This window comes from Candidatus Binatia bacterium (assembly GCA_036563615.1).
Taxonomy (GTDB): Bacteria; Desulfobacterota; Binatia; order UBA12015; family UBA12015; genus DATCMB01.
The window spans coordinates 230,687-287,087 of record DATCMB010000021.1 but is presented as its reverse complement, the minus strand read 5'-3'; the positions used below and the strand labels follow the sequence as shown (position 1 = coordinate 287,087).

The window sequence follows — 56,401 nt, the reverse complement described above, 5'->3', positions numbered from 1 at the left end:
GCTGCCGCCGGGCGTGGTCAACGCGCTGATCGGCGACGGACCGATCCACGCGCTGCTCCATCCGATCCTGAGCCACCACGCGGCGCGCGCCTTCTTCCGCGGCGGCGAGGCGCAGGTCCCGGAGGTGATGCGTGTCGCCGCGGCGCGCGGCGACACGCCGACGCTCTTGCAGCGCTGGGCCGCGCTCTCCGGCGGGCGGCTCGGCGACGAGGAGCGCGCGCAGGCGGTGCACGAGACCTGCAAGCACCGGCCGCGCGAGTGCGCCGTCATGCTCGCGCAGTGGCTCGCCGACGATCCACGCTCGCCGCAGCTCGCGGTGCAGCTCGCGCGCGTCCGGAAGATGCATCCCCGCGACGAGACGTTCGCACCCGCGAACCTCGAGATGCTGCGCGCGACGTTCGCGACGCGCTGACGTCGGAGTGACGCAGATGCGGCACGCGGCGTCGCGCTACGGCGCGGGCGCGGCGGTCGTGCTCGACGCGAGGCTCGCCGACGCCGCCGGTCCGGCGCCGAGCTCGAGCGCCACCTCCGGCGCCTGCTGGCCGCTCGGCGACGCATCGACCTCCGCCAGCGCGACGCGCTCCGTGGCGATGCCGTGCTTCTCGACGAGCGCCGCCTGCACCGCCCGCGCGCGCTCGGCGGCGAGCTCGGGGATGCGCGAAGGAGGGACGTCCTGCTCCGCGAGGCGCTCCTCGAACCACTCGCGCGCCTCCTCGGGAACGTCCGCGGGCTCGTCGTTGGCGCGCTTCTGCAGCACCGGCAGCACCGCCTCGCGCTGGTCGAGCTCGCCGACGTTCGCGATCGTGCCCCAGAAGCCCGAGCTCTGCTCGATCTCCTCGCGCAGCGCCTGCTCGCGCAGCCAGCGCTCGTCCTCGGCGCCGGCACGGCCGCGCAGCTCGATGCGCAGCGCGGGCGAGCGCTCGAGGAGCTCTGCGAGCCTCTCGACCAGCTCCTCGCCGTTCTCGGTGAGCTCGGCGCGACCCGGACGAAACGCGATCGCCTGCGGCGTCGCGTTCTCGACCTTTCCACCGGCCGTGCCGATCGCCATCACCAGCTTGAGCGGCGAGGTGACGGCGCCGAGGATCGCCTTAGTGAGCGCCTGGCCGATGATCGAGCCCAGCGCGACGCTCGCGCCGCTGCGGTCGCCGGCGACCGGGATATCGAGCGAAATCTTTCCATCGAGGTCGGTGAGCAGCGCGAGCGCGAGCGACAGCGGGATGCCGAACTGCTGCTGGAAGAGCGCCTCGCCCTGCTCGCCGGTGATCGTGAGCTGCGAGAGCACGAGGCGGTTCGAGGCGTCGAAGGCGTCGCCCGTCATCTTCACCTTCGACTCGAGCGAGACGGTGCCGCCGCCGAGGCCGTAGCCGGTGCCGGAGGCGTAGGGGTTGAGCGGCTCGAGCGGCAGGTCGTCGAGCTTCGCCGTCAGGTTGGTCGCGTTGCCGCGCACGGAGCCGGTCAGGTTCAGCTTCGCGCCTTGCTTGGTCTTCGCGTCGAGCTTCAGATCCTCGATCACGGGGCCGGGCCAGCGCACGCCGGTCGCACGGACGTCGAGCGGCAGGATCTCGTTCCGGAAGGGCGGCCGCACCGCGCGATCCTCGACGTTGATGCGCCCGCGCGCGATGGTCGCGCGCGCGATGCGCAGGTCGACCGGCGCCGGAGGCTCGCTCGCGGCGGCGTCACGCGCTTCCGCCGCGCGCGCTGCCGCTGGCTCCGGTGGCTGCTTCGCCTCGCTCGAGCCGGCCGCATCGCCCTCCGGCGCAGACGACGCAGCGTCGCTGCCGCCGAGCGCCGCCGGCAGCACGATGCCGCGCTCGGTGCGCGTCACCCGCACGGCGGGCTCGACGACCTCGAGGCTCGCGAGCGTCGCACGGATCGGCTCGTTGCTCTCGCCGCCGAGCGCGGCGGGGACGACGCCCTCGCTGATCTCGAGCGTGACGTTCTTCCACGCGACGCCGAACGCGTCGCCGGCCGACTGCGGGTCTGCGACCTCGAGGTTGGCGAGCGCGACCTTGCCCGAGACGCGCGCCGCCTGGTCGCCGGCGCCCGACGGCGGTCCGAGCGCGACCGTCAGGTCGGCGTCGAGCACGCCGCTGCGCAGCAGCGCCAGGACCGGCTGCTCGATCGCGGCGAGCAGCTCGGGCAGCGCGAGCTGCGCGACGCGCACCGTGCCGTCGAAGGCGAGCGGCTGCTGCACGACGCCGCCCGCGACCTCGATCGTGCCGGCGGGCGGCGCGACCTTGACGCTCACCTCGCTGCGCGCGCTCGCGTCGCTCGAAAGCTCTTGCAGCGTCGCTTCGAGCGCGAGCGGGACGGTTGCTTCGCCGCGCACCAGCTCGATGGTCGCGTCGCGCAGCTCGACCTCGGCGACGCGCCAGGTCCAGGAGGCGTCATCGGCTGGAGCTTCACCCGACGCCGGTCGTTCCGCGGCAGGGGTTTCGGAAGCTGCATCGCGCAGTGCTGGCTCGTTGGCGGCGGGTTCCGGTGGCGCGGCGCCGTCGGCTGCTGCGTCGCTCGGTGCCCCGTTGCTTGACGATGCGGCGTTCGCGTCTGCCGCGTCCGCGACGGCGTCGTCCGTCGACGCACCGTTCGCCGACCCGGCGTCAGCAGGCACGACCTCCTCCGCCGCGGCCGGCGCGTCTTCGCGCGCGGCCGGCGCATCGCCCGGCGCGGGGGTGGCATCATCTTGTGCGGTCGAAGCCGTCGCCTCCTGCCCCGACGCATCCTTCGCGAGCAGCGCGTGCAGCAGCGGCACCGCGCGCTCGGGCTCGTTCGGACGCAGCGGCAGACGCAGGCCATCGAGCGCGACGCGCGACACCTCGGCCTTCTGCCCGACGACGTCGACCTCGCCGAGCGTGACGTCGAGCCGCGACCACGCGAGCGCCGGCCCGTCGTTCTCGGGCACGTCGATCTCGAGGTCGCGCAGCGCAACCGTGCCGCTCGCGGTGTGCGGTCCTTCGGCATCGAAGACGTGCTGCAGCTCCGCGTCGAGGCGCCCGCTGATGTCGCTCCAGCCGAGGTCCTTCAGGTAGACCTGCGTGCCATCGACCGGCAGGTCGCGCAGCGTGATCGTCGACTCGACGTGCGGCCCGGCGTCGCGCATCGCGACGCGCGAGTCGAGCGCGAGGCTGCCCTCGCCGATGCGCGCCTCGAGCGTCAGGTGACCCGGCTCGTGGCCTTCGCCGGCCACCGTCAAGACCAGATTGCCCGCCGTGACGTCGTCGATCGCGAGCTCGAACGGCTCGGGCTCGGGATCGGCGGCGAAGTCGCGGAAGCCGAGGCGGCCGTTGCGCAGCCGCACCTGCGAGATCCGCAAGCCCCAGCCTGACCCTTCCTCGGCGGGCGGGGGCTCCTCGGCCTCGGGCTCGTCGCTCGGCACCGGACGAGGCAGGACGAGCGCGCCGTCGCGCGCGCGGTCGAGGCGCACCGTGAAGTCGTCGAGCTCGACCTCGGCGACGTCGATCGTCTTGCGCAGCAGCGGCAGCCAGCCGATGCGCACCCACAGGCGTCCGATGTTCGCGACCGGCTCCGACGTCGCCGGCGCCGCGGCCGCATCTCGCACGTCGGTCGCATCCGCACCGACTTCCGCCTGCGGCGCGAGCTCGTCGGCGTACACCGTGACGCCGTGCAGCGCGACGCCGCCGCGCAGCAGCGCGAAGTCGACGTCCTCGAGCGTGATGCGTCCGACCAGCGCCTGGTCGGCTTGGTCGACCGCCACGCTGCGCACGATCGAGGGCAGGGCGATCCGCAGAGCGATCGCCAGCACCAGCACGCCGAGCAGCACCAGCACGCTCGGTCGGCGGAGCCATGCGACGAAGCGCCGCCTCACGAGTCGATCCTATCCCGGTGAGATTCGGTGTCGAGACCTCCGAGCGCGGAGGCCGGCGGCGTGCTCCGCGTTCAGCGTACCTGCGGATCGCGCAGCGCGACGCGGCTCTCGATCAGCGTCGCGTTCACCTCGCGCATCGCTTGGGCGAGGTGCTCGCGCAGGTCGTCCTCGATGTCGACCACGCCGATCCACTGCGCCTCGCCGTCGCGCCGACCCTCGCGCGGCTGGTCCTGCCACTGGAACCAGTGGTGGCCGACGACGAACGGCAGGTCGATCATCCGCTGCGCGTAGGCGCGGTAGGCGACCGCCTGCTCCTCGTGCGTCTCGACCTCCGGGAAGAGCGGCGGCAGCGCGGGGCCGGTGATGTCGGTGCGCCGGACGCGGTAGAACCACTCGCCGACCATCAGCGGCTTGCCGCTGAGCTCGTGCAGCGTCGCGAGGTCGGTGAACGCGTCGGTGGCGAAGAGGTAGCCGAACTCGTCGCAGCCCGAGATCGTGCGCAGGATCGGACGCTCGACGGTGCCGTAGTCGTAGTCGTTGAGCGACATCACGTCGACGTGCGGCGCGAGCGCGCGCACGAGGTCGGGGTGCGTGTAGATCGAGAACAGCCGCACGCCGAGGTTCAGCACGCCGGGCGTCCCTTCGTGGAGGGCTGCCGACACGACCTCGCCGTAGCGCCCGGCGACGCGCGCCTCGAACGCCATGCGGTCCTGCCGGATCTGCGCAGGCTCGCGCTTCAGGCAGTCGTCGTCGACCAGCGGATCGACGAGCTCGCAGTCGGTGATGCGCGTGAGCTGCTGGATGTCGTCGAACGACGCGAGGTCGAGGTCCCACGCCGCGTTGAACGCCGCGACGTCGCCCGCGTAGCGCTCCTCGAAGAAGCGCTGCACCGCGACCTTGCCGGGCGCGCCCGCGGGCAGCGTCAAGTATGCATCGAGGTGCGTCCCGACCGACAGCGTCGACGCGCCCCACGGCAGCTCGTTGTCGACGAACACGCCGTAGCACCACGGGTCGGACGCGCAGGTCTGGAGCGACGAGCTCTCGCGCGCGAAGCGCAGCGCCTCCTCGGGCCAAGTCGGGTCGAAGACGTCGCGCAGGCGGCGTCCGGTGTAGCCCACGGGCCAGCCCGGCACGCCGGGCGCCGTGTCGTAGAACGAAACCGACACCGGGTAGGCGCGCTTGCCGGTGAAGAGGTGGATCGCGGAGTTGGTCCAGCCGGCGAGCGTCGCGACGCCGAGGTCGCACAGGCGCTCGAGCGTGGACGCGGCCCACGCCTCGACGCTGCCGTGGCGCGCGAGGATGTTCTCCTCGTAGGGGTTTCGGCCCTCGCGCGTGGTGTCGCCCTCGGGGTCGATGCCCGTGACGCCGTTCGAGAACATCCCGTGGCCTTCCGGCGTGACGAGCCACCAGACGCCGTCGATCTCGGCGATCTGGAAGCGCCCGGTCGCCGGCACCTGCACGCCCTTCCAGCCGCCGTAGACGTCGAAGCCGTAGCCGAGGACGGGCGCGCTGCCGCAGACGTCCTCGGAGCTCGTCCGGCTCGCGCTCGGCGCGTCGGAGCACGCCGCGAGCAGCGTCGCCGCGAGGGCCAGAGCGACGGCCGATGCCGATGCCCGAAGTCGTGGTGCCTTCCGCATGCCTTCCTCCGTCGACGAAGCCGCATGGCTAGCGCGCTCGTCCGCGACGGTCGAGCGCAGACTGCCGCGCGCGCCCGACCCAGCGAGGCCCCACGTTGGCAGAAAATGCAATGACTTCGTCATTGCGGACAAGCCCGGTTCGGCGCCATGCTGGCGCCCATGCCGAGCTCGCCGCGCAAGGTGGTGATCGTCGCGTTTCCCGACGTGCAGATGCTCGACGTCGTCGGGCCGGCCGAGGTCTTCGGCACCGCCGAGCGCCTGCAGCCGGGCCGCTACCAGGTCGAGCTCGTCGCGCGAGCGCGCGGGCCGCTGCGCACGTCGTCGGGCATTCCGATCCTGCCGCGCGCGGTGCTGAGCGAGGTGCGCGGCCCGATCGACACGCTGATCGTCGCGGGCGGCGTCGGCGTCTACGAGGCGGCGCACGACCGCGAGCTCGTGGCGTGGGTGAAGCGGCGCGCGCGGACCTGCCGGCGCGTCGCGTCGGTGTGCAGCGGGGCGTTCCTGCTCGCGGAGGCGGGATTGCTCGACGGCCGCCGCGCGACGACGCACTGGGCCGCGGCCGAGAACCTCGCCGAGCGCTACCCGCGCGTCACCGTCGACGCGGATCCGATCTTCATCCGCGACGGCAACGTCTGGACCTCGGCCGGCGTCGCGGCCGGCATCGATCTGTCGCTCGCGCTGGTCACCGACGACCACGGGCCGCGCGTCGCGCGCGAGATCGCGCGCTGGCTCGTGCTGTTCCTGCAGCGCGCGGGCGGGCAGTCGCAGTTCAGCGTGCAGCTCGCGGCGCAGGCGGCGGAGCGCCGTCCGCTGCGCGATCTCCAGAGCTTCATCGCCGACCACCCGAGCGCCGATCTGTCGGTGCCGGCGCTCGCCGAGCGCTGCGGGATGAGCCCGCGCCACTTCGCGCGCGTCTTCCGACGCGAGCTCGGCATGACCCCCGCCGCGTACGTCGAGCGCAGCCGCCTCGATGCGGCGCGCCGCATGCTCGAGAGCTCGGAGATGAGCCTCGACGAGGTCGCGGCGGCGGCGGGCTTCGGCAGCGCCGCGACCATGTACCGCGTATTCCAGCGCGCGCTGCGGGTGAGCCCCGGCGCCTACCGGCGTCACTTCGTGGCGCCGCTGCCCGAAAGGAGACGAGCATGAAGATCGCGATTGCGCTGTTCGATCGCTTCACGGCGCTCGACGCCGTCGGACCGTACGAGGTGCTGTCGCGCCTGCCCGGCGCGGAGACCGTTTTCGTCGGCTGCGAGAAGCGCGTCTTCCGCACCGACCTGAAGGCGCTCGGCCTGACGGCCGACGCGAGCTTCGCCGACCTGCAGGCGGCCGACGTGCTGGTCGTCCCCGGCGGACCCGGCACGCGCGCCATGACCACCGACGCAGCGCTGCTCGACTGGGTGCGCCAGATCCACGCGACCACGCAGTGGACGACGTCGGTGTGCACGGGCTCGCTCGTGCTCGCCGCGGCGGGCGTGCTGAAGGGCGTCGACGCGGTGACGCACTGGGGCGCGATGCACGAGCTCGCGGCGCTCGGCGCGAATCCGGTCGAGGAGCGCGTCGTCGTGCGCGGCAAGATCGTCACCGCGGCGGGCGTGTCGGCGGGCATCGACATGGCGCTGACGCTCGCTGCGCGCATCGCCGGCGACGAGGTCGCGAAGGCGATCCAGCTCGGCATCGAGTACGACCCGCAGCCGCCGTTCGACGCGGGCAGCGTGCGCAAGGCGACGCCGGAGATCGTGCAGCTCGTCGCCAGCATGATGGCGCGCGACGAGGGCGCGCAGCCCGGCGCGACGTCGCAGTCGGCTGCTTGACGGCGTCGCGACGCCGCGCTTCGCTGCGCGTTTGTGATTGAGGGCGAGCGCTCGCCACCCGAGCGCTCGCGCTGCTGACCGCGCACGCCGCTCGGCGCCGGCGGGACGCAGGGAACCACGCGTCCCGCCGGCGCCGGGCGCTCAGCGGTTCACGAACTGCATCATCGTCTCGGGATAGCGCGGTCCCGCGGCCACCCCGTACGGCGCGATCTCGTCGATGCGCGCGAGATCGTCCTCGGTGAGCTCGACGTCGAGCGCCGCGAGGTTCTGCTCGAGGTACTTGCGGCGCTTGGTGCCCGGGATCGGCACGATGTCCTCGCCCTGCGCGAGCACCCAGGCGAGCGCGAGCTGCGCCGGCGTGCAGCCCTTCTCCTGCGCCATCTCGCGGATGCGGTCGACGAGCTGCAGGTTCCTGCGGAAGTTCTCGCCCTGGAAGCGCGGCGACATGCGACGGTAGTCGTCGGGCGCGAAGTCGCCCTCGCTCTTGATCTCGCCGGTCAAGAAGCCGCGTCCGAGCGGGCTATAGGCGACGAAGCCGATGCCGAGCTCGCGGCAGGTGTCGAGCACGCCGTCCTCCGGATCGCGGCTCCACAGCGAGTACTCCGACTGCAGCGCCGTGATCTGGTGCACGCGATTCGCGCGCCGCAAGGTCTCGACGCTCGCCTCGGAGAGCCCGAGGTAGCGCACCTTGCCCTCCTTGACGAGCTCCGCCATCGCGCCGACAGTTTCTTCGATTGGCACCTTCGGGTCGACGCGGTGCTGGTAGTAGAGGTCGATGACGTCGACCTCGAGCCGCTTCAGGCTCGCCTCGCAGGCGCGCTTGACGTACGCGGGGCTGCCGTCGACGCCGCGCACCGTCTTGTCGTTCGGATCGCGCACGATGCCGAACTTGGTGGCGAGGAAGACCTGGTCGCGCCTTCCTGCGATCGCGCGTCCGACCAGCTCCTCGTTGGTGAAGGGTCCGTAGATGTCCGCGGTGTCGAGGAACGTGCAGCCGAGGTCGAGCGCGCGCTGGATCGTCGCGATCGCCTCGTTCTCGTCGCGCGGACCGTAGAAGTCCGACATCCCCATGCACCCGAGGCCGATCGCCGACACTCGGGGGCCCTTGCTGCCAAGCTGTCTCGTGAGCATGCCCCAGGCTACTCGGGCGCTCGCGTCGAAGGTACGGGGTTGCGCGCTCAGGCGTGACGTTCGAGCAGCAGGCTCTGCACCGATCTGCCGAGCGCGCCGCGCTCGTCGAACAGGCGGCTCTCGGCGATGCCGGCGCCCTGCGGGCCGACGAGCGTCACCGAGTCGATGCACACCCACTCGCCCACCGGGTAGCGGTGCAGGTGAATCGTCAGGTCGGGGTTGATGAACGCCCAGCCGTCGTTGCGGTTCAGCACCCAGCTCACGCCGTTGCCGAAATCCGCGGCAGCGGCGACGCGGCAGAGCGGCGACGTCTCCTCGCCCGCGACCAGCGGCACGCGCAGCCGGATCCAGTCGGTCGCGGGCCCGGGCTCGAGGAAGGAGCCGGCGACGAAGCGGTGCTCGACCGCGCGGCTATGGAACGCGTCGTACTGCACCTGCTCCGCCCACGGCGGCAGCGTCGTGTGCCCGCTGTCGGGGCCGGGCGGTGGCTGCGGCGCAGGCACGTCCTGCGGCACCGGCAGCTCGGCGCGGCGCATCCGGAGTCCGGTCGCGCGCGCGACCTCGGTGTCGCCGGCGAAGAGCGACGCGCGCACGAGCTGCACCTTCTTGCCCGGACGCTCGAAGGCGGTCCGCACCGCGAGCGGAGCGATCGGCACCGGACGCAGGAGCTCGATGGTCAAGCGCGCGACCTGCATGCGCTCGCCGTCCTCGAAGCGCTCGATGGCGCGCGCGAGCAGCGCCGAGGGCGGGCCGCCGTGCTGCGCGTCGGGGCTCCAGGGGCCGCGCGCGAGCGTGGTGGCGACGAAGAGTCCGTCCTGCGGGATGTAGATCGCTTCCGACATGGCGGTCAGGCTAGCGGGGCGGTGGCGCTATCTGTAGCGGCGCGCCGCCGCGCTGGTTTGCAGCATCTCGTCGCGCGCGCGTGAGCTCGTCGCGCCGGCGTGGCGATGTCGGGTCGGCGTCAGCGCACCGGCGCGGGCTCCCACTTGGCGCCCGTGCGGTACGACGTCTGGCGCAGCTCGAGCCCCGGCGCCAGCGCAGGGTCGGCGATCGGCTCGCCCGCGACCAGCGCGAGCGGCACGACGCCCGCCCACACCGGCAAGCCCATGTCCTCCGCGTCGTCGATCGGGCCGCCGGTGCGCACCTTCGCGACCGCTTCCTCGAGCGGCAGCGCGAGGACCAGCGTCGCCTTGAGCTCGGCGTCGTTCGGCGGTCGCACCTCGTCCCAGCGACCCGGGTGGAAGCGCTCGGTGAAGGCGCGCAGCGCTTCGAGCTTGCGCTCGTCGTCGAGCACCGGATGCGCGCGCCCGAACACCATCACCGAGCGATAGTTGACGGAGTGGTGGAAGGCCGAGCGCGCGAGCACGAGCCCGTCGATCGAAGTCGCCGTCAAGCATACCTCGGCGCCGTCGGCGAGCGCGCACATCATCCGGCTCTTGGTCGAGCCGTGCAGCAGCACCGTGTCGCCGACGCGCGCGTGCAGCGTCGGGATGACGAACGGACGTCCGTCCTCGACGAAGCCCAGGTGGCACACGGGAGCCGCGTCGAGCACCGCCTCGACGACCGCGCGCTCGTGGCTCGCGCGCTGCGGCACCCGGCGCACGCGCGTGCGCTCGGTGACGGGGAAAGCGGTGGGGACGCTGGACGACTCGTTCTCCGGCATGCGGCGCACCGTAGTCGGTTGCCGCGGGTGCCGGAAGGTCCAGATCGCGTTCGAGCGGCGGTGCCGTTTCGCCGCTCGTGTTCGTCGCTCGTGCAAGGCGCGTCCGGGCTCGCGTCCGGACGCGCCTCGGCTGCGAGTCGTGAAGCGCGCCGCGAGCCTCGCCGTGGTCGGGCTCGAAGCTCGCGGCGCGGCGCGCGTCAGCGCTTCGCTGCGGCGGGCTCCGTCGTCTGGATGACCTCGTGGATCTCGAGCACGTTCGGTCCGGCGAACATCTCGGCCGGCGGACGGTTGCCGTGCGCGATGCGGAACGCCTCGCTGTTGGTCCAGTCCCAGAACGCCTTCTCGGACTCCCAGTAGGTCTGCACCAGGTAGTAGCCCTGCTCGTCGCGCTCCTCGATCTCGCCCGTCTGGTGGTTGAAGCGGCGGTTCACCGGCCGCAGCACCAGGTTCTTGATGAAGCCCGGCGCCTGGTCGATCAGGTGCGCGCGGTTCTTGAAGCGATCCTCGAACTCGGCCTCGTAGGCCTTGTTGACGGGGATGCGGTTGGTGACGACGAACACGTACTGCCTCCTCGGTGTCTTCGCCCTCGTGTGGCTGTGGGTTTGAACGAGTCAGCGCACGCGCGTGGGCGCGACGCAAGCTCGCCGCGGCGACACTCGACGCGCGCAGCTCGCGTCGACAAGGGTGCTACGGCAACGCGATCTCGAGCGCGCGCAGGCGCGCGGGATCGGCGATCACCTCGACCCGCGCGACCTTGTCCTCCGCGAACGTGAAGCGCAGCACCCGCGACAGCTTGCCGAGCGGCGCGACCATGAGGCCCGGCGTGCCGTCGAGCAGCACGAGCTGCACGCCGTGCAGCCGACGCGTCATCTCGAGGAACCGCGGGGCCCACGCCGTGGCGCCGCGCACCTCGCGCGGCTTTCCGACCTCGTCCGGCGGCGCGTCGATGCGCGCCGCGGCCTCGATGTGGATGACGGCGTCGGGCTCGAGCACCGCGAGCAGCGCCTCGAGATCGCCCGCGCGCGTCGCGCGCACGAAGGCCTCGAGCACCGCGCGCTGACGCTCGCGTGACGCGTCGAGGATCGCGTCGCGCGGCGTGCCGCGCACCCGACGCCGCGCGCGGCTCGCGAGCTGACGCGCGGCCTCCGGCGTGCGCTTGACGATGGGCGCGATCTCCTCGAACGGCACGCCGAAGAGGTCGTGCAGGACGAAGGCGAGGCGCTCGGCCGGCGTCAGCGTGTCGAGCACGACGAGCAGCGCCGTGCCGACCGAGTCGGCGAGCGCCGCCTCGCTCTCGGGATCGTTGCCGTGCGCTGCGAGGACGGCGGGCTCCGTCGTCCGCGCCGCGATCGCGTCCGTCACGTCCATCGCGTCCTCCGCGTGCTCGCGGCGCGACTTGCGCGCGCGCAGCATGTCGAGGCAGACGCGCGACACCACCGTCGTGAGCCAGCCGCCCAAGTTGTCGACGCTCGCCGTGTCGGCGCGGTTCAGGCGCAGCCAGGCCTCCTGCACGGCGTCCTCGGCCTCGCTCAGCGAGCCGAGCAGGCGGTAGGCGACCGCGCGCAGGTGCGGCCGGCTTTCCTCGAAGCGCTCGGTCAGCGCGTCCTGGTCGTGCATCTGCGAATCCCGCTCGGGGCCCCGGTCACGTTCGCGTCGTCCCCTTCGTCATCCGGCTGACGGACCACGTGGGTCCGATGTGACGTGGGAGGACGCTCATGCAGCCTCGAGTATCCGATGAACGAACGGCTTCCCGAAGCCGGACGCTGGTTTCTGCTGCGACCGCCGTGCTCGCCGCCGTGGCCGCCGTGCCCGTGGAGGGCGCGCTCAGCGCGGCGGCGGCCGCGCAGGGCGTGATCGGCACGGTGCCCGGCCGGGTCGGCGGCAGCATGGCGGCGCTCGTGGCGCTGTCGAGCGTCGTCGCCGGCTGGCTGGCGCTCGGGCGCTCTGCGCCTCGCAGCGAGGGGAGCAGCGGGCGCGACCGGGCGATCGTCGCGCTGGTGCTGGGCGTCGTTGCGATCGTGCTCGCGGCCGTGCACCTGGTCGCCGCGAACGGCGGGCTCGGCACCGGGTCCGGCAAGGGCGGCGCCATCGTCGGGGCGGTGCTGGCGCTGATCGGCCTGGCGCTCGGCCGGCGCGCGCTCGGCCGCGCGAGCGCCGCCGCGTGACGAGCCGCCCGCGGACGGCAGGAAAGGAGGGCGCAGCATGCCCGGGGTGAGCGTGCGCTACATGATCGACGACGTGCCCGCGGCGGTCGCGTTCTACACGACCCACCTGGGCTTCACGCTGGAGCTCGCCGCGCCGCCGGCCTTCGCCGCGCTGTCGCGCGACGGCGTGCGGCTGCTGCTGAGCGGGGAGGGCAGCTCGGGGAAGCGTCCGCTCCCCGACGGCCGCCGCCAGGTGCCGGGCGGCTTCAACCGGATCCTGCTCGAGGTCGACGACCTCGAGGCGGAGGTCGCGCGGCTGCGCGCGGCCGGGGTGCCGTTCCGGACGAGCGAGATCGTCAGCGGTCCGGGCGGGGCGCAGGTCGTGATCGAGGATCCGTCGGGCAACCCGGTCGAGCTGTTCGAGCGCCGCTGAGTGGTCCGCGCGCCGCAGGGTCCGGGCGCGCCAGCTGAACGGCGAGCGCGCCCCGCGGGGCCGTGGGCGCCACCCAACGGTGCGCGCGCGGCAAATCTTGCCGCGACCCCCGTGCCCGTGCTCTTGCTGCCGGCATGCGCCGCGCGCTCGCCTGGATCGCGCTCGCCGTCGTGGTCGTTGCCGTGGCGGGCGGCGTCGTTCTCTACCGGCAGATCACGCACCTCACGCACGAGCGCATCACCGACGACGTGCACGTGATCTTCGGACTCGGCGGCAACGTCGGCGTGCTGCGCACCGGCGAGGGCACGGTGATCGTCGACACCATGACCTTCCCGCTGCAGGGCGAGCGCGTCCGCGCTCTCGCGGAGGAGCTCACCGGCGAGCCCGTCGTCGCGATCGTCAACACGCACTACCACTTCGATCACACGCACGGGAACCCGGGCTTCGCGGAGCACGTGCGCATCGTCGCGACCGAGCGCACGCGACGTCACCTGCTCGAGCGCGACAGTGAGTTTTGGGAAGGACGCGAGAGCTTCGTCCCCGGCGAGACCTTCCACGACGAGCACGTGCTGCGCTTCGGCCGCAAGACGGTGCGCCTCGTGCACCCGGGGCCGGGACACACCGACGGCGACCTGGTCGCGCTGTTCGTCGAGGACGGCGTCGTGCACATGGGCGACCTGCTCTCCGTGGGCCGCTACCCGAACATCGACCTCGAGGCCGGCGGCACGGTCGAGCGCTGGCCGGCGACGCTGGACGCGGTCCTGGCGCTGCCCTTCGAGCGCGTCATCCCGGGCCACGGGCCGCTCACCGACCGCGCCGGAATCGAGCGCTTCCGCGACTTCCTCGCCGAGCTCTGGCAGGCCGCGGTCACGGCGCGCGACAACGGCTGGACGCTCGACGAGACGCTCGAGCGCACCCGGCTGACCAGGGACGCGGGCCTCGAGCCCTACGTCGTCCCGCTGATCGTCCGCCTCGACCGCGGCTTCGTCGTGCGCCGCGCCTGGGAGGAGGCGACCGGCGCCGTGCCGCCGCCCGGCGCGACCCCGGGAGCGCCGTGAGCGTCTCGAGCGCCCTGCTTGGTGCGCCGCTCGACCTGCGCCACGATGGAGGTGGCGGGCGGCGTCAGGGCGGTCTTTCTCGAGGGTCGGCGCGAACTGGTGCTTGCCGGAGCTGGGCCGCCGGTCAATGATCCGCGCCGCACCGCCGACGGGACCGCACGCATGCGAATCGCTCTCATCTCGGACCTGCACGGAAACGAGGTCGCGCTGCGCGCGGTCCTCGCCGACGCCCGGCGCGCCGGCGTCGATCGCGTCGTCTGCCTGGGCGACGTCGCGACCCTCGGACCGCGTCCGAACGAGGTGATCGCGCTGCTGCGCGAGCTCGGCTGCCTCTGCATCGTCGGCAACCACGACGCGTTCCTCCTCGATCGGCGCCTGATCGCCGGCTACACCGAGGCCGAGATCGTGATCGAGGCGGTCGAGTGGTGCCGCGAGCAGCTCACGCCCGAGGACTTCGCGTTCCTGCGCACGTTCGTCCCGACCGCGGAGCTGCCGCTCGACGGCGCCGGAACGCTCTTCCTGTTCCACGGCTCGCCGCGCTCGCACACGGAAGATCTGCTCGCGACCACCGCGCCCGAGGTGCTCGACGAGGCGCTGCGCGGCATCTCGGCGACGGTGCTCGCCGGTGGTCACACGCACCTGCAGATGCTCCGTCAGCACCGCGGCGCGCTGCTCGTGAATCCCGGTAGCGTCGGGATGCCGTTCAAGCAGTACGTCGGCGGGCGGACGCCGGAGGTGCTGCTGCACGCCGAGTACGCGATCGTCGCGGCGGACGGCGGCACGGTGAGCGTCGACCTGCGACGCGTGCCGCTCGACCGCGCGGCGCTGCGCGCCGAGGCGGAGGCGACGAGCAACCCGTTCCGCGTCGCGCTGATGCGTCAGTACGCCTGACTGACGCGAGCCCGTACGCCCGACGCTCGCGCCGAGCGCGCCGAGCGCAGGCGTAGACGGAGCATCAGGCCGCGGGCACCTTGCCGAGCAGGATCGTCGGCCCCGTGGGCTGCGGCATGCCGCCTTCGGGCTCGACCGTCACCGCGAACGCGTCCGGACGGCCGCCGCGCAGCACCTCTTGGCTGATGCGCGCCTGCAGCGCGCCGGTCGGATCGGTGCGCAGGATGCCGGCCGCGATCTTCTCGTCGCCGCGGATCAGCCAGAGCTGGTAGCTCTTGCCCTCCTGCGGCTCGAGCTCGCGCACGAGGATGATCGCGCTCGCGTGCTCACGGTTGAGCAGCACGGTCGCGCGGTACGGCTCGTCACCGCTTTGCGGCTCGAGCTGGACGAGCTGCGTGCCGGGGGTCGCGACCAGCGCGAGCGCCGCTTCCTTGTCGCGCGCGGACGCACGCGCCTCGGCGAGCTCGCGCAGGCAGATCCGCCGGTCGTTGTCGGCTGCGGCGAGACCCTCGAGCTCCTGGTCCTTCGCCGCGAGGCGACGCTCGCTCAAGCGGTGCTCGCGGAAGAAGACGATCGCGAGCACGACGGCCGCGCCGGCGAGCGTCCACGCGACGATCTCGCGCCGACGCCGCCGCCGTGCGGGCACCGCGATGTCCTTGACCTTGGCGGCGCTCACGCGTCCGCTCCCGATCCGCGAGCGTCGCGCAGCGCGCGACGCTCGGCGTTGCCCACCCGGTGCATCGGCGCGTCGAGTAGCCGCGCGCGCCGTGCGGCGCAATCCCGCGGGCCGTCTTGCGGCGCGCGCGCGTTGCCCGTGTCGGAGTGAAGTGGTAGCGCCGCCGCAGCACGATGCTGCGCAACCTCTGGCGCTATCGCAGCTTCATCCTCGGCATGGCGCGGCGGGAGTTCCGGGCGCGCTACCTCGGGTCGGTGCTGGGAAGCGCGTGGGCCGTGCTCCATCCGCTGACGCTGGTCTTCGTCTACACCGTGATCTTCGGCCACCTGATGCGGACGCGCGTGCCGGGTGCGCACGACGCGCTCGGCTACGGCATCTTTCTGTGCGCCGGCATCTTCACCTGGAGCGCGTTCACCGAGATCCTGACGCGCTCGGTGACGGTGTTCCTCGAGAACGGCAACCTGATCAAGAAGGTGAGCTTCCCGCGCGCGAGCCTGCCGACGATCGTCCTCATCTCGGCGCTGGTCAACTTCGCGATCGTGTTCACGATCCTGCTCGTGCTGCTGCTCGCGCTGGGACGCTTTCCGGGCTGGTCGGTGCTCGGCGTCGTGCCGCTGATGCTCGTGCAGCAGTCGCTCGCGCTCGGGCTCGGGACGGCGCTCGGCGTCGTGAACGTCTTCTTCCGCGACGTCGGCCACCTGCTCGCGATCGGGCTGCAGCTCTGGTTCTGGTTCACGCCGATCGTGTACCCGCTGTCGGTGCTCGGCGAGCGCACGCAGTCGCTCGTGCGCTTGAACCCGATGACCAACGTCGTCGTCGGCTACCAGGAGATCCTGCTGCACGGCCGCTGGCCCGACTGGAGCTCGTACGTGCCGCAGGTCGTGCTGGCGGTCGCGGCGCTGCTGCTCGGCCGCATGACCTTCCGCCGTCTCTCGGGCGAGCTCGCGGACCATCTGTAGGCCGTCATGCCGCGCATCGTCGCCCGCTCGCTCGGGAAGAAGTACAAGCGCTACCGCCACCCGATGCTGCGTCTCGTCGAGTGGCTGAGCGGCGACCGCATCGTCTGTCACGAGGAGGAGTGGGCGCTGCGCGGCGTGAGCTTCGAGGTCGGCGACGGCGAGTCGCTCGGCATCATCGGCATGAACGGCGCCGGCAAGAGCACGCTGCTGCGCGTGCTGACCGGCACGACGCTGCCGAGCGAGGGCTCGTTCACGGTCGAGGGACGCGTCGCGGCGCTGCTCGAGCTCGGGCTCGGCGTCCATCCAGAATTCACCGGATGGCAGAACGCGACGCTCGCGGGCCAGCTCCTCGGACTCGATGAAGCAACGCTCGCAGAAGTGCTGCCCTGGGTGCAGGAGTTCTCCGAGCTCGGCGACCACATGGACCAGCCGGTGCGCACGTACTCGACCGGCATGCAGGTGCGCCTCGCGTTCAGCATCGCGACCGCGGTGCGCCCCGACGTGCTGATCGTCGACGAGGCGCTGTCGGTCGGCGACGCGTACTTCCAGCACAAGTCGATGGCGCGCATCCGCTCGTTCCAGGAGCAGGGCACGACGCTGCTCTTCGTGACCCACGACCCGGCGGCGGTGAAGGCGCTCTGCCAGCGCGCGATCCTGCTCGACCGCGGCACGCTCTTGCGCGACGGCCCGCCCGACGCGGTCTTCGACTACTACAACGCGATGATCGCGCAGAAGGAGCACGAGCGCGAGATCGTGCAGGTCGAGGCGCAGGGTCAGGTCGTGACGCGCTCGGGCACGCGCGAGGCGGAGATCGTCGCGGTCGAGCTGCTCGACACGCAAGGAGCGCCGCGGCGCTCGTTCACCGTCGGCGAGACGGCGAGGATCCGCGTGCGGCTGCGCACGAACCGCGCCATGCCGTCGCCGACCGTCGGCTTCCTGATCCGCGACCGTCTCGGCAACGACGTCTTCGGCTCGAATACCTTCCACCTCGGCGTCGCGCACGAGCCTTGCGCGGCGGGCGACGAGCTGGTCGCGGCATTCGACGTCGAGCTCGCCGTCGGCGCCGGCAGCTACTCGGTGAGCGTCGCGCTGCACACCGACCGCGCGCACGTCGACCAGAGCTTCGACTGGTGGGACCGCGCGCTGGTGCTGCAGGTCGCGCCCGGCTCGGGCCCGAGCTTCACCGGCGTCGCGGCGCTGCCGGTGCGCGCGACGCTCGCGCGCCCGTCGCACGGCGCGCGCGACGGCACCGCGGGCTGACGTGACGCCGAACGTCTCGGTGACGATCGTCACCTTCGACAGCGCACGCCACCTCGGCCGCTGCCTCGACTCGCTGGCCGCGCAGACGCTCGCGCCGCGCGAGGTGATCGTGGTCGACAACGACTCGCGCGACGGCAGCGTGGCGATCGCGCGGCGTCACGCGGTCGTCACGCGCGTGATCGAGAACGGCGCGAACGTCGGCTTCGCCGCGGGACAGAACCAGGCGATCGCGGCGAGCCGCGGCGACTGGGTGCTGGTGCTCAACCCCGACGTCGTGCTCGATCCGCGCTTTCTCGAGGAGCTCGCGCCCTACGCGGAGCGGCCGGCGCCGCTCGGCACGCTGTGCGGCAAGCTCCTGCGCATGGACGAGGACGGGCGTCCCGTGTCGCCGCCGCGCATCGACTCGGCCGGCATCGAGTTCCGGCGCACGTTCCGCCACCTCGACCGCGGCTCCGAGGAGCCCGACGACGGACGCTACGGCACGCCGGAGCTCGTCTTCGGCGCGACCGGTGCGGCCGCGCTCTACCGGCGCGCGATGATCGACGACGTCTCGGTCGAGGGCGAGTTCTTCGACGAAGCGTTCTTCGCCTACCGCGAGGACGCCGACGTCGCCTGGCGCGCGCAGCTTCTCGGCTGGGACTGCCTTTACGTCCCCTCCGCCCTCGGCTACCACGTGCGGCGGGTCCTGCCGGCGCGGCGCGCGCAGCTTCCGGCGATGCTCAATCGACATTCGGTGAAGAACCGTTTCCTGATGCGGATCAAGAACGTCGACGCGGCGGTGTGGCGGCGCTGCGGCGTGCGCGGGCTCGCGCGCGACGCCGCGGTGGTCGCGGGCTGTCTCGCGTGGGAGTGGAGCTCGCTGCCGGCGCTGTGGGAGGTCGCGCGGCTTGCGCCGCGCGCGCGCCGTCAGCGCGCCTGGATCCAGGCGCGGCGCCGGCGCGACGGCGCCGAGGTCGCGGGGTGGTTCCGATGAGCGGCGCGTCGCAACCGGTGGACGCCGACGCGAGCAAGCGTCCGGCCGGGGGCGGCGGCGCCCGTCCGAGCGCTCCGCGGCCGCGCTTCGGCTCGCGCCAGGCGCACCTGCACACGTTCAGCATCGCGTGGCAGCTCGCGCGCCTCGACATCCTGCGCCGCTACACCGCGACGATGCTCGGCATGGTGTGGGCGGTGCTCGCGCCGCTGCTGATGTCGATCGTGATCGGCATCGTCTTCTCGCAGCTCTTCGGCATGGAGCTGCGCGAGTTCCTGCCGTACCTCTTTCTCAACTTGACGCTGTGGGCGTTCTTCGCGGCGTGCCTCGACAGCGGCGCGATCGCGTTCCTCGCGGCCGAGGGCTACATCAAGCAGATCGCCAAGGTGTCGTTCTACACCTACCCGCTGCGCATGACGCTCGCCGCGTTCTTCACGCTGCTGCTCGGGCTGTGCGCGGTCGCGGTGGTGATCGTCGCGCTCGGCGGACGCATCACCCCGATGTGGCTGCTCGCGATCCCCGGCCTCGCGGCGTGGATGCTGTTCGGGTTCGCGATGTGCTGCCTGTCGGCGGTGCTCAACACCGCGGTGCGCGACTTCCAGTACCTGCAGTCGGTCGGCGTGCAGGCGCTGTTCTACGCGACGCCGGTGATGTTCCCGGCGGGGCTGCTGGTCAAGCACGACCTCGCGTGGTTCCTCACCTGGAACCCGCTCTACCACCTGATGATGATCATCCGCGTCCCGCTGCTGTACAACGACTTCCCCGAGCCGTCGCACTACGTCGCGAGCGCGCTGAGCCTCGCGTTCGTCCTTGCCTGCGCGGTGTTCGCGATGCGCCTCGCACGTCCGCGTCTCGTGTTCTGGCTCTGAAGAATGGTCGAGCTCACCTCCGTCTCGCTGACCTTCCCGGCGCAGAAGGCGCGCAGCCTGCGCGAGCGGATCAGCCGCGCGTTCGGCGTCTGGCCCGCGGACGAGGAGCCGCGCGCCGTGACCGCGCTGCGCGATCTGAACCTCAAGATCGAGCGCGGCGAGCGCGTCGGCATCATCGGCTTCAACGGCGCCGGCAAGACGACGCTGCTCAAGGTCATGTGCGGCATCTACGCGCCGACCACCGGACGCGTCGTCGTCGACGGCGACATCGCCTGCCTGTTCGAGCTCGCGACCGGCTTCGAGATGGAGGCGACGGGCTGGGACAACATCTTGACCCGCGGTCTCCTGCTCGGGCTCTCGCGCGCCGAGATCCGCGAGCGCATGCGCGAGATCGCCGAGTTCACGGAGCTCGGCAGCGCGCTCGACCGGCCGGTGAAGACGTACTCGGCGGGCATGTTCGTGCGCCTCGCGTTCGCGGTGTCGACCGCGATCTCGCCCGACGTGCTGCTGCTCGACGAGGTGATCGCCGCGGGCGACGCGCGCTTCCAGGAGAAGGCGCGGCGCCGCCTCGAGGACATGGTCGAGCGCGCCTCGCTGCTCGTGCTGGTCAGCCACTCGATGGAGACCGTTCGCCAGATGTGCCAGCGCGCGATCTGGCTGCACGAGGGCCGCGTGAAGCTCGACGGCCCCGCCGCGGAGGTGACCGCGGCCTACGAGCGCGGCGCTTGAAGCGCGGCTATCTCACGCCCCGGGCGCCGGCGAACTGCGCGTTCGCGGCGATCTCGAGCGTCGGTCCGTCCTTGCGCGTCGGATAGCCGAGCGCGCGCAGCGTCGCGCCGGCGCGCGCCTCGAACCAGGTCTCGTCGTCGGGCGTGAAGATGCGCCGCCAGTTGCCGGTCGTCATGCGACGGTAGCCGCTCGGGATGTTGCGGCCCACCGGCGAGTGACGGTCGAAGTCGAGCTGCACCTCGACCGGATCGATCTCGTCCTCCGCGTAGCCGAACGCGCGCAGCACGTCGCAGATCACGCCGCGCTGGTTCTCGAGCAGGCGCTCGTAGTGCACGATGCTCACGATGTGCGGGCTCGCGAGCCAGTCGGCGTTGAACTTCGCCCAGTAGTCGACCGGGTTCATGCGCCGGATGACCTCGCGGCGCGCGTTGCGCAGCTCCATGAACTCGGTGCGCAGGAAGTCGCGGAAGCTGATCGGCGTCCCGTCGCCCTCCCAGCGCCGCGTGCCGCCCGGGCCGTCGCGCGTCGACGCCATGTAGAGCGACACCATCACGTCACGCCCGTCGCGCACGAGCAGGATCGCGTTGTGGTTCAGCTTGTTCTTTTCCGGGACGCGCTCGACGTTGAAGTGCTGGTATCGTGCGCCCGGCGGCATGACGACGTGGCGCCGCATGTTGGCGTGGCAGATCTGGCGGAACCACTGAAAGCCGCTGCGCTTGTGCGACAGGATGACGACGTTCGGCAGGAAGAGCGACTTCACGCGCAACCAGTGCCGGTTGGCACGCAAGCGCAGAAGCCTGCGCTCGATTCGCTGCTCGAGGGCGAGGGACGGTCTCATCGGCCGTCCGGCACATATCGAAAAAAGCGCATACCGACGCAACTTGTCCGCCCTGCGTCGTGCGGATAGGGGGTGACCCTCATGCGGACCGCGACCCGGCTTTCGACTCCTCTGCTGCTGTCTCTCGTGCTGACGCCGTTGCTGCTCTTCGGCGCCGAGCGCGCCGAGGCGCTGATCCTCCTGACCGAGGGCAAGCTCGGGGTCTTCCGCCACGACGCGGCGTCGGGTCGGGGCTCGGCGCACATCCGCATCGGCGCGGATCGCGCGCTGCGCGAGCTGCGTGATCCGACCGTGTGCCCGTCGTCGGCGACGCTGCGCATCGCGTACTACCCGACGGCGACCAACCTCGTGACCGGCGGTCCGACGGTCGAGCTGCCCTGCGAGCGCTGGTCGCGCGTGTCGGACGGCTACGTCTACCGCGATCCGAGCGGGAGCGCGGGCGGCGTGCGCCGCGTCGTCTACACGCGGCGCGGGATCGACGTGCTCGCGTCCGGGCCGGGCTACGAGCCGGTCGTCGGTCCGGTCGGCTTCGTGCAGCTCTGGCTCACCGTCGGCGACGCGCGCTACCTCGTCCGCATGCACGAGTTCGTCGCGAACGGCGCCGGCGCGGTGATCTCGCGCAAGCCGTCGCGCGACGCGGCGGCGGGCGAGGCGGCGTTCTGGGACACGCTCTGGGGCGACGCCGACCGCGGCGACGAGGCGCTGCGTCTGTTGCGGCGCGCGGTCGCGGGCGACCGGCGTGCGGCGCGCTCGTACTTCCTGCTCGGGATGATGCACCTCTATCGCTACGGGCAGCTGGTCGCCGATCCGCTCGCGCCGAGCCCGCACGCCAAGCGCGAGGTGCTCGCGTCGCGCGAGGCGTTCGACCGCGCCGTGCCGCTCCTGTGGAAGGACGGCGTCGGCGATTCGCGCGTGCCCGGCTTCGCGGCCGCCGCGACGTACGCGAAGGGTGTGGGCTTCGACGACCCGGCCACGATCGAGCGCGCCATCGAGGAGCTCGAGTACGCGGCCGAGATCAACACGCTGTTCAACGCCTTCGACCTGTTCGCGGTCGCGCCGGCGGTGCCGCCGAGCGACCCGCTCTACCAGCGCGTGCTGCATCTGCTCGACGTGACCTTCAACGAGGTCGCGCAGCTCTGCGGCACGCAGGGCGAGATCTGCTTCAACGACGGCATGGCGCCGCACAACATCGAGGGCACGTTCACGCTGTTCGGCGACATCTACGCGAAGGGCGGACGCACCGAGCAGGCGCGCTCGTCGTACGCGACCGCGCTGTCGGTCGGCGAGAGCAGCGGCTGGCGGCCGGAGTTCGTCGCCGCGGTGCGCGAGCGGCTCGAGAACGTCGAGGAGCGGGTCGCGCTCTACCAGGACGACGACCGCTCGAACGACCCGCCGTTCATGGGCGCGGGCGACGCGAGCTCGTGCGCCTACTGCCACTACCGCTGATCGACCCGCGCGCGGCCGCGCCTCTCGTCACTTCCGCGGACGCCGCGGCGCGCGCCCGCGCCAGGCTTTCGTCCGCGGATCCTGCGGCGCGCGCCCGGGCGGGCGGGATGCTAGCCGCAAGCGGATGAAGACGCTTCTCTCCGAAGCGGCGCAGCGCGCGATCCGCTACCTCGAACGGCTCGACGAGCGCGCGGTGTTCCCGACGCCGGAGGGGCGCGCGCGGCTCGCAGCGCTCGGCGGACCGCTGCCCGACGCCCCGTCTTCCGACGCCGACGTGCTGGCGCTGCTCGACGACGTCGCCTCGTCCGCGACGGTGGCGAGCGCGGGGCGACGCTACTTCGGCTTCGTCACCGGCGGCGCGCTGCCGGCGACCGTCGCCGCGAGCTGGCTCGCGACCGCGTGGGACCAGAACGCCTTCTCCGCGACCACGTCACCCGCCGTCGCGGCGATCGAGGAGGTCGCGCTCGGCTGGCTCGTCGAGCTGCTCGCCCTGCCGCCGGGCACGGGCGGCGCGTTCGTCACCGGCGCGACGATGGCGAACCTCACCGGGCTCGCGGCCGCCCGGCGCGCCGTGCTGCTGCGCGCCGGCTGGGACGTCGACGAGCAGGGGCTCGTCGGCGCGCCGCGGCTGCGCGTCGTGCTCGGCGCGGAGGCGCACCCGACCGTGCGCAAGGCGCTCGGTCTCCTCGGGCTCGGCCGCGCCACGGCGGAGGTCGTACCGGTCGACCGTCAGGGCCGGATGCGCCCCGACGCGCTGCCGGCGCTCGACGACACGCCGACCATCGTCTGTCTGCAGGCGGGCAACGTGAACAGCGGCGCATTCGATCCCGCGCACGAGATCATTCCCGCCGCGCATGCCGCCGGCGCGTGGGTGCACGTCGACGGCGCGTTCGGGCTCTGGGCCGCCGTGGCGCCGTCGCGGGCGCACCTGGTCGCGGGCTTCGCCGAGGCGGACTCCTGGGCGACCGACGGGCACAAGTGGCTCAACGTCCCCTACGACAGCGGGCTCGCCTTCGTGCGCGACCCGAGCCTGCTGCGCGGCGCGATGTCGGTCGCGGCGCCGTACTTCCCGCGCGGCGCGGCGCGCGATCCCGGCGACTTCACGCCCGAGGCGTCGCGCCGGGCGCGCGCCGTCGAGGTCTGGGCGGCGCTGCGGTCACTCGGGCGCAGCGGGGTCGCGGATCTCGTCGAGCGCTGCTGCCGTCACGCGGCGCGCTTCGCGGACGGCCTGCGCGCCGCGGGCCACGCCGTCCTGAACGACGTCGTGCTGAACCAGGTCGTGGTGTCGTTCGGCGACGCGGAGCGCACGCGCCGCGTGGCCGAGCGCCTCGAGCGCGACGGCACCTGCTGGTGCGGCCTCACGTCCTGGCAGGGGCAGACGGCGATCCGCATCAGCGTGTCGTCGTGGGCGACCACCGCGGACGACGTCGAGCGGAGCCTCGCGGCGATGCTCAGGGCTGCGTCGGCTTGAACGCGGGGCCTTCGTAGAACAAGTTGCACGGCCAAGCCAAAAGGAGAACCACGTTGTCGTCCAATCCGCTTTTCGCCCGCAAGCCGCTGTCGCTCCTGCTCGAGGAGATGAAGGACGACAATCGGCTGCGACGTGTGCTCGGGCCGTGGCAGCTCACGAGCCTCGGCATCGGCGCGATCATCGGTACGGGGATCTTCGTCTTGACCGGCGTCGCGGCGCACGACAAGGCCGGTCCGGCGATCACGCTGTCGTTCGCCGTCGCGGGCCTGGCCTGCATCTTCGCGGCGCTCTGCTACTCCGAGTTCGCCTCGATGGCCCCGGTCGCAGGCTCCGCCTACACCTACGCCTACGCGACCATCGGCGAGCTCGGCGCGTGGATCATCGGCTGGGACCTGATCCTCGAGTACGCCGTCGCGTCCGCCACCGTGGCGCACGGCTGGTCGCACTACTTCCAGGACTTCATCGGCATCTTGGGCATCCAATGGCCCGAAGCCTTGGGGAACTCACCATTCGACTACGATCCCGAGGCGGGACGCTTCGTCGCGACCGGCGCGATCCTCGACCTGCCGGCGATCTTCATCACCACGGTGATCACCGTCGTGCTCGTGCTCGGCATCCGTGAGAGCGCGCGCTTCAACACCGCGATGGTGATCGCGAAGGTGCTGGTGGTGCTGTTCGTGATCGGCGTCGGCGCGATGTACGTCAATCCGGAAAACTGGGTGCCGTTCGCGCCGTACGGCTACGGCGGGCTCAGCTTCTTCGGCGGCACGATCTACGGTCAGGAAGGGCCGGGCGGCGAGCCGCTTGGCATGCTCGCCGGCGCGGCGATCATCTTCTTCGCCTACATCGGCTTCGACTCGATCTCGACGCACGCCGAGGAATCGCGCGTCCCGCAGCGCGACGTGCCGTTCGGCATCATCGCGTCGCTGATCGTGTGCACGATCCTCTACGTGGCGGTCGCCGCGGTGCTGACCGGCATGGTTCGCTACGACCAGATCGACATCAACGCGCCGGTGTCGACCGCGTTCGCGCAGGTCGGGCTGCCGTGGGCGCACTTCCTGGTGTCGCTCGGCGCGCTGACCGGCATCACCTCGGTGCTGCTCGTCATGATGCTGAGCCAGCCGCGCGTCTGGCTCGCGATGGCGCGCGACGGGCTCGTGCCGCGCGAGTTCTTCGGCGCCGTGCACGATCGCTTCCGCACGCCGTGGAAGTCGACGATCCTGACCGGCGTCCTGGTCGGGATCGCCGCGGCGCTGCTGCCGCTGCGCATCCTCGCCGACCTGGTCAACATCGGGACGCTGTTCGCGTTCGTCGTCGTGTGCTCGGCGGTGCTCATCATGCGCCGCGTGTACCCCGACGCCGAGCGGCCGTTCCGCGTGCCGTTCTCGCCGGTCGTGCCGCTGCTCGGCATCGCGACCTGCCTCATGCTGATGTTCTCGCTGCCGGCCGAGAACTGGCTGCGGCTCTTCGTGTGGCTCGCGATCGGCCTCGCGATCTACTTCCTGTACGGGCGGCACCACAGCGTGCTCGCGCGGCTGCGCGCCGAAGAGGCGGCCAAGCGCGCCGGAGCGAAGAGCGCGAGGTCGTAGCCGGCGCGACGCACGGCAGGCGGCGCGGACGCGCGCGTCCGCGTCAGCCGGGCCGCAGCCGGCCGGTCAGGCGTCCGACGACGCGCTCGGCGAAGCGCAGCGGCCCGTAGACCGCGAGGCGATCGAGCGCGTGCCGCACCGGACCGCCGCGCAGGCGCACGTCGCTCTCACGGACCTCGGGCGCGCGGTGCGCGAGCAGCTCGCCCAGCGCGTCGCGCCAGTGCGGCAGGAGCGCCGCGCTCGAGAAGCGGCGCTCGACGTCGTCCCACGCCGCGCGCGCGATCGCGACGCGCAGCGCACGATCCTCCGCGAGCCGCTCGAGCGCCGCGAGCCACGCCGATCCCTCGTTCGGGCACAAAAGCCCGGTCTGCTCGTGGCGCACGACGTCGGCGCTCGGCGGCACGTTCGAGTACACGCCGGCGACGCCGAGCGAGCCGTACTCGAGGTACTTGTTGAAGTACTTGCAGCGGTGAAACGGCGTGTCGGGGAGCGGCGCGAGCCCGACGTCGAGCGCGAGCGCGAACGCGCGACGCCGCCAGGTCACGAAGTCCGCCTCGAACTCGTGCGTCACCGCGCCGAGGTCGCGCGCGACCTGCGGAATCGCGCCGCAGAACACGAGCTCGAGCCGCGCGCCGAAGCGCTCCTTCAGGCGACGCAGCGGCTCGGCGAGCAGCTCGTCGAGAAAGCGCGCGTGATCGACGCTGCCGAGAAAGCCGATCCGCACCGGACGCGCGGCCGCATCTGCGTCGTCGCGCAGCGCGGGCGGCGTCGTCGGCTCGTCGGGCAGGCGCGGCGGACGCGGCTGGCGCACGAGGATCGGCGTCACGCCGTGGCGGGACGCGAGCTCCGCACCCAGGCGTTCGCTGCACACCAGCACGGCGTCGGCGCGGCGCACGATGGTCGCGACGTTCGCGCGCACCTCCGGCGAGGTGAAGAAGTAGCCGCTGCGCGCTTCCGCCGGCACGCGCTCGAGGTCGTCGTCGAGGTAGGTCGCGACCTTGCGCCCGAGGCGCTGCGCCTCGAACAGGATGCGACGCTCCGACGGTGCGGCGCCGCGCACCAGGACCACGACGTCGGCCCACGCGAGCTGCTCGGCGCGCGGCGTGATCGACGAGCCGGTCGCGAGCTCGCACAGTCCGTCCGCGGCGAGCGCGTCGAACACCGCGTGGATGCCGAGCACCGCGGATGGAATCGGCGCCTCGCTGAGCGCGAGCACGCGCGTGGGACGAGGCGGCACCGACATCGGGCACGCCCCTAACGCAGCGCCGCGCGGTCGTCTATACGCACGCCGCGATGGCGCGATTCGTGTCGTGGAACGTGAACGGGATCCGCTCGTGCGTCCGCAAGGGCTTTCTCGACTGGCTGCGACAGTCGCGCGCCGACGTGATCGGCCTGCAGGAGACGCGCTGCGAGCGCGAGGACCTGCCCGAGATGCTGCACCGCGTGCCGGGATTCCGGCACGCGGCCTGGATCTCGGCGCGCTCGCGGCGCGGCTACAGCGGCGTCGCGCTGCTGTCGAAGACCGAGCCGCTCGAGGTCGTGACCGAGCTCGGCGACGAGAGCTTCGACCGTGAGGGACGCTTCCTGCTCGCGCGCTTCCCCGACCTGCTGGTCGCGAACGTCTACTTCCCGAAGGGCAGCGGCACGCTGCGCGACAACAGCCGCGTGCCCTACAAGCTCGCCTTCACCGAGCACGTCTTCCGCACGATGGACGCGGCGCGCCGCCGACATCGCCTGCCGGCGATGATCATGGGCGACTTCAACATCGCGCCCGAGCCGATCGATCTCGCGCGCCCGCGCGGCAACGAGACCACGAGCGGCTTTCTTCCCGAGGAGCGCGAGCTCTACGCGCGCGTGCGCGGACGACGCTGGGTCGACACCTTCCGCGCGCTGCACCCCGACGAGGTGAAGTACACCTGGTGGAGCAACCGGATCGGCGTGCGCGAGCGCAACATCGGCTGGCGGATCGACCACGTGCTGGTGTCCGCGGACCTGCTGCCGCGCGTGCGCAATGCGTTCGTGTGGGACCACGTGCGCGGCTCGGACCACTGCCCGGTGGGGATCGATCTCGCCGAGCGCTGAGGTCGCTCGGGCACCCGTCGAGCGCGCTTGTGCGCCGTAGAGCGCGTTCGCGAGCCGCGGCCGCGTGCGTCGCCTGCGAAGCGATTTTCTCGCGTTGACAACGCTCTTGCAGCCGAGGATGACGGCGGGCGGAGGGAGCTCGCCATGCGTCTTCGCGACCTGGCCGTCGTCGCCGTCTTCATCCTCGGTTCGCACGCTGCGTCCGCATGGGGCGCGTGCGATCCGACGGGAGTCGATGCTGCGGACGTCGCAGCGGCGCGCGCTGCAATCGAGGCCGCGTGCGATTGCGAGGGGGCGCCGAGCCACGGCGCGTACGTTCGCTGCGCGCGCAACGTCGCGCGCGCGATGCTGAGCAACAGGAGCTGCCTGGCGTCGTCTCGCGCTGCGCGTCGCGCTCGACCTGCGGACGCCCCGGTGCGGTCGCGTGCTGTCAAGCCGATTCCAAAGGCCGCACGCGCGCGAGCATCAAGAAGAATGCGAGCCTGTGTCGGGCGCCGCGCAACGGCACGGCGTGCGTGAGTACGGCGACGTCGGCGTGCGACGCGTGCGCCGCCTGCAGCACGCCGCCCATGTGCGAGACGGTCGCGGAGTGCCCGGGAGGGATCTCGGCGTGCGAGAACGGCCAGTGCTGCGTGGCCGGCTTCGAGGCGCCCGCGTTCTGCCGGGTGTTCGGTCAGGTCGAGCTGCCCTGCTGCGGTGCCGCGGTGTGCGGACCCGGCGCCGTTGCCTCGTGCTGCCTGCCGGGCGGCGAGGCGTGCACGACGGACGCGACGTGCTGCAGCGGCTCGTGCGTCGACGGGATCTGCCAGGCGAGCGCGCTCGCACCGGTCGTGCCGCTCGCGAGCGGCGTGCGCGGCAGCGGCGAGATCGCGCTCTCCGCGGACCGGAGCGGCTTTCTCGCCGCGTACGTGGAAGCCGAAGAGCCGGATGCGACGCGGGTGCTCGGACGCTGGCTCGCAGCGAACGGGCAGCCGAGCGTCGCGCAGCCGGTGGTGATCGCGTCGCGCGCCGATCTCGAGACGCCCGAAGCGCCCGGTGCTCCGAGGTTCCACACCCTTGGTGCCGCGTTCGCCGGCGGCCTCCACCAGCTCTCGTGGCGCTCGTACCGCGCGCTGGGCGGGGTCCTCGACGAGGTGCTCGTGCTCGCGCGCGGCATCGCGCCCGGCGCGACCGCGCCGCTGCCGTTCTCGACGTTGTTCTCGGAAGTCGCGTTCAGCATGTGCCCGTCGAATGCGACGGGGCCGCTCGCTCTTGCGGGTCGCGGCGACGAGGTCCTGATGCTGTGGGCGAAGCTGAGGGGGTGCTTGACCAGTGTACCGATCTTCGTGGGCGAGGTGACGATGCACCTCGGCCGCGTCGTGGGCGGGGGCGTGGTCGACCTGCCCATCGATCCACCGTTCGTCTTCCCCTCCTGGCTCGAGGCTGCCGAGTCGCTGACCAGCGCGAGCGCATCGCTCGCGAGCCGTGACGGCGACGCGCTCGGCGTCTTCGTCCCCAAGCGCGTCGGCCCGTTCGGCGGCCAGTTGGTCGGCGTCTGGGCCGTGGGCGACCAGGCGACGCGCCAGACCTTCAGCGAAAATGCCGGACATCCTGCGGTCGCGAGCGACGGCAGCGGCTACCTCGTCGCGTGGCAGTCGCCGGGGAGCGGACCGGGCGGTGCCGACGAGCTGCGCGCGGCACGCTTCGTCACCGGCGAGGTGCGCCTCGAGCCGACGGACGGCGTCGTTCTCGGGAGCGCGTCCGGGATCAGGCACGTGCGTGCGGTGGGCGTCGCGCCGGACCGCTACCTCTTGGTGCACGAGGAGGTCACGGCTGGCGGCGTCTCGCGCCTGGCCGTGAGCCGCATCGCGACCGACGGCGGGATTCGCGTCCTCTCTCGGCAAGAGAGCGCGATTCCGGGCGACGGCGAGGTGCTCGGCGTGCAGCTCGCGGCGAACGGCCTGTCCGTGCTCGCCCTCGTCGCGCGCCGCGACGGCGCGGAGACCTACGCGCTGACGGTCGCGCCGCTCTAGCCGGTCGCTCTCGATTCGAGAGCGGATGCGGTCCGGGCGCGGGCGCTGAATGCGTTCGCCCCGCGCTCGCAACACGCTAGCGCGTTTTCAGGCGCGTTGTCAGACGCACGTTTGCAGAAACGTTCGTCGGCGCACGTTCGCGGGCACCGTGTCCGCGCGTCGACGGGATCGAAAGGAGGCGCATTCACCTCGCCGAATGGGCCGGGGCGCGTCGTTGGCAGACGGCTTGCACAGGGGACGAAGCCTCATGAGCCGCCAACGATCCCCGCGACGCCGCGCGCGCTCGCGATCCACGATCGGCTTTCTCTTTTTCACGTTCACCCTCGGAGCGCTCGCCGCGCCGCTGCGCGCAGGGGCGACGGACCTCGTCTTCGCCCGCGACGACACCGGCGGCGCGCTCGCGCGCGAGGCGGTGGCGCTGTGCATGCGCGCGGTCACCGTGCAGGGCGACGAGCGCACGACGCTGCTCGAGCAGGGTCTCGCGGTCGCGGAACGCGCCGTCGCGGCATCGGATCGCGACGCCAAGGCGCATTTCGCGATCTTTTGTAACCTCGGCCGCAAGCTCGAGAGCGAGGGCCCGAGCCTCGCCGCGCTCGCCGAGGTCAAGCGCGTGCGCGCCGCGGTCGACCGTGCGATCGCGCTCGAGCCGAACTTCGTCGATGCGCTGATCGCGAAGGGCGCGATGCTCGTGCGTCTGCCCGCCATGCTCGGCGGCGACGCGGACGAAGGTGAGCGTCTGATCCGTCAAGCGGTCGAGCTCGCGCCGGACTACCCGCAGGCCCGCCTGCAGCTCGCGAAGGTCCTGGCCGAGAAGGGCGACGCGGAGGCGGCGCTCAGCGAGGCGCGCAGCGTGATCGCGCTCGCCCCCGGCAAGCGCGAGGCGTCCGAGGCGGTGCAGCTCGCACACGAGCTTGGTTCATAATGCACACCTGTGTGTTGCGGTGCGTCGAGAACGCGCAAATCGGCCGCTGCGCAACGACTTTTTACATTGACACTGCTCGGGCAGGAGAGGAAGAGGGCGGCGGGAGGAAGCCGCTATGCGTCTACGCAGCCTGCTCTTAGCCACCGCTCTCGTTCTCGGCTCTTCCGTCGCAGCCTGGGGAGCCTGCGATCCCGACGGAGCCGATGCGGCCGACATCGCGGCAGCGCGCGCCGCGATCGAGGCCGCGTGTGATTGCGAAGGCGCGCCGAACCACGGTGCGTACGTCCGCTGCGCACGCAACGCCGCGCGCGCAGCGCTGAGCAACAAGCGCTGCCTGGGTCGCGTCGTGCAGTGCGCGTCGCGCTCGACCTGCGGACGTCCCGGCGCCGTCGCGTGCTGTCGAACCAACGCCAAGGGCCGCACGCGCGCGAGCATCAAGAGGAACGCGAGCCTGTGCCGCGCGCCGCGCAACGGCTCGGCGTGCGTGAGCTCGGCGACGTCGCTGTGCGACGCCTGCGGCGAAGGCGATTGCAACGCACCGACGCCGGTGCCCACCGCCACGCAAGGGCAGACGACCTCGCCCACTCCGGCGCCGTCGCCGACGCCGTCCGGGGAGCCGGTCTGCGGCAACGGCGTGGTCGAGGCCGGTGAGGAGTGCGATGGGGCGACCTGCACGGCGTTGCTTGACGAGGTCGAGGTGCAGTCGGAGTGCGGCGCGCCCGGCACGGCGCACGCGTGTCAGTGCCGCAACGTGCAGTGCGGCGGCTGCTTCGGCTACCCCGGTGACGAGGGCGTGCTGTGCTGGGCGGACGACCAATGCCTGATCTCGCCGGGCGGGCCGCCGGGCTGCATCCCGGGCATGTGCGTGCCGACGACCTGCCAGACGTCCGCCGAGTGCACGGCGGGCTCGAGCTGCGAGAACGGCCTGTGCTGCGTCGCGGGCTTCGAGCCGCCGGCGTTCTGCCGGGTCTACGATCAGGTCGAGCTGCCGTGCTGCGGCGCCGCGGTGTGCGGCGCGGGCGAGCTCGCGGTGTGCTGCATGCCGACGGGCGAGTCGTGCACGAACGACGCGATGTGCTGCAGCGGCTCGTGCGTCGGCGGGATCTGCCAGTAGCGCGCTCGTCGCGGACGTGACGGGTTCGCGCCCCGGACGTCGATGACGACGGGGCGCGGGTCCTGACGTCGCTCGGTTGCGGGCTCGCCTGGAGCTGCGAGCCCGCAACCGGCGACGCGCCCGCACGACGATCGCCGATGGGCGGCGCGCCGGGCGCGGCGCCGTCGCTTTTCCGCCCGCCGAAGGTTCGCTATCCACGCTACGACATGGCGGGCGCGAAGCGCATCGACGACGACCTGTTTGCGCGCATCCGCGACCGCGTCGCGATCGTCGGCATCGGCCACCTGCCGTTCTCGAAGGACATCGGCCGTCCGATCTCCGACACCGCGATCGAGGCGATCCAGCTCGCGCTCGACGACGCCGGGCTCGAGGCCGAGGACGTCGACGGCATGTCGATGTTCGAGATGGAGCACACGCACGAGGTGACGATCGCGCGCGGGCTCGGCGTCAAGAACCTCCAGTGGTGGGACAAGATCTCCTACGGCGGCGGCGCGTCGTGCGCGACCGTGATGCACGCGGCGGCCGCGATCGCGACCGGGCTCGCCGAGGTCGTCGTCTGCCACCGCGCGCGCAACCGCGGCTCGAAGGCGTCACGGCCGTGGGCGCAGGAGCGCGAGCTCGTCACCGACGACAAGGCCCTGCACGTGCCGTGGGGCCTCATCCGTCCGGTCGACGTGATCGGCATGTGGGCGCACCGCCACATGCACGTCTACGGCACCAAGCGCGAGCACTTCGGCAACGTCGCGATCGCGGCGCGCAAGCACGCCAACCGCAACCCCTACGCGATGATGCGCGACCGTCCGCTCGACATGGCGACGTACCTCTCGGGACGCGTGATCGGCTACCCGCTGACGCTCTACGACTGCTGCCTCGAGACCGACGGCGCGCTCGCGTGCGTCGTGACCTCGATCGAGCGCGCGCGCGACCTCAAGCAGAAGCCTGCGCTCGTCCACTCGGTGGCGCAGGCGAGCGGTCCGAACCCGGTGCACCTCGCGAACTACAACACGCCCGACATGCAGACGACCGCCGTGCCGTGCGCCGAGCAGCTCTGGCGACGCTCGGAGCTGAAGCCGCAGGACATGGACTGCGCGCAGATCTACGACGCCTTCACGCCGCTCGTGATCATGGGCCTCGAGGACTACGGCTTCTGCAAGCGCGGCGAGGGCGGGCCGTTCACCGAGGGCGGACGCATCGAGCTCGGCGGCGAGCTGCCGCTCCTGACCTCGGGCGGCGGGCTGTCGGAGGCCTACGTGCACGGCTTCAACCTGATCCTCGAGGCCGTGCGACAGATCCGCGGCACGTCGACCGCGCAGGTCGAGGGCTGCAAGAACGTGCTGGTGACCGGAGCGTCCGGGGTCGCGACCAGCGCCATGGTGCTGCGCGGTGAGTAGCGAGGTCCGGCGCGGCGAGCGCACGCGCGAGGTCGAGGACCGTCCGCTCGGCGACCTGCACCCCGACTACCCGCTGCCCGACGTCGACCACCCGGTGGTCGAGCCGTTCTGGACCGGGTGCCGCGAGGGGCGTCTGCTCGTGCAGCGCGACCGCCTGACCGGCGCCTACCACTGGCCGCCCAAGCCCGCGTACTGGAAGGGCGGCGGGCGCCTCGAGTGGGTCGAGGCCAGGGGCACGGGCACGGTCTACACCTACGTCGTCGCGCACGAGCCGTTCCTGCCCGCCTTCCGCCACATGCTGCCGCACGTGATGGTCGTGGTGGAGCTCGACGAGGGGCCGCGCCTCGTCGGCTACATGGTGGGCTGCACCCCGGACGAGATGCGGATCGGGATGCGGGTGCGCGTCGTCTTCAAACCGCTCACCCAGCGCGTCACGCTGCCCGTCTGGGAGCCGCTGCGCTGAGAGGCGCTGCGCCGACCCGCGGCGCGTTCGACGCCGGAGCGCGCGGAGTTTCGTGTCAGCTTTACAGGCTCGCGCGCAGACTCGACCGAAAGAGCTTGCGGGGCGCGACCTTCGTCGACGTGACCTGCACCGCCAGCCGCGAGATCGCGTGCTGGCGATGCGGGGCATGTCGCTTGCTCGGTCCTCCTGCCCAGGAGGATCGACCATGTACTACGGATACGGCATCGGCGGCATCGTTCTCTTGATCGTGCTCATTCTGCTCCTCACCGGACGCATCTGAGCCTCGACCGACGCGCCTCGACGGCGCGTCAAGCAACTGGAGCGTCCGTCGTCACGCGAAGCGACGACGGCGCGCGCCCACAGCTCTCGACGGACTCGGCGCCGGGCCGTCGTAGCCGGCCGCGGTCGGCGCCATGAGCAGCTTGACGGTGCGCTCCTCGAACAGGACCTCGCAGACCGTCGAGCTCGAGTGACGGACCACGACGCCCTCACCGAACGTCGTGTGCTGGACCCGCGCACCGATGCCGTACGAGCCGCCGACGCTGTACGGCTTCGCGATGCCGGTCGCAGCGCGCAGCGCGTCCGCCCAGGGCAGCGCGCTCATCGTGGGATCCGCCTTGGCGCGCGGCTTTGCTACCGAGTAGTCGTGCTCGTCCTTGCAGCGCGAGCACGCGACGCGGCTTGGCTTGACGCCGATCTTCGCGACCACCGTGTGCTCGGTCGTCGCCTTGCACTTGCGGCAGCTCGCCTGGATCGACGAGCCGACCGTGATCTGGCGGATCGGGACTTCCTTGGGGATCGTTCGTTTGCGCGGCGTGCCGTAGAAGCTCATTCGTCCATCCCTTCTGCGGGGCCGCGCCTTTTGCGCGCTCACGGACGCGCAGCGCTTCCTCGCAAGGCTCTCGAGGTGCGAACCCGATGCGGAATGCATCGCTCTGCGGGTCGGAATCGTGGGAGCCGCGCGCGAAGGACCCAGCGGAGTAAAGGGACCCTAGCTTCCCGATCGGCCGCCGTCCACGTGACCCGTGGAACGTCGAGGAAGGGCGGGGCAATCTTTTTCCAAGTTTTTTCGCAAGTCGGCTTTCAAAGCCCCCGGCACGTGCTATCCAGATGGTGGTTGGTTCGTCGACCGAGTCCGTACGGCGCAGCATGATTCCTGCCCGGACGCTTGATCGTCCTCCCGCCTTCGTGGGCCCCGCAAAGCGGCCTCTTTCAACCGCGGCTTGAAAGTCAAACCAGGGCCGCAGCGAATCTTCGCAGGGATATTGGAGAAGGAATCATGAGCAGAAAGTTGTATGTGGGAAATCTTGCGTTCAGCGTCGACTCGTCGGCGTTGGAGCAGATGTTCACCGAGTACGGGACCGTCGAGAGCGCGACCGTGGTGAGCGATCGCGAGAGCGGCCGTAGCCGCGGCTTCGGCTTCGTCGAGATGAGCAACGCCGACGAGGCGCAGGCCGCGATCGACGCGCTGAACGGCCAGCAGCACGGCGGCCGTGCGTTGACGGTGAACGAGGCGAAGCCTCGTGAGGACCGTCCGCGCACCGGCGGCGGTGGCCGCGGCGGGTTCGGCGGCGGCTTCGGCGGCGGCCGTCCGCGTCGCTACTGAGCCGACGTCCTGAGCTGAAAAGAGCGGGAGCGAGCCACCGGGCTCGCTCCCGCTTTTTTTTGCGCCCGCGCCGTCGCGAGTCGGGCTGGCTGCCGCGGCGGCGCGCCGCCGTCGCGCCCTGCGGGCGCGTTCTCCGTACCGGTCGCTACACGACGCTTGCGCGCGTGCCGCGGGCCGTTCTACGGTCGGGCGCTCGATCCGCCGCAGGCCGGCGTCTCGACCGGGTTGCGGCGCGAGCGCGTGCGCGCGTCTCGTCCCGCGCGTCGAGTCGACCGCGCGGCGGCTCGGTGCGCGAGCTCGCCGAGCGCACCGTCGAGCACCGGCCAACCCGCAAACATCGCCAAGGAGGATGTGACCAGTGAGCAGGTACCTCGAAGGGAAGTCGATCGCCGTCACGGGCGCCGGCCGCGGCATCGGACGCGCCGTCGCGCTCGCGTGCGCCGCAGCCGGAGCAAAGGTCGTGGTCAACGACTACGGCGTCTCGATCGATGGCAAGGAGCCGACCAGCGAGGTCGCGAACGCCGTCGTCGAGGAGATCAAGGCCGCCGGCGGCGAGGCGGTGGCCAACGCCGAGTCGGTCGCGACCATGGAAGGCGGCGCGAGCATCGTCAAGACGGCGATCGACAACTTCGGGCGCATCGACGGCGTGGTCTGCGTCGCCGGCATCCTGCGCGAGCGCATGCTGTTCAACCTGACCGAGGAGGACTGGGATCCGGTGATCGCGACCCACCTGAAGGGGACGTTCACCGTGTTCCGTGCCGCCGCCGCGGTGATGCGCGAGCAGAAGAGCGGCACGCTGATCGGCTTCACCTCGGGCGCGTTCGCGGGCTCGGTCGCGCAGGCGAACTACTCGGCGGCGAAGGGCGGCATCGTCTCGCTCGTGCGCAGCGCGGCGGCGGGCATGTACCGCTACGGCGTCACCGCGAACTGCATCGCGCCGGTCGCGCGCACGCGCATGAGCGCCAACGTCCCGATGGAGATCAGCGGCATCGGCGAGCCCGAGGACGTGGCGCCGATGGTCGTCTACCTGCTGAGCGACAAGGCGCGTCACATCACGGGCCAGGTCTACACCGTGTCGGGCGGCAAGATCGCGGTGTGGAACCAGCCGGAGGAGGTCCGCGCCATGTTCAAGGACGGGCGCTGGACCGTCGAGGAGATCGAGCAGCGCCTGCCGAACACCGTCGGCTTCGAGCGCATGAAGCTCATCGACCGCCTCGAGGCGATGCGCAAGGCCGCGGCGGCGAAGGAGAAGCCGAACGCCTGAGCGGCATCACGCGGTCCGCGCCGCGTCCGGACGTCCTTCGTGACGACGCAGGCGCGGCGCGGGCGGCACGCCGCCGCGTGGAGAGAGGGCGCGCGATGCATGCGCCGCGCCGGCAGCCCGCGCGCCCTCGTCTTGCTCCATCTCGCGTCAGGACATCGCGTCAAGAAAAGATCGCGATGCTCTTGTACTCGCTGAAGCAGGCGATGCCTTCGGGTCCGAACTCGCGGCCGATGCCCGAGGCCTTGAAGCCGCCGAACGGCGAGCCGAAGTCGATGATGAAGCCGTTCACGTTGTAGGTGCCGGTGCGCACCTGACGCGCGATCTCGAGGCCGCGCTCGATGTCGTTGGTCCACACCGAGCCCGAGAGCCCGTAGTCCGAGTCGTTCGAGATGCGCACCGCGTCCTCGGGGGCGTCGTAGGGGATCGCGACCAGCACCGGTCCGAAGATCTCCTCGCGCGCGATCGTCATGTCGTTGCGCACGTCGGCGAACAGCGTCGGCTCGACGTACCAGCCCTTGCCGAGCCCTTGCGGACGTCCGCCGCCGACGACGAGCCGCGCACCCTCGTCGCGGCCCTTCTGGATGTAGCCCTCGACGCGCGCGCGCTGACGCTCGGCGACGAGCGGCCCGAGCTGCGTCGTCGGATCCATCGGATCGCCGACCGGTACGCTGCGCAGGAAGTCGCCGATCGCATCGACGTACTCGCGGTAGCGGCTGCGCGGCACCAGGATGCGCGTCTGCGCGGCGCAGGCCTGACCGGTGTTCAGGATGCCGTTCGGCACGAGCCCCGGCACGACCTTCGCCGGATCCGCGTCGTCGAGCACGATCGCCGCCGACTTGCCGCCGAGCTCGAGCGTGCAGCGCTTGAGCCGCTCGCCGCAGATGCTCGCGATGCGCCGGCCGACCATGCTGTTGCCGGTGAACGAGATCTTGTCGACGCCGGGGTGCCGCACGAGCGCCTCGCTGTCCTGACGATCGGCGACGACGATGTTGATCACGCCCTTCGGAAAGCCGATCTGCTCGCAGACCTCGGCGAGGATGTAGGCGTCGAGCGGCGTCTCGGGCGCGGGCTTGATGACCGTCGTGCAGCCCGCGGCGAGCGCCGCGCCGAGCTTGAAGGCGATGATCGCGAGCGGGAAGTTCCACGGCACGATCAGCCCGCACACGCCGACCGGCTCTTGACGCACGATCACGGGTCCGAAGAGCCCGGGCCGCTCCTGCTCGAACGGATGGCTGCTCGCGATCTCGGCGTACTTGTCGAGCACCATCCCCGGCGGCAGCGCCTGCGCCATCGTCGAGACGCTGATCGGGCAGCCCATCTCGGTGGTGATCGCCCGGGCGATGTCGTCCATGCGCGCCTGCAAGGCCTGCGAGAGCTTGCGCATCCAGTCGACGCGCTCGGCGACCGTCAAGCGCGGCCACGGCCCATCGTCGAACGCAGCGCGCGCCGCCGTGACGGCGCGGTCGATGTCGGCCGGCTTCCCGGCGGGGACGCGGGCGATGACCTCCTCGGTCGCGGGCGAGACGACGTCGATCGTGTCCGACGAGCTGGGCGCGACCCACTCGCCGCCGATGAAGAGCCGATCGTAGGTTTGCATGATCGCGTCCTATCCGAGGTCGCGCGTGCGACGCAACGAACGTTCGCTCTCGGGGACCCCGATCACGTCAGGACTTCATGTTCGCGGCCGAGAAGCTCTCGACGCCCGCGAGCGGCAGCAGCTCGGCGCGTCCGATCTGCCGCAGCAGGCTCGCGCCATCGAGGTAGACGCGCTCGTTGGTGATCTTGTCGCCGTCGAAGCTGAAGACGGCGATCACCGGGACGCGAAACGCGCGCCCGGTCGGCGGCAGACCCATGAACTCGCCGGTGTTGGTGCCGATCAGGTCGAACTCGGCGATCACCGTGTCGTCGTCGGCGAAGTGCATGCGCACGTTCTCGTGGCGCTGATCGGGGAACGCGGTCCGCTGGCGGCGGTGGTAGGCGACGACCGCCTCCGCGCCCTCGTGGATCTGCCCGGTCGCGACGATCTCGTAGCGCGGGACGTCCTTGAAGGTCGCGAGGCACGCGTCCCAGTCGTGCTCGACCTCGGACTGGAAGTGCTTCTCGAGCACCGCGAGCCGGCGGCGGCGTAGGTCCTGGCTGCTCATCGATTCCTCCTGCGCTCCGGTGGCACACGTGCGGCGTCCGAGGCAACGCGAAACGCTTCCGCGTCGCCGCCGACGCCGCACGCGTGCGCGTCAGCCCGCGCTGGGCACGACCGCGCGATGCAGGATCGTCGACTCCTCCCAGCGCCGCAGCTCGGTGTAGACCCCGTCGTACGGGTAGTCCCACGAGCCCTCGCGGTGCACGATCCGGCCGCCGAAGCCGACCTTGAAGCGATGCACGCCCGCGAGCGGGTGGTCGGGCGACGCGTTCGGCGCCACGCCGAGCATGTCGTACTCCGCGCAGCCGAGCGACTTCGCGAGACGGATCGCCGCCCACTGCGCGGCGTACGGCGCCATCACCTCGCGGCGCTCGCGCGTGGATGCGCCGTAGAGATAGGTCGCGCGCGTCGGCGCAATTGCGACGATCACGCCGGCGAGCAGCTTGCCGTCATGACGGGCGAGAAGCAGCCGCGTCAGCACCGGCGACGCCGAGCCCTCGCCGCGCTCCGTCAAGAGCGCCACGAAGTGCGCGAGCGGCATCGGCTCGATGTCGCTGCGGCGCGCGGTCTCGAGGTAGATCTCGTACCAGGCGGGCAGGTCGCGAGCCGTGCCCTCCTCGACGACGACGCCGCGCCGCTCGGCGAGCCGGATGTTGTAGCGGGTCTTGTGGTGCATGCGCGCCAGTAGCTCGTCCTCCGAGAGACGGAGGTCGATCAGCAGCGTGTCCGGCGGCAGGAGGTCGCGCGGCGCCTTGTAGAGGTTCCGGTCCTCGGTACCGAAGTTCATGCGGATCTCGCGCAGGTGTGCAGCGGGCGCACCGCGCCACTCGCCGCGCTCGTCGAAGTCCGACGCCTCGCGCGCGTGCACCGACGTCCACGGCAGATCCCAGCGCACGAACGCGCAGCGCGGCCCGAGCATCGGCCGCAGCTCGCGCGACAGCCTGCTCAGGAACGTGCCGACGTGCTCTGCGTCCGGCGCGATCTCCGGCCCGAACGGCACGTAGGCGCACTCGAGGTCGTCCGCGAGCGGCATGCGGACGACGAGGAAATCGCCGCTCGCGTCCGTCGTGGCGCCCGGCGGACGCAGCTTGACGTCGAACGCGTCGACACCGAAGCCGAGGCGGCGGTGGACGCGTCCCCAGAACGCGGTCTGGTGGACGATCGGCGTCGGGACGAGCTGATCGGACTTCTTGGCGACGACATCGAGCTGCATGACGGCCTCACGGGCAAAAACACCCAGTCTGGCCATCGTGCGCGGGAAAGCAAGCCCGTGCTCACGAACGTGGGTTTTGCGACGCGTGCACGCAGGCGCGCGTCGCGTGGCGCTACTGGCAGTGCGGGACCTGTCCCGCCGGGATCTGGCTTCCGCTACAGCTCGAGCAGCTGCAGCACTGGTCGGTCGGCGTCAGGACGCTCGACGTCGGCTCGACGACCACCGTGCAGGGATTCGCGCTCTGTAGCTTGACGCTGACCGCGTCGATCGCGTTCGGCACCATGTCGTCGCAGGTGAACGAGGTGAAGCTCACGAGCTTCGCGCTCGAGCAGTCGGACGCGATCTCGATCGCCACCTGTCCCGCGTTGTCGGGGTTCTGACAGCCCTTGGGGTTCGGGCAGTTGCCGGGCGACGTGCAGGTCCGCCAGTACCAGCCGTTGACCTGAAAGCCGATCTGGTAGGCGCCAAAGAGGTTCGACACCTGCACGGTCTTCTGTCCGCCGCTCGGGATGTCGACCGGCGTCGTGCCCTCGAAGAAGGTGAGCGATGGCCCCATGCACGGCGACGGGATCGGCACCTGATTGACGACGGTCATCGGGATCGGCCCCGAGCCGTTGACGTCCGGGGTGGCCTCGTCGTCGGAGCCGCAGCTGGCGGCGACGAGCAGGGCGACGCCCGCAGAGAGCGTGGCGACGAGCGTGCGGATCTTCATGCGGCCTGTCCCGCGGGCTGGGGCGCCTCGACGGCGCGCGTTTCGCCGCGCTCGCAGACGCCGCGATCGATCTGCTCGATCATGTCGAGCACGAGCTGCAGCATGACCTGCAGCGACTCCGGACGCACCCAATCCAGCGTGTCGAGGCGCGTGTGGTAGTTCGGCACGAGGCGCGTCGCGTCCTGGCAGAGCAGCGTCACGCTCGGCACGCCCGCGTGCGCGAACGCCGTCCCGTCGCTCGCGCCGAGCGGGATCATGTGCTGCTGGCACGTGTAGCCGCGCGCCGCGGCGCGCTCGCGCGCGAGCCGCACGAGGCGCGGGTCGTGGCGCGCGCCGGTCGTGAGCTCGCGGTGGATGACCGTCAAGTAGCGCTCGTCGTACACGCCGTCGACGTTCAGCACGTAGGTCGGGATCGCGTGCAGCTCGTCGCGGTGGCGCTCGGCGAAGCGCTTGGCGCCGCGCAGCCCCGCTTCTTCCGCCGCGAGCGCGAGCACCACGATCTCGGTGCTCTCGAGCGCGCCGCCCTCGCGCCGCGCGTCGGAGAGAGCGCGCGTGACCGCGTCGACGACGCTGATCCCGGCGAGGTCGTCCATCGCGCCCGGCACGACCGAGTAGGTGTGAAAGAAGAAGTTGAGCCCGACGATCGGGTAGAGCGCGATCGCCGTGAAGCCGACGACGTTGAACGCGAAGCTGTCGTTGCCGGCACCCATCAAGCTCTTCAGCAGCCCGCCGAAGAGCGGCACCAGCGCCGCGCCGAAGCCGAGGATCATCACCGGTACCGCGGCGCCCTTCAGGAAGTACCAGAGGTTGAACTCGTACGCGGAATCCTGGTGCGCGCTGACGATCACGCGCCGCTTGGTCTCGCCCGACGGCTTCAGCACGCCGATCACGTTCTCGCCCTGCGCTGCGCGGAACAGCGGGTCGATGAACTCGCGGTAGCGCAGCAGCTCGAACCAGATCAGCGCGAACGACGCCGCCGCGAAGACGAAGCACACGAGCGGCCAGATCCAGTAGGTGATGGTCGCGAGCAGGTAGAGGAAGGTCGAGATCGGGATGAAGCCGAGGAACGCCTTCGGGTGGCAGGTGAAGGTCTCCGTCCGGACGTCGAGCCCGAGCTCGCGCCAGCGCTGTGCGAGGCGCTGTCCGAGTCGGCGCTCGCTCTCGCTGCACGACTCGCGCGGCCCGATCTCCTCGAGGACCGTGCGCACGAAGTCGTACATCGAGCCGCGGTAGGCGTCGGCGCTCGGGAGCCGCGTGCGCGCGGGCTCGGCGGGCGTCTGGTTCGGCGATGGAACGGCGAGTTGCTGTGTCACGGCTTCGTTCATTCCCACTCCGGCTCGGTGCGACTTGGGCAGCGTCTGAGACGTAGCAGCGGCCTTGCGCTCGCGCCGCTCAGCAGCCCGCCGGCAGCCGACGCGCGAACGGCAGCTCGGCGGTGAAGCGGCAGCCGCGCGCGCCGGTGATCGTCACCGTGCCCGAGCCGCTCGCGGTGAGCCGCGAGCCGTTGCGCCGGAACTCGACGAGCTCGGTCGGCTGCTCCGCGAACTCGAAGCCGAGGCCCCACATCTCGCCCGCGCGGGACGCCGTCCGGTAGGTCCACGCGCGCGGACGCTCGCGGACCGGCGCGAAGAAGCCCCAGGTCGCGCGCACGTCGCGGAACGCGCGCCGCCAGACGCCGAAGGTGTGCACGCCGCACGGCTCGCGCGTCGCGACGCTCGCACCCGCGGCGCGAAGCTCGGCTGCGTACGGCGCCTGCTGGCTGCGGATGAGCTGCTCCGTGAGGCCGTCGAGCTCGAAGGTCGGACCCGGCGGATCGCCCGGGCAGTTGGTGCCGTCGCCCGACAGCAGGTAGACGCGCGTGTGCTCGAGGTTCGGCGCGAGCGCGATCGGGTTCATGCCGGTCGCGTAGGCGCCGTCGGGCGGACCCCAGACGTCCTCGTACGCGACGCCGGTGACGGCCGGAATCGCGGCAACGACTTCCGGCGCCTGGATGTTCGGAAATGCGGACGACAGCGCGACCACCGAGCCGAAGTAGCCCGGCAGCAGCGACGCGAAGCGCAGCGCACCCTGGCCGCCCATCGAGATGCCTGCGATCGCGTGCCAGCGCCGCTCCGGACGGATGCGGAAGCGCTCGTGGATCGTCCGGCGCACCTCCTCGAGCAGATAGGTCGCCCACTGCGGCGTGCCGAACGCACCGCCGTTCCACCAGTCGGTGTACATCCCGAGGCGGCCGCCCTCGGGCATCACCAGGATCGCGTCGAGGCCCTCGAAGTCCTCGAGGTCCCAGCGGTTCGGATCCTCGTTCGCGCCGTGCAGCAGCCACAGCACCGGGTAGCGACGGCCGCGGAACCGGTCGTAGCCGTCGGGCAGCAGCACGCGGACGACGAGCGGCCGCGGGCCGCCGCGCACCTCGCCGCCGGGCGCGCTGGTGTCGACCAGCGGCGAGGAGAGCTCGATCTCGACGAGCTCGGTCGCGCGCGCGGTGGACGTGAGGAGCGGCGCGACGATGAGCGAGGCGAGGAGCGCGATCGCTGCAGTGGCGCGGGATCGCGGGAGCCGGCGTGCCGGGTGGTGCTTCGAAAGGGTCGAGAGCATCCGCGGGAGCGACAGCATCCGCGGAAGATAGATGCGCCGCGCCGGCGGGCACAAGCCGCTTACGGTGCGAGCGGTTGGCTGCGCCGGCGCGAGCGGTCAAGCGTCCGGGATCTCCGGCTCGACGAGCTTCGCGAGCTGCTCGAGCGACTCCTGCCAGCCCAGGTAGCAGGACTCGACCGGGATCATCTCCGGCAGCCCCTCCTGCACGATGGTGACCTCGGTGCCGCAGGACACCTCCTGCAGCGAGACGGTGGTGAGCATCTGCCCCGGCAGGCTCGGGTCCTCGAAGGCGTCGGTGTACTGGATGCGCTCGTTCGGAACGAGCTCGCGGTACTCGCCGCCGAACGTGTGCCCGTTGCCGGTCGAGAAGTTGCGGAACGACATCCGGTAGGTCCCGCCGACGCGCGCGTCCATGCTGTGCACGGTGCAGGTGAAGCCGTACGGCGGCAGCCACTTGGCCATCGCCTCCGCCTCGGTGAAGGCGCGATAGACGCGCTCCGGCGTGGCGCGAAGGACGCGGTGAAGACGAACGGTGCCCGTTGCCATGGTGTGATCCTCCCTGATTGATCGTCGCTGCGTTTGAGGAGCGCGCGGTTGGCGGCTCTCAGCCCCTAGTCGAGCGAGGGGTGGCGAGATCGACGGAGGGCGGCCTCGATTTGGCGAGATTCGGGTGGGGGAGGCGAGACGGGCTGCGGTTCGGCGCGGCGGGCGCTACGCGGCGAGCTGCTCGGCGAGCGCGACGACGATGCCCTCCGGGCCGCGCAGGTAGGCGAGCTTGTACGCGTCCTCGTACTGCATCTCGCCGATGACCTCCGCGCCCCGGTCGCGCATGCGCGCGACCATCCCGTCGATGTCGTCGACCGCGAACATCAGGCGGCGCAGCCCCAGCGTGTTGAGCGGCGCGTCTGTCGGGCCGAAGCGGACCGTGTCGGGCGTGTGAAACTTGTCGAGCTCGACGCCCTGGCCGTCGGGCGTGCGCAGCGTCACCAGGGTCGCGCGCACGTCGCCGAGGCCGATCAGCCTGCCGACCTCGGGGCCTCCGACCTGGGTCTCGCCTTCGAGCGTGAGGCCGAGGTCGACGAAGAACGTCGTGACGGCCGGGAGGTCGTCGACGACGATGAGGATGTTGTCGAGTCGCTTGAGCGCCATGAGTTGGGCGTGCCTGGTTCCGGAAGGTGTGTCGATACGGGGGCGCCGATCAAGCGGGCACGTAAAGGGGGTGCGATGAAGCGGTACTCAAGTGCGTAACGTTCCTCATCTCGTCAGCTACTCAGTGGCGGTGACGAGCGTGCGGACCCAATGCTGGAGGTGGCAGGGGAGCATCGACACCGCACTCGGCGGTGTGCCCTCGGTAGCCGTGCGCCGTCCGGCTTGCGCCGCTCCCGGAAATGTTCGTCGGCGGCTTTCCGCCACGCGATCGACGTGGTGCCGCGGTATGGGCCTGGGTGGTGCAAGGCTCGCGCTGGCTGGCGCTCCCCTGGTGATCAAGCGCCAGGAGACGCAATTTGCGAAACCCGAAAGTCGACTTCTTATCCGAGAAGTGAACCTAGCGTACCCGCGACTCTGACCACCTTGGCTGTCAGCCCTGCAATGGTGTCTAGTTTCTTCACGGACTCCCAGGCGCTTCGGATCACCGTCGGAGTCGAGAAGAGCTTGCTTCAATTGGACGAGTGCGCCAGCGGCGTCTTGATGAGCAGCGTTGACCTGGTTTCCGTCGCCAACGGTGATGATGTTCTGGCCGGTCGCTTCAATTCTTATCCCCTGAACTTGTCCATGGTAAACTCACCCGGCCCTTCGATCTTGCCGATTCCAGCTGCCGTTATTTGGTAATACGAAGTTGTATTCGGAATGACGGTACCCGAAGGGAGCGAGACAGATTTCTCGACTTTGTCCTCTTTAACCCATCCTTGACTCAACAGATAGTTGAGGTTGCTCATAACGTCCTGCTGGGACAGGTTATGCGCTGCCTTCAACTCCTTCAGTACGTCCGTGATCTCAACGGCAATCCCTTCTTTCCGCGGGCGCTCGTCGCGGCAGCGTTGCGGTCGTAGAAATACTGAAGAAGGATTCTGCGTATCTCGGTGTTTGATCGCTTGCTTGTCGCTCTGATCGAGCGCGAAAGCGAACCAGAGCCGCATCAGCTACTGCGTTCTCGTGACCAGAGGTTCGGGTAGATTTCGATGAGCGCACACGGTCTCATGCTCAGCTGTCTTCTAAATCTCCCCCCGTACGCACGGTACGCGAACTTTCCTCTTCCTAAGTTCTGATACGTCTGATCGATTCGCGTCAGGGTAAAGCTCGGAAACCGCAGCCAGGCAGCATCGACCTCCGCGGACTCGCCGACGGCAAGCCTAAGCCGACGAACGGGAAGAGTATTCGTCGCCGGCGTGAACGACAGATCGACATCCACGCAATCCGCGAGCTCCGGGTGCAACCGCCCATTGCACACCCAACCACGCTTCGTCCGCCGGATCTGCACATCCACCAACCGCCGCCCGGCGTTCCCCTTCACCGTCGCCGACCGCGTCATCCACTGACCGTCACAAACGACCCGGTACTGCAGACAGCACGCCGACCTTCTGTGCAGGAAGACCGCGACACCGGAAAGAACGAAGCCCTCGCGAGCCCGCGCGAGCGTGCAGCAGTCGTGCCCCGGCACATCCCTCCGCCGCCACAGCACCGCGTCGATGATCGTCGGCGCCGCGCGCGAGCTCATCCATCACCCGCGACGGGATCGCCCGGCCCCGGCGCGACCAGCGGCGGCCGCACGTGCGCGCACGCCTTCGCGCCCCGCGCGCGCTGCTCGCGCTCCTCGAGGTACGCGCCCGCGATCTCCTCGCGCGGCACGCCGTCGAGGCTCCGCACGACGTCGCCCAGCGCGAGGATCTCGCGGCGCATGTGCTCGAAGTCGATGCCGTCCTCTCCACCGTACACGGGGTCGAACATCGACCAGGGGCCGGTGATCGCGGAGGTCGTGGGGATGAGGTCGGTGTGCAGGATCGTGCCGAGGCCGCCCTGCGAGCAGATCCTGGGGACCTGCGTGGGGTCGGGGACGCCGACGCCCTGGAGGACCATCGTCCGCGCGAGCTGACGGCGCTGCACCGCGGCGACCGACGCTTCGACCAGCGCGGGGCTCTCCTCGGGCGCCGACCAGGCGATGGGCTCGGTGAGGCCGGTGATCTCGATCCGGTTGTCGGGGCCGCCGCTCGGAACCTGCTCGAGCGTGCCGAGGTGCTCCATGACGATCGCGAACGCGACCGTGCCCTTCTCGTAGTCCTCGTCGAGCTGCTTGCTGTAGGCGAACAGGCCGTCGTTGGTGAAGCCCATGTGCGCGCTGGTCAGCGCGAACTCGACGTCGCGCTTGCGGCACTCGATGGGTAGCGTCGCGAGGTAGCGCGCGAGCGCGAGGATCCCGACCGCGCCGTTCTCCTGCACCCAGGTATTGCCGTCGGTGTTTGTATTGACGACGATGCGCTCGCGCGTCTGGCCGGGCAGCGTCGCGATGACGTTGCGCGTCCGCGCGAGGTCCCACTTGGCGCGCACGACGATGCGCGCTGCGCGTCCTTCCGCGGCGAGCTGGCGGAGCCGCTCGCGCTGCTCGTTGCCGACGAAGACTCCGGACACGCGGTAGCGCGTCCCGGTGTGCGGACCCCAGTAGCCGCGCACCTGGTCGCCGGGGACGTCCCAGACGAACACCAGGCCGACCGCGCCCGCGCGGCTCGCGTCGAGCAGCGAGGGCTCGAAGCTGCGCAGGAAGCCGCGGTCGTAGTTCCCGGTCTGCGGGAAGTCGGGCGTCGCGTAGTGCGAGATCGCGTGGAAGAGGTTGTACGGGATGAAGCTCGGCTCGACGTCGCGGACGATGATCTTGCCGCGCGCGTTCTCCGCGGTGATCGGCTCGTCGCTCGGAATGTAGACGAGCGGGGCGCGCGTGCCCTGGCCCGAGGTCGGCAGCGTGAAGGGGATCGCGCCGGAAACGGGGATCTCGCCGACGCCCTCCACCGAGAGCGCGCCGGCCTCGGCGAGGTCGCGCCGCAGCGCCGACGCGCGCGGCAGCGCCCTCTGTCCGTCGTCGCCCGCATCCCCGGTGGCGTCCGACGTCGCGAGCCGCGTCCTCCCGACCGCGCGCGGCAGCGGCTGCCAGCGCGTCAGCGTGTAGAAGTCCGAGCGCACCTTCATGCCCGGGATCGCGCGCAGCTCGCGCACGAGCCACTCGAGCATGCGGTCGTGCTCGGCGCTGCCGGGGTTGCGCAGCCCGAAGCTCGCGATCTTGGCGTTCAGCGCCCGCAGCTCCTCGGCGCTCGCGAACCGTGCCTCCTCGATCGTCGTCGGGCACGAGGTCGGCTGGGCGCCGGCGCTCGTCGGGAGCGCGACGAGTGGCGCCACGAGCGCCGCCGCCGCGAGCAGCGCCACCGCGGCCCCGCGGGGCGCGGGCCGAGGCACGTCGCGCCAAGGCGCGGACGTGCGCGCCGCGCGCCGCGGCATCTGCGAGAGCTGCGAAAGGGTCGTCGCCGTTCGGGTCATCGAGCGTCTCTCCTCCGGATCGGTCGACGACGCGCGTGCCGTCGACCGGGCGAGGCTAGCCCGAGCGGCGCCCGCCGTGGAAGCCGTGAACGCCCACATCCGCCGCCGCGCCCGCGGCGCGCGCGACCGCCGGCGCTCGCACCCGACACCCGGACACCCGCGAAACCGCCCGCATGCACGCGCCACCCGTGGCGCGTCCGCCCACGGACCGATAAACGACCTGCTCGTCCCGCCCGAGGCAGCCGTGAGCACGCTCGACGAACTCTCCTCCACCCTGCACCCGCTCGAAGCCAAGGTCCTGCGCGCGCTCGCGAGCGCCGACGCGGCGCTCGGCGAGGCCGATCTGGCGGCGCGCGCCGGCATCCAGGAGGCGCAGGCGCGCATGGCGAGCGAGTGGCTGCTCGCCAAGGCGGCGCTCGAGGCCGCGAGCGAGGAGAGCGTCCCCTACGTCGCCCTCGACGACACGGGGCGGGAGTTCGCGAAGAGCGGCATCCCGGAGCTCGCGATCCGCCGCCGGCTCGAGCAAGGGCCCGCCGCCATGGCCGACCTCGGCGACGCGAAGGAGCTCTCGGCCGCGATCGGCGGGCTCAAGAAGGCGAAGCTCATCACCGTCGAGCAGGGCAAGTTCGCGCTCGCGGCGGGCGGCGACTGGTCGGCGGTCGAGGCGGATCAGGCGCTGGTCGCGCAGCTCGCAGAGAAGGACCGCTGGTTCGAGGGCGACCTCGAGCCGCGGCAGTGGCAGCGCGCGCGCGAGCTCGCGAAGAAGCCCGGGCGCTCGTCGCTCGGCATCCGGCAGGGCGAGCAGCGTCGCCGCACGCTGCAGCTCACCGCGCTCGGCCGGGATCTCGCCGCGCGGGCCGCCGAGGTCGCCGACGAGGTCTCGCAGCTCACGCCCGAGATGCTGCGCGACGGCTCGTGGCGCAAGGTGCGCTTCCGCGCCTACAACGTGCAGATCCCGCCGCCGCGCACGTTCGGTGGGCGGCGGCACCCGTACCGGGAGTTCCTCGACGCCGTCAAGCGCAAACTGATCTCGTTCGGCTTCGAGGAGATGCGCGGGCCGATCGTCGAGAGCGAGTTCTGGAACAACGACGCGCTCTTCATGCCGCAGTTCCACCCGGCGCGCGCGATCCACGACGTGTACTTCGTCGAGGGCATGCCGCGCGCGAAGGAGCTGCCCGAGCCCGCGGCGACGAACGTCGCGCGCGCCCACGAGTCGGGCGGCGACACGGGCTCGATCGGCTGGCGCTACGCCTTCGATCGCGACGCGACCCGGCGTCTCATCCTGAGAAGCCAGGGCACCGCGCTGTCCGCGCGTCAGCTCGGCAAGAACCCGAACATCCCCGGCAAGTACTTCGCGATCGCGCGCTGCTTCCGCTACGACGACGTCGACGCGACGCACGCGCCCGACTTCTTCCAGATCGAAGGAATCGTGCTCGGCGAGGAGGTCAACCTCCGCCACCTGCTCGGGCTCATGAAGCTCTTCGGGCTCGAGATCGCGCGCGCCGAGGAGATGCGCTTCACGCCGGGCTACTTCCCGTTCACCGAGCCGAGCGTCGAGGCGCACATGCGCCACCCGAAGATCGGCTGGATGGAGCTCGGCGGCGGCGGCATCTTCCGCCCCGAGGTCACGAAGCCCTTCGGCATCGACGTGCCGGTCATCGCCTGGGGTCTCGGGCTCGACCGCATGGCGATGGTCGCGCTCGGCATCGACGACATTCGCGATCTGTTCTCGCCGGACCTCGACTTCCTGCGCAGCCGGCGCAGCCCGATCCTCGAGTAGCGCGATGCCGACCATCCTCGTCGATCTCGCGGACCTCGCTCGCCTCGTCGGCGACGACTACCCGGCGGACCAGATCGAAGCCGACCTCGAGCTCGTGAAGGGCGAGCTCAAGGGCGTCGACCCGACGACCGGCCGCACCAAGATCGAGCTCAACGACACCAACCGTCCGGACCTCTGGAGCGCGGCCGGCATCGCGCGCCAGATCCGCGCGCGCCGCCGCGGACGCCGCGACGCGTACGACTGCTTCATCGCCGCGCCGGGCGACAAGCGCATCCTGGTCGACGCGCGCGCGACCGAGGTGCGTCCCTACGTCGCGGGCTTCCTCGCGCGCGGTCCGGCGGTCACCGACGAGTCGCTCGCCGAGCTCATCCAGTCGCAGGAGAAGCTCTGCGAGGGCTACGGCGCGCGGCGCAAGTCGGTGTCGGTCGGCATCTACCGCGCGGAGAAGATCCGCTTCCCGGTGCGCTATCGCATGGTCGAGCCGCGGGGCGCGCGCTTCGTGCCGCTCGGCATGGACGACGAGCTCGACCTGCAGCAGATCCTCGAGCGCCATCCGAAGGGCGTCGAGTACGGGCACATCCTCGCCGGCGCTCCGGTCTACCCGCTGCTCGAGGACGAGGCTGGCGGCATCCTGTCGTTCCCGCCGATCATCAACTCGCGCGCGATCGGCGAGGTCGTGCCGGGCGACACCGAGCTCTTCGTCGAGGCGACGGGCACCGATCTGCGCGCGGTGCTGCTGATCGAGAACATCCTCGCCGTCGACCTCGTCGACCGCGGCTGGACGATCGAGCCGGTGGTCGTCGAGTACCCGTTCGACACGCCGTTCGGTCGCGAGGTGCGCGCGCCGTACCCGCTGACCAACGAGCTCGAGGTGCCGACGCGCGACTTTGCGCGGCTCCTCGGCACGTCGCTGGAGCCGGGCGAGATCGCGCGCGTGCTCGAGTCGTACGGCTGCGACGTCGAGGTCGGCGCGGAGCGCACGCGGGTCGCGACCGCGCCCTACCGTCAAGACTACATGCACCCGGTCGACGCGGTCGAGGATCTGGCGATCGCGATCGGCTTGAACCGCCTCGAGGCCGTGTGGCCCGAGCGCTTCACGCCGGGTCGCCTCGCGCGCTTGACGCTGCACGAGGACAAGTTGCGCGAGCTGATGATCGGCCTCGGCTTCGAGGAGATCATCGCCAACGTGCTGTGCTCGCGCGCCGACGTGACGACGCGCCTCAACGCCGAGGACGCGCCGGTCGTCGGGCTCGAGAACCCGATGAGCGAGAGCTACGCCGCCCTGCGTCCGACGCTGCTCGCCTCGCTGCTCGCGGTCGAGGAGCGCAGCGCCAAGACGGCGTACCCGCACCGCGTCTTCGAGGTCGGCGAGGTGGTCGTGCCCGACGCTGACGATCCGCACTTGAGCCGCACGACGTCGCTGCTGGGCGCGCTCGTCGCGCACCCGACGGCGAGCTTCTCGGACGCGCACTCGGTGCTGAGCTACCTCGGCTACTACCTCGATGCGCCCGCCGAGCTGCGTCCGGTCGAGAGCGGGACGTTCCTGCCGGGACGCGCCGCCGAGGTGATCGTCGGCGGGCACGTCGTCGGACGTCTCGGCGAGCTGCACCCCGAGGTGCTCGAGCGCTGGGGCGTCAAGATGCCGGTCGCGTACCTCGAGCTGCGCCTCGACGCGCTCCTCGCCGCAGAGCGCTGAGCAGCGCGCTCGGCCGCGCTTTCTTCACGACGAGATCGCGGCGGTTTCACCGCCGCTTCATCGCCACGTCACCTCGCTCGCCTATGGGTCGTTGCGCCGGAGCCCACGGCACGGCGCAGCCCAGAGGAGGAGCGACATGCGAGAGAACCACGTGGCGGACATCGCAGCGACGGCGGAGCACGACGCGACGGCAACGAGGCGCGGCGCGACCACGACGGCGCGCGGCGCAGCGGAGGGCGAGCGCGACACCGCGGCAGCAGGGCGCGAATCCGAAGCCGCGCAGCGCGGTGCGCTCGGGCGGCGCGCCTTCCTCGGCCGCACCGCAGGCGTGATCGCGGGCGGCCTCGCGCTCGCTGGCGCAAAGGGCGGCCTCTTGCCGCGCCTCGCGAGCGCCGCGTGCAAGCGCGTCGGCTACGGCCCGCTCGCGCCCGTGCTCGACGAGACCACCGGTCTGCCGCTGCTGCGGCTGCCGGAAGGCTTCACCTACCGTTCGTTCGGCTGGACCGGCGACCCGCTCGCGGACGGCACGCCCACGCCCGGCGGCCACGACGGCATGGCGGTCGTGCGCGCGACGCACGCGAAGCTCTGGCTCGTGCGCAACCACGAGCTGCGCGGCGAGGGTCGCGCGTTCGGCGATCCGGCGATCACCTACGATCCGCGCGCGCAGGGCGGCACGACGACGCTGGTCTTCGATCCGCGCGCCGGCCGCTGGCTCGGCGCGCACGCGAGCATCTCGGGAACGAGCACGAACTGCGCCGGCGGCCCGACCTGGAACGAAAGCTGGCTCACCTGCGAGGAGACGCTCGACGAGCACGACCGCACGCACGGCTGGGTGTTCGAGGTCCCGGCGCTCGGCAAAGCGCGTCCCGAGCCGCTGCGCGCCATGGGACGCTTCGTGCACGAGGCGGTCGCCGTCGACCGCCAGACCGGAATCGTCTACTTGACGGAGGACCGCGGCAGCGCCGGCTTCTACCGCTTCTTGCCACGCGACCGGAACCGGCTCGCGAAGGGCGGCAAGCTGCAGATGCTCGCCGTGCGGGGCGAGCCCAATGCGGACTTCCGCGGCGCGGTGGCGCCGGGCTCGGTCTTCCGCGTGACCTGGGTCGACATCGAGGATCCCGAGCGCGCGCACGCGCCCGGCACGACCGACGGCGGCGGCGTCTTCGGGCAGGGCGCGGAGCGCGGCGGGGCGATCTTCTCGCGCCTCGAGGGCGCCTGGTACGACGCGCGCAAGCAGCGCGTGGTCTTCGTCTCGACGAGCGGCGGCGCCATCGGCGAGGGGCAGATCTGGGAGTACGAGCCGCGCCGCGAGCGTCTGCGGCTGCTCTACGAGTCGTCCGACGAGGCGGTGCTCGACAACCCGGACAACGTCACCGTGAGCCGCGACGGCGGCGTGCTGGTGTGCGAGGACGGCGACCTCACCGGGCAGCGCCTTCTTGGCTTGACGGACGACGGCGAGGTCTTCCCCTTCGCACGGAACGACGTCGTGCTCGACGGCGAGCGCAACGGCATCGTCGGCGACTTCCGGGACCGCGAGTGGGCGGGCGCGACCTTCAGCCCGGACGGGCGCTGGCTGTTCGCGAACCTGCAGACGCCCGGGATCACGTTCGCGATCACCGGGCCGTGGAAGCGCGGCGCGCTGTGCTGACGCGCGCGACGGAGCAGGCCGGCTGACGGCGCGCTCCGGAGCCGCGCCGCGCCTACCTAGAACTCGCGCGTCTCGCCGACGCGCAGCACGTAGAGCGACTGCGGGTCCATCGCGGCCTCGCTCGCCGCCTGACGCAGCCGCCGCGGCGGCTCGTCGGGCGGCTCGTCGCTGAGATCGAACGTCCCGTAGTGCACCGGCAGCATGCGGCGCGCGCGCAGGTCGCGGCTCGCCTGCAGCGCCTCTTCGGGCGTCATGTGCCAGTAGTGCATCATCTCGAGCGGCGCGTAGGCGCCGATCGGCAGCGCGGCCATGTCGAACGGGCCGTAGCGTTCGCCGATCTCGGCGAAGCCCGCGAAGTAGCCCGTGTCGCCGCCGAAGTAGAAGCGGCGCTCTTCTCCCAGCACGGCGTACGACGCCCACAGCGCCTGCAGGCGATCCGTCAAGCCGCGTCCGCTCCAGTGCTGCGCCGGCAGGCAGACGATGGTCACGCCGTCGATCTCGACCGAAGCGCCCCAGTCGAGCTCGATCGGGTTCGTGATGCCGGCCTCGCGCAGCGTGTCGGCGTTCGCGAGCGGCACGACGAAGCGCGTCTCCGCGTCGCGCTCGGCGAGCGCGCGCAGGGTGGCGACGTCGAGGTGGTCGTAGTGGTTGTGCGAGACGATGACGAAGTCGATCGGCGGCAGGTCGGCGAGCGCGACGCCGGGCGGCTGCGCGCGCTTCGGACCCGCGAACTCGAACGGGCTCGCGCGCTCGGACCAGATCGGATCGGTGAGAAAGGTCACGCCGTCCATCTGCACGAGCACCGTCGCGTGCCCGATCCAGGTGACGGTCGGCACGCTGTGGCGCGCGTTGTAGCGCAGGAACGCGCCGTCGTTCGGCACGACCTCGGGCCAGCCCGAGCGCCCGGTGAACGTCGTCGCCGCGCGACGCAGGAAGAAGGGCAGGGTGACCGAGACCGGCGCGAACGGCAGCTCGCCCGCCGGGTTGAGGAACGTCCCGTCGCTGCTCCGGCGCGCGCCCGTGATCATGCTCGCCTCCGGCGCCGTCGCCAGGAAGGCGAGTACGAGACCGACGAGCAGCGCACGGGCACGCACGAGCTCAGGACGTGGCGGGCTGCGCCGGCTGCGTGAGGAGCCCGATCGCGGTCACGCCCGCAGCACGGCAGGCGTCGATGACCTCGACGACGGTCGCGTAGGACAGGCTGCGGTCCGCGGAGAGGAAGACCGTGCGGTCGCTGCGCTCGCGGAAGATGCTCTCGAGGCGCTCGCCGAGGCGGTCCTGCGGCAGCGTCTCGCCGTCGAGCGACAGCGAGCCGTCGGCCGCGATGGTGAGCGTGAGCTGACGCTCCTCGGACGCCGGCTGGCTGTTCTTCGTGATCGGCAGCTCGACCGGCGCTTCCTGCTTCAAGAGCGGCGTCACGACCATGAAGATCACGAGCAGGACCAGCACCACGTCGACGAGCGGCGTGACGTTGATCTCGGCGCGAAAGCCGCCGTCGTCGATCGTCGGTCCGGTCATCGCGACTCTCCGCCCGCCGCCTGCGCCGTCGCACGGCGTCCGATGCGGCTGAGCGTCGCGTGCGACTTCTCGCGCCGCGCGCCGAACTCGGCGCCGAGCGCCACGACCGCGAGCTCCTCACCCGCGCACTCGAGCTCGGTCATCAGCGCCGTGATGCGCGCGGTGATCGTGTTGTAGAGCCACAGCGCCGGGATCGCGGTCAGGATGCCGAGCGCGGTGGTGATGAGCGCCTCCGCGATGCCGCCCGCGACCACCGCGAGCCCGCCCTGGCCGCTCGCCGCCATCTGCTCGAAGGCGTTGACGATGCCGATGACGGTGCCGAAGAGGCCGATGAACGGCGCCGTCGAGCCGACGGTCGCGAGGAAGCCGAGGCCGCGCCGCAGGCTCGCGTTCGCGGCGAGCAGCAGGCGGCGCATCGTGCGGTCGTAGGCGCGCTCCGCGACCTCGTGCGGCATCTCCTCGTCGAGGACCTCGCCGAGCCCGCGCAGCAGCACCGCAGCGGGCGACGCGTCCGCCGGTCCCGCAGCGACCTCGACCGCGCCGCCCCAAGGACGCTCTTCCGCCGAGCGCCACGCGCCGAGAAACGACGCCGAGAGCGTCGCCGCGCGCCGCACCGCGAGCAGACGCTCGATGCCGATGGCGAGCGCCGCGACCGACATCCCGAGCAGCACGAGCACGACGCCGCGCCCGATCAGCCCGGCGGACATCCAGAGATCGACAAGCGAAAACTGCATTGAGCGTTCCTTCGGTCAGCGTAGCACGAAGCGCACGGGCGCTTGCAGGATGACGCGCAGCGGTCTGCCCTGGGCGTCGCGCGCGGGCTTGAACTTCCAGCGCTTGAAGGCCTCGATCGCCGCCTCGTCGAGCGCCGGGATCGACTGCACGACCCTCACCCCGGGCTCGACGGTGCCGTCGCGCGAGATGATCGCCTCGATCATCACCTGGCCCTCGATGCCGCGCAGCCGCGCCGACTCGGGGTAGACCGGCATCACACGGTGCACGACCACGGGCGGGACGGCCGCCTGGCGCACCGGGGTGACGTCGCTGCCGAGGCCGCCCACCTGGCCGCCGACGAGGCCGCCCTCGACGCCGGCCGCGTGCCCCTCGGCGACGCCGCGCGGACCGGCCGTGCCGGTGCCGGCGGCGTCCGTCGTCTCGGTCGTCGCAGCGGGCGGTGGCGTGGTGGGCTCGGTGCGGGCGGGCTTCGCCTGCGCCTTGGGCTTCGGCTTCGGCTCGGGCTTCGGCTTGGCCTTGGGCTTCTCGACGGGCTTCGGCTGCTCGACGATGCGCTCGAGCGGCGGTTTCTCGACGACCGGCTCGGGCGCCGGCGCCGGCGGCTCGGGAGCGGGCTCCGGCGCGGCCTGGACCGCGGGCGGCGCGCCCCCGCCGTCGGGCGTGCCGAGCTTGGGCGGCGGCGCGGGCTCGAAGAACACGAGCCGGATCGGCTCGGGCTCGATCTCGCGCGCCGCGTAGCTGCCGAGGACGATGAGCCCGATCAGCAGCAGCGCGTGACCCAGGACCGAGGTCAGGATGGCGACCGTGCGGTGGCCGGGGACCTCGGGAAACAGGTCGGCAGAGCGTTGCGAGACGGCCACCCCCATCCCTTAACACTCCGGACGGCCGCCGCGCAGTCCGTTTCGGCCGAGCGGCCGTGGGCGGGATCGACCGGGCGCGACCGGCCGGAAAAGCGCGAGCCCCGGACGCCCGGGTGGCGGCGGTACGCGTCTGCGCGGACCGCGGAGCCGGGCCGGGGCGCCCGGGGCTCGCTCGTGTGGCCGTCCCTCGGCGGCGGCGCCGCGCCGGAACGGCCACGCCGCTCGGCTCAGTGATGGTGGTGATGATGGTGCTTGTGCTTGTGCCCGTGCTTGTGCCAGCCGTGCCGCTTCCCCGGCGGGTACACGCGGACGTAGGACGGGCCGTAGTAGGCCGGTCCGACGACCACCGGCGGCGGCGCCACGACCACGGGCGGCCTGACCACCACCGGTGGCGGCGGCGCGACGATCACGCCGGGGAACGGTAGGCCGATCCCGATCGAGACGTCGACGCCCGCGGACGCGATCCGCGGCGCGAGCAACAGAGCGACGGCGAGCGTTGCGCCGAGCGCGAGCTTCTTCAGCATCCGTCGTGTCCTCCCGCGGGGAAGGAACAGATCGGAGCGACAGAGGTTGCGCTGACGGCTCGCGTGATCGGCGTTGCGTCGCGCGCTCGCGCGCCGGAGCCGCGCTGCGTTTCGCGCAGCGCGCACGACGTCGCGTCAGCGAAGCAACGTGCAGCTCAGCGACGCGACCCTCGTGAGATCACCCGAGCACGCCCGCGCGCTCGA

54 protein-coding genes (2 of these 54 cut by a window edge) are annotated in these 56,401 nt (G+C 71.6%); 27 read left to right on the top strand and 27 right to left on the bottom strand.

Annotation, left to right across the window (positions count from 1 at the left end; genetic code table 11):
- Positions 1-412 carry the 3' portion of a fused MFS/spermidine synthase gene (locus tag VIS07_18265; protein HEY8517461.1) on the top strand. The gene continues 2,225 nt to the left of window position 1, outside the view, so the window shows 412 of its 2,637 coding nt (coding positions 2,226-2,637); its start codon lies off the left edge, out of view; its stop codon occupies positions 410-412.
- A 36-nt stretch (positions 413-448) separates the two neighbouring features.
- Here VIS07_18265 and VIS07_18260 read toward each other — a convergent pair whose 3' ends face one another.
- The gene (locus tag VIS07_18260) at positions 449-3,826 is read right to left on the bottom strand and encodes a DUF748 domain-containing protein (GenBank protein ID HEY8517460.1); all 3,378 of its coding nucleotides are present in this window, start codon (positions 3,824-3,826) and stop codon (positions 449-451) included.
- A gap of 71 nt (positions 3,827-3,897) precedes the next feature.
- On the bottom strand, positions 3,898-5,463 hold the full coding sequence (locus VIS07_18255; GenBank protein ID HEY8517459.1) for a hypothetical protein: 1,566 nt from the start codon (positions 5,461-5,463) through the stop codon (positions 3,898-3,900).
- 147 nt (positions 5,464-5,610) lie between these two features.
- Here VIS07_18255 and VIS07_18250 point away from each other — a divergent pair, with 147 nt between their 5' ends.
- Complete coding sequence (locus VIS07_18250; GenBank protein HEY8517458.1) at positions 5,611-6,609, top strand: GlxA family transcriptional regulator; 999 nt, start codon at positions 5,611-5,613, stop codon at positions 6,607-6,609.
- A complete protein-coding gene (locus tag VIS07_18245; protein ID HEY8517457.1) occupies positions 6,606-7,274 on the top strand; it encodes a DJ-1/PfpI family protein in 669 nt (222 codons plus the stop codon). Before VIS07_18250 ends, VIS07_18245 begins: the two co-directional genes overlap by 4 nt.
- A gap of 141 nt (positions 7,275-7,415) precedes the next feature.
- Here VIS07_18245 and VIS07_18240 read toward each other — a convergent pair whose 3' ends face one another.
- The 5 genes from VIS07_18240 to VIS07_18220 all read right to left on the bottom strand — a co-directional run bounded on the left by VIS07_18240 (position 7,416) and on the right by VIS07_18220 (position 11,685).
- Positions 7,416-8,405, bottom strand: coding sequence for an aldo/keto reductase (locus VIS07_18240; GenBank protein HEY8517456.1), 990 nt, complete (start codon positions 8,403-8,405; stop codon positions 7,416-7,418).
- Positions 8,406-8,452: 47 nt separating this feature from the next.
- On the bottom strand, positions 8,453-9,247 hold the full coding sequence (locus tag VIS07_18235) for a thioesterase family protein (GenBank protein HEY8517455.1): 795 nt from the start codon (positions 9,245-9,247) through the stop codon (positions 8,453-8,455).
- 119 nt (positions 9,248-9,366) lie between these two features.
- Entirely contained in the window at positions 9,367-10,068 is a 702-nt protein-coding gene (locus tag VIS07_18230; protein ID HEY8517454.1) for a pyridoxamine 5'-phosphate oxidase family protein, read from the bottom strand.
- A gap of 197 nt (positions 10,069-10,265) precedes the next feature.
- Positions 10,266-10,628, bottom strand: a complete 363-nt coding sequence (locus tag VIS07_18225) for an antibiotic biosynthesis monooxygenase (GenBank protein HEY8517453.1) — start codon at positions 10,626-10,628, stop codon at positions 10,266-10,268.
- Between the two features lie 127 nt (positions 10,629-10,755).
- Complete coding sequence (locus tag VIS07_18220) at positions 10,756-11,685, bottom strand: sigma-70 family RNA polymerase sigma factor (GenBank protein HEY8517452.1); 930 nt, start codon at positions 11,683-11,685, stop codon at positions 10,756-10,758.
- A 167-nt stretch (positions 11,686-11,852) separates the two neighbouring features.
- On the opposite strand from VIS07_18220, the gene VIS07_18215 reads away from it, so the two are divergent.
- The 4 genes from VIS07_18215 (at position 11,853) to VIS07_18200 (ending at position 14,594) form a co-directional block, all read left to right on the top strand.
- Entirely contained in the window at positions 11,853-12,233 is a 381-nt protein-coding gene (locus VIS07_18215) for a DUF6223 family protein (GenBank protein HEY8517451.1), read from the top strand.
- 37 nt (positions 12,234-12,270) lie between these two features.
- Positions 12,271-12,645, top strand: a complete 375-nt coding sequence (locus tag VIS07_18210) for a VOC family protein (protein HEY8517450.1) — start codon at positions 12,271-12,273, stop codon at positions 12,643-12,645.
- A gap of 134 nt (positions 12,646-12,779) precedes the next feature.
- A complete protein-coding gene (locus VIS07_18205; protein HEY8517449.1) occupies positions 12,780-13,703 on the top strand; it encodes an MBL fold metallo-hydrolase in 924 nt (307 codons plus the stop codon).
- 162 nt (positions 13,704-13,865) lie between these two features.
- A complete protein-coding gene (locus tag VIS07_18200; protein HEY8517448.1) occupies positions 13,866-14,594 on the top strand; it encodes a metallophosphoesterase family protein in 729 nt (242 codons plus the stop codon).
- 64 nt (positions 14,595-14,658) lie between these two features.
- On the opposite strand, the gene VIS07_18195 is transcribed toward VIS07_18200, so the two are convergent.
- Positions 14,659-15,372, bottom strand: a complete 714-nt coding sequence (locus tag VIS07_18195) for an anti-sigma factor (GenBank protein HEY8517447.1) — start codon at positions 15,370-15,372, stop codon at positions 14,659-14,661.
- A gap of 71 nt (positions 15,373-15,443) precedes the next feature.
- On the opposite strand from VIS07_18195, the gene VIS07_18190 reads away from it, so the two are divergent.
- Genes VIS07_18190 through VIS07_18170 form a run of 5 tightly spaced genes read left to right on the top strand, consistent with a single transcriptional unit; the run spans position 15,444 to position 20,057 of the window.
- The gene (locus tag VIS07_18190) at positions 15,444-16,229 is read left to right on the top strand and encodes an ABC transporter permease (protein ID HEY8517446.1); all 786 of its coding nucleotides are present in this window, start codon (positions 15,444-15,446) and stop codon (positions 16,227-16,229) included.
- A 6-nt stretch (positions 16,230-16,235) separates the two neighbouring features.
- Positions 16,236-17,489 (top strand): ABC transporter ATP-binding protein, encoded by a 1,254-nt coding sequence (locus VIS07_18185; GenBank protein HEY8517445.1) that lies wholly within the window; start codon positions 16,236-16,238, stop codon positions 17,487-17,489.
- 1 nt (position 17,490) lies between these two features.
- A complete protein-coding gene (locus VIS07_18180; protein HEY8517444.1) occupies positions 17,491-18,462 on the top strand; it encodes a glycosyltransferase family 2 protein in 972 nt (323 codons plus the stop codon).
- Positions 18,459-19,328 (top strand): ABC transporter permease, encoded by an 870-nt coding sequence (locus VIS07_18175; protein ID HEY8517443.1) that lies wholly within the window; start codon positions 18,459-18,461, stop codon positions 19,326-19,328. Before VIS07_18180 ends, VIS07_18175 begins: the two co-directional genes overlap by 4 nt.
- A gap of 3 nt (positions 19,329-19,331) precedes the next feature.
- A complete protein-coding gene (locus tag VIS07_18170) occupies positions 19,332-20,057 on the top strand; it encodes an ABC transporter ATP-binding protein (GenBank protein ID HEY8517442.1) in 726 nt (241 codons plus the stop codon).
- Positions 20,058-20,064: 7 nt separating this feature from the next.
- On the opposite strand, the gene VIS07_18165 is transcribed toward VIS07_18170, so the two are convergent.
- The gene (locus VIS07_18165) at positions 20,065-20,895 is read right to left on the bottom strand and encodes a sulfotransferase domain-containing protein (GenBank protein ID HEY8517441.1); all 831 of its coding nucleotides are present in this window, start codon (positions 20,893-20,895) and stop codon (positions 20,065-20,067) included.
- Positions 20,896-20,976: 81 nt separating this feature from the next.
- Between VIS07_18165 and VIS07_18160 the strand changes: the two genes are divergently transcribed.
- The 3 genes from VIS07_18160 (at position 20,977) to VIS07_18150 (ending at position 25,401) form a co-directional block, all read left to right on the top strand.
- Entirely contained in the window at positions 20,977-22,341 is a 1,365-nt protein-coding gene (locus VIS07_18160; GenBank protein HEY8517440.1) for a hypothetical protein, read from the top strand.
- 124 nt (positions 22,342-22,465) lie between these two features.
- Positions 22,466-23,812 (top strand): aminotransferase class V-fold PLP-dependent enzyme, encoded by a 1,347-nt coding sequence (locus VIS07_18155; GenBank protein ID HEY8517439.1) that lies wholly within the window; start codon positions 22,466-22,468, stop codon positions 23,810-23,812.
- 107 nt (positions 23,813-23,919) lie between these two features.
- Complete coding sequence (locus tag VIS07_18150; protein HEY8517438.1) at positions 23,920-25,401, top strand: amino acid permease; 1,482 nt, start codon at positions 23,920-23,922, stop codon at positions 25,399-25,401.
- Positions 25,402-25,444: 43 nt separating this feature from the next.
- Here the strand turns inward: VIS07_18150 and VIS07_18145 are convergent, their stop codons facing one another.
- Positions 25,445-26,644 carry a hypothetical protein gene (locus VIS07_18145; GenBank protein ID HEY8517437.1) on the bottom strand — a complete coding sequence of 400 codons (1,200 nt, stop codon included), beginning with the start codon at positions 26,642-26,644 and terminating at the stop codon, positions 25,445-25,447.
- 50 nt (positions 26,645-26,694) lie between these two features.
- Here VIS07_18145 and VIS07_18140 point away from each other — a divergent pair, with 50 nt between their 5' ends.
- The 7 genes from VIS07_18140 (at position 26,695) to VIS07_18110 (ending at position 33,665) form a co-directional block, all read left to right on the top strand.
- Positions 26,695-27,483 (top strand): exodeoxyribonuclease III, encoded by a 789-nt coding sequence (locus tag VIS07_18140; GenBank protein HEY8517436.1) that lies wholly within the window; start codon positions 26,695-26,697, stop codon positions 27,481-27,483.
- Between the two features lie 569 nt (positions 27,484-28,052).
- Positions 28,053-29,495: a hypothetical protein gene (locus VIS07_18135; GenBank protein ID HEY8517435.1), complete on the top strand. Its 1,443-nt coding sequence runs from the start codon at positions 28,053-28,055 to the stop codon at positions 29,493-29,495.
- 247 nt (positions 29,496-29,742) lie between these two features.
- On the top strand, positions 29,743-30,417 hold the full coding sequence (locus VIS07_18130; GenBank protein ID HEY8517434.1) for a tetratricopeptide repeat protein: 675 nt from the start codon (positions 29,743-29,745) through the stop codon (positions 30,415-30,417).
- A gap of 547 nt (positions 30,418-30,964) precedes the next feature.
- Positions 30,965-31,531: a hypothetical protein gene (locus VIS07_18125; GenBank protein ID HEY8517433.1), complete on the top strand. Its 567-nt coding sequence runs from the start codon at positions 30,965-30,967 to the stop codon at positions 31,529-31,531.
- A 206-nt stretch (positions 31,532-31,737) separates the two neighbouring features.
- Complete coding sequence (locus VIS07_18120) at positions 31,738-32,922, top strand: lipid-transfer protein (GenBank protein ID HEY8517432.1); 1,185 nt, start codon at positions 31,738-31,740, stop codon at positions 32,920-32,922.
- On the top strand, positions 32,915-33,385 hold the full coding sequence (locus tag VIS07_18115; GenBank protein HEY8517431.1) for an OB-fold domain-containing protein: 471 nt from the start codon (positions 32,915-32,917) through the stop codon (positions 33,383-33,385). Before VIS07_18120 ends, VIS07_18115 begins: the two co-directional genes overlap by 8 nt.
- A 166-nt stretch (positions 33,386-33,551) precedes the next feature.
- Entirely contained in the window at positions 33,552-33,665 is a 114-nt protein-coding gene (locus tag VIS07_18110) for a DUF3309 family protein (GenBank protein ID HEY8517430.1), read from the top strand.
- A gap of 51 nt (positions 33,666-33,716) precedes the next feature.
- Here the strand turns inward: VIS07_18110 and VIS07_18105 are convergent, their stop codons facing one another.
- A complete protein-coding gene (locus tag VIS07_18105; protein HEY8517429.1) occupies positions 33,717-34,217 on the bottom strand; it encodes a hypothetical protein in 501 nt (166 codons plus the stop codon).
- Positions 34,218-34,664: 447 nt separating this feature from the next.
- Here VIS07_18105 and VIS07_18100 point away from each other — a divergent pair, with 447 nt between their 5' ends.
- Both VIS07_18100 and VIS07_18095 read left to right on the top strand, forming a co-directional pair.
- Complete coding sequence (locus tag VIS07_18100) at positions 34,665-34,991, top strand: RNA-binding protein (protein HEY8517428.1); 327 nt, start codon at positions 34,665-34,667, stop codon at positions 34,989-34,991.
- A 358-nt stretch (positions 34,992-35,349) separates the two neighbouring features.
- Positions 35,350-36,255 carry an SDR family oxidoreductase gene (locus VIS07_18095; GenBank protein HEY8517427.1) on the top strand — a complete coding sequence of 302 codons (906 nt, stop codon included), beginning with the start codon at positions 35,350-35,352 and terminating at the stop codon, positions 36,253-36,255.
- Between the two features lie 160 nt (positions 36,256-36,415).
- Here the strand turns inward: VIS07_18095 and VIS07_18090 are convergent, their stop codons facing one another.
- The 10 genes from VIS07_18090 to VIS07_18045 form a co-directional block, all read right to left on the bottom strand.
- Positions 36,416-37,852 (bottom strand): aldehyde dehydrogenase, encoded by a 1,437-nt coding sequence (locus tag VIS07_18090; GenBank protein HEY8517426.1) that lies wholly within the window; start codon positions 37,850-37,852, stop codon positions 36,416-36,418.
- A 67-nt stretch (positions 37,853-37,919) separates the two neighbouring features.
- On the bottom strand, positions 37,920-38,399 hold the full coding sequence (locus VIS07_18085; protein ID HEY8517425.1) for an ester cyclase: 480 nt from the start codon (positions 38,397-38,399) through the stop codon (positions 37,920-37,922).
- A 90-nt stretch (positions 38,400-38,489) separates the two neighbouring features.
- On the bottom strand, positions 38,490-39,608 hold the full coding sequence (locus VIS07_18080; GenBank protein ID HEY8517424.1) for a peptidoglycan bridge formation glycyltransferase FemA/FemB family protein: 1,119 nt from the start codon (positions 39,606-39,608) through the stop codon (positions 38,490-38,492).
- Between the two features lie 112 nt (positions 39,609-39,720).
- The gene (locus VIS07_18075) at positions 39,721-40,320 is read right to left on the bottom strand and encodes a hypothetical protein (GenBank protein ID HEY8517423.1); all 600 of its coding nucleotides are present in this window, start codon (positions 40,318-40,320) and stop codon (positions 39,721-39,723) included.
- Complete coding sequence (locus VIS07_18070; GenBank protein HEY8517422.1) at positions 40,317-41,633, bottom strand: M28 family peptidase; 1,317 nt, start codon at positions 41,631-41,633, stop codon at positions 40,317-40,319. The genes VIS07_18075 and VIS07_18070 overlap by 4 nt, the downstream gene beginning before the upstream one ends.
- A gap of 79 nt (positions 41,634-41,712) precedes the next feature.
- Entirely contained in the window at positions 41,713-42,933 is a 1,221-nt protein-coding gene (locus tag VIS07_18065; protein ID HEY8517421.1) for an alpha/beta hydrolase-fold protein, read from the bottom strand.
- 78 nt (positions 42,934-43,011) lie between these two features.
- Positions 43,012-43,461: an SRPBCC family protein gene (locus VIS07_18060; GenBank protein ID HEY8517420.1), complete on the bottom strand. Its 450-nt coding sequence runs from the start codon at positions 43,459-43,461 to the stop codon at positions 43,012-43,014.
- Positions 43,462-43,626: 165 nt separating this feature from the next.
- Positions 43,627-44,064, bottom strand: a complete 438-nt coding sequence (locus VIS07_18055) for a VOC family protein (protein ID HEY8517419.1) — start codon at positions 44,062-44,064, stop codon at positions 43,627-43,629.
- A 605-nt stretch (positions 44,065-44,669) separates the two neighbouring features.
- The gene (locus VIS07_18050; GenBank protein HEY8517418.1) at positions 44,670-45,053 is read right to left on the bottom strand and encodes a hypothetical protein; all 384 of its coding nucleotides are present in this window, start codon (positions 45,051-45,053) and stop codon (positions 44,670-44,672) included.
- A gap of 574 nt (positions 45,054-45,627) precedes the next feature.
- A complete protein-coding gene (locus VIS07_18045) occupies positions 45,628-47,325 on the bottom strand; it encodes a hypothetical protein (GenBank protein HEY8517417.1) in 1,698 nt (565 codons plus the stop codon).
- A 355-nt stretch (positions 47,326-47,680) separates the two neighbouring features.
- Between VIS07_18045 and VIS07_18040 the strand changes: the two genes are divergently transcribed.
- The 3 genes from VIS07_18040 to VIS07_18030 all read left to right on the top strand — a co-directional run bounded on the left by VIS07_18040 (position 47,681) and on the right by VIS07_18030 (position 52,560).
- Positions 47,681-49,216, top strand: a complete 1,536-nt coding sequence (locus tag VIS07_18040) for a phenylalanine--tRNA ligase subunit alpha (GenBank protein ID HEY8517416.1) — start codon at positions 47,681-47,683, stop codon at positions 49,214-49,216.
- 4 nt (positions 49,217-49,220) lie between these two features.
- Positions 49,221-50,912: a phenylalanine--tRNA ligase subunit beta gene (gene pheT, locus VIS07_18035; GenBank protein ID HEY8517415.1), complete on the top strand. Its 1,692-nt coding sequence runs from the start codon at positions 49,221-49,223 to the stop codon at positions 50,910-50,912.
- 136 nt (positions 50,913-51,048) lie between these two features.
- On the top strand, positions 51,049-52,560 hold the full coding sequence (locus VIS07_18030) for an alkaline phosphatase PhoX (protein HEY8517414.1): 1,512 nt from the start codon (positions 51,049-51,051) through the stop codon (positions 52,558-52,560).
- A gap of 56 nt (positions 52,561-52,616) precedes the next feature.
- Here the strand turns inward: VIS07_18030 and VIS07_18025 are convergent, their stop codons facing one another.
- From VIS07_18025 to VIS07_18000, 6 genes are all read right to left on the bottom strand, one after another.
- Positions 52,617-53,654, bottom strand: coding sequence for an MBL fold metallo-hydrolase (locus VIS07_18025; protein HEY8517413.1), 1,038 nt, complete (start codon positions 53,652-53,654; stop codon positions 52,617-52,619).
- Between the two features lie 4 nt (positions 53,655-53,658).
- On the bottom strand, positions 53,659-54,078 hold the full coding sequence (locus VIS07_18020) for a biopolymer transporter ExbD (GenBank protein ID HEY8517412.1): 420 nt from the start codon (positions 54,076-54,078) through the stop codon (positions 53,659-53,661).
- Positions 54,075-54,812, bottom strand: a complete 738-nt coding sequence (locus VIS07_18015; GenBank protein HEY8517411.1) for a MotA/TolQ/ExbB proton channel family protein — start codon at positions 54,810-54,812, stop codon at positions 54,075-54,077. Before VIS07_18015 ends, VIS07_18020 begins: the two co-directional genes overlap by 4 nt.
- A gap of 15 nt (positions 54,813-54,827) precedes the next feature.
- Complete coding sequence (locus tag VIS07_18010; GenBank protein HEY8517410.1) at positions 54,828-55,673, bottom strand: TonB family protein; 846 nt, start codon at positions 55,671-55,673, stop codon at positions 54,828-54,830.
- Between the two features lie 227 nt (positions 55,674-55,900).
- Positions 55,901-56,197, bottom strand: a complete 297-nt coding sequence (locus VIS07_18005) for a hypothetical protein (protein HEY8517409.1) — start codon at positions 56,195-56,197, stop codon at positions 55,901-55,903.
- 178 nt (positions 56,198-56,375) lie between these two features.
- Positions 56,376-56,401, bottom strand: the 3' portion of a protein-coding gene (locus VIS07_18000) for a CoA transferase (protein ID HEY8517408.1). 1,192 nt of this gene lie beyond the right edge of the window; only the last 26 of its 1,218 coding nucleotides appear in the window; its start codon lies off the right edge, out of view — the gene reads right to left on this strand; the stop codon is at positions 56,376-56,378.

Excerpts from the sequence above, each read along its gene's own strand:
- VIS07_18055 (HEY8517419.1), bottom strand. The coding sequence starts at position 44,064 with ATGGCGCTCAAGCGACTCGACAACATCCTCATCGTCGTCGACGACCTC.
- VIS07_18185 (HEY8517445.1), top strand. The coding sequence starts at position 16,236 with ATGCCGCGCATCGTCGCCCGCTCGCTCGGGAAGAAGTACAAGCGCTAC.
- VIS07_18105 (HEY8517429.1), bottom strand. The coding sequence starts at position 34,217 with ATGAGCTTCTACGGCACGCCGCGCAAACGAACGATCCCCAAGGAAGTC.
- VIS07_18140 (HEY8517436.1), top strand. The coding sequence starts at position 26,695 with ATGGCGCGATTCGTGTCGTGGAACGTGAACGGGATCCGCTCGTGCGTC.
- VIS07_18090 (HEY8517426.1), bottom strand. The coding sequence starts at position 37,852 with ATGCAAACCTACGATCGGCTCTTCATCGGCGGCGAGTGGGTCGCGCCC.
- VIS07_18075 (HEY8517423.1), bottom strand. The coding sequence starts at position 40,320 with ATGAAGATCCGCACGCTCGTCGCCACGCTCTCTGCGGGCGTCGCCCTG.
- VIS07_18210 (HEY8517450.1), top strand. The coding sequence starts at position 12,271 with ATGCCCGGGGTGAGCGTGCGCTACATGATCGACGACGTGCCCGCGGCG.
- VIS07_18170 (HEY8517442.1), top strand. The coding sequence starts at position 19,332 with ATGGTCGAGCTCACCTCCGTCTCGCTGACCTTCCCGGCGCAGAAGGCG.
- VIS07_18160 (HEY8517440.1), top strand. The coding sequence starts at position 20,977 with ATGCGGACCGCGACCCGGCTTTCGACTCCTCTGCTGCTGTCTCTCGTG.
- VIS07_18015 (HEY8517411.1), bottom strand. The coding sequence starts at position 54,812 with ATGCAGTTTTCGCTTGTCGATCTCTGGATGTCCGCCGGGCTGATCGGG.
- VIS07_18235 (HEY8517455.1), bottom strand. The coding sequence starts at position 9,247 with ATGTCGGAAGCGATCTACATCCCGCAGGACGGACTCTTCGTCGCCACC.
- VIS07_18030 (HEY8517414.1), top strand. The coding sequence starts at position 51,049 with ATGCGAGAGAACCACGTGGCGGACATCGCAGCGACGGCGGAGCACGAC.
- VIS07_18020 (HEY8517412.1), bottom strand. The coding sequence starts at position 54,078 with ATGACCGGACCGACGATCGACGACGGCGGCTTTCGCGCCGAGATCAAC.
- VIS07_18155 (HEY8517439.1), top strand. The coding sequence starts at position 22,466 with ATGAAGACGCTTCTCTCCGAAGCGGCGCAGCGCGCGATCCGCTACCTC.
- VIS07_18220 (HEY8517452.1), bottom strand. The coding sequence starts at position 11,685 with ATGCACGACCAGGACGCGCTGACCGAGCGCTTCGAGGAAAGCCGGCCG.
- pheT (HEY8517415.1), top strand. The coding sequence starts at position 49,221 with ATGCCGACCATCCTCGTCGATCTCGCGGACCTCGCTCGCCTCGTCGGC.
- VIS07_18205 (HEY8517449.1), top strand. The coding sequence starts at position 12,780 with ATGCGCCGCGCGCTCGCCTGGATCGCGCTCGCCGTCGTGGTCGTTGCC.
- VIS07_18230 (HEY8517454.1), bottom strand. The coding sequence starts at position 10,068 with ATGCCGGAGAACGAGTCGTCCAGCGTCCCCACCGCTTTCCCCGTCACC.
- VIS07_18190 (HEY8517446.1), top strand. The coding sequence starts at position 15,444 with ATGCTGCGCAACCTCTGGCGCTATCGCAGCTTCATCCTCGGCATGGCG.
- VIS07_18135 (HEY8517435.1), top strand. The coding sequence starts at position 28,053 with ATGTGCGAGACGGTCGCGGAGTGCCCGGGAGGGATCTCGGCGTGCGAG.
- VIS07_18130 (HEY8517434.1), top strand. The coding sequence starts at position 29,743 with ATGAGCCGCCAACGATCCCCGCGACGCCGCGCGCGCTCGCGATCCACG.
- VIS07_18100 (HEY8517428.1), top strand. The coding sequence starts at position 34,665 with ATGAGCAGAAAGTTGTATGTGGGAAATCTTGCGTTCAGCGTCGACTCG.
- VIS07_18150 (HEY8517438.1), top strand. The coding sequence starts at position 23,920 with ATGAAGGACGACAATCGGCTGCGACGTGTGCTCGGGCCGTGGCAGCTC.
- VIS07_18080 (HEY8517424.1), bottom strand. The coding sequence starts at position 39,608 with ATGCAGCTCGATGTCGTCGCCAAGAAGTCCGATCAGCTCGTCCCGACG.
- VIS07_18110 (HEY8517430.1), top strand. The coding sequence starts at position 33,552 with ATGTCGCTTGCTCGGTCCTCCTGCCCAGGAGGATCGACCATGTACTAC.
- VIS07_18245 (HEY8517457.1), top strand. The coding sequence starts at position 6,606 with ATGAAGATCGCGATTGCGCTGTTCGATCGCTTCACGGCGCTCGACGCC.
- VIS07_18175 (HEY8517443.1), top strand. The coding sequence starts at position 18,459 with ATGAGCGGCGCGTCGCAACCGGTGGACGCCGACGCGAGCAAGCGTCCG.
- VIS07_18050 (HEY8517418.1), bottom strand. The coding sequence starts at position 45,053 with ATGCGGCTCTGGTTCGCTTTCGCGCTCGATCAGAGCGACAAGCAAGCG.
- VIS07_18145 (HEY8517437.1), bottom strand. The coding sequence starts at position 26,644 with ATGTCGGTGCCGCCTCGTCCCACGCGCGTGCTCGCGCTCAGCGAGGCG.
- VIS07_18240 (HEY8517456.1), bottom strand. The coding sequence starts at position 8,405 with ATGCTCACGAGACAGCTTGGCAGCAAGGGCCCCCGAGTGTCGGCGATC.
- VIS07_18060 (HEY8517420.1), bottom strand. The coding sequence starts at position 43,461 with ATGGCAACGGGCACCGTTCGTCTTCACCGCGTCCTTCGCGCCACGCCG.
- VIS07_18255 (HEY8517459.1), bottom strand. The coding sequence starts at position 5,463 with ATGCGGAAGGCACCACGACTTCGGGCATCGGCATCGGCCGTCGCTCTG.
- VIS07_18200 (HEY8517448.1), top strand. The coding sequence starts at position 13,866 with ATGCGAATCGCTCTCATCTCGGACCTGCACGGAAACGAGGTCGCGCTG.
- VIS07_18120 (HEY8517432.1), top strand. The coding sequence starts at position 31,738 with ATGGCGGGCGCGAAGCGCATCGACGACGACCTGTTTGCGCGCATCCGC.
- VIS07_18085 (HEY8517425.1), bottom strand. The coding sequence starts at position 38,399 with ATGAGCAGCCAGGACCTACGCCGCCGCCGGCTCGCGGTGCTCGAGAAG.
- VIS07_18165 (HEY8517441.1), bottom strand. The coding sequence starts at position 20,895 with ATGAGACCGTCCCTCGCCCTCGAGCAGCGAATCGAGCGCAGGCTTCTG.
- VIS07_18065 (HEY8517421.1), bottom strand. The coding sequence starts at position 42,933 with ATGCTGTCGCTCCCGCGGATGCTCTCGACCCTTTCGAAGCACCACCCG.
- VIS07_18005 (HEY8517409.1), bottom strand. The coding sequence starts at position 56,197 with ATGCTGAAGAAGCTCGCGCTCGGCGCAACGCTCGCCGTCGCTCTGTTG.
- VIS07_18250 (HEY8517458.1), top strand. The coding sequence starts at position 5,611 with ATGCTGGCGCCCATGCCGAGCTCGCCGCGCAAGGTGGTGATCGTCGCG.